47 protein-coding genes and 1 other RNA gene are annotated in these 57,671 nt (G+C 47.5%); 24 read left to right on the top strand and 24 right to left on the bottom strand.

Annotated elements, in window-relative coordinates; all coding sequences use genetic code 11:
* Positions 1 to 528 precede the first annotated feature (528 nt).
* Both EOO49_RS13455 and rlmH read left to right on the top strand, forming a co-directional pair.
* On the top strand, positions 529 to 714 hold the full coding sequence (locus EOO49_RS13455) for a hypothetical protein (protein ID WP_290846526.1): 186 nt from the start codon (positions 529 to 531) through the stop codon (positions 712 to 714).
* Between the two features lies 1 nt (position 715).
* Entirely contained in the window at positions 716 to 1,189 is a 474-nt protein-coding gene (rlmH, locus tag EOO49_RS13460; RefSeq protein WP_290846528.1) for a 23S rRNA (pseudouridine(1915)-N(3))-methyltransferase RlmH, read from the top strand.
* Positions 1,190 to 1,448: 259 nt separating this feature from the next.
* Here the strand turns inward: rlmH and folP are convergent, their stop codons facing one another.
* Positions 1,449 to 2,279 carry a dihydropteroate synthase gene (folP, locus tag EOO49_RS13465; protein WP_290846530.1) on the bottom strand — a complete coding sequence of 277 codons (831 nt, stop codon included), beginning with the start codon at positions 2,277 to 2,279 and terminating at the stop codon, positions 1,449 to 1,451.
* A gap of 96 nt (positions 2,280 to 2,375) precedes the next feature.
* Between folP and EOO49_RS13470 the strand changes: the two genes are divergently transcribed.
* The 8 genes from EOO49_RS13470 to EOO49_RS13505 all read left to right on the top strand — a co-directional run bounded on the left by EOO49_RS13470 (position 2,376) and on the right by EOO49_RS13505 (position 11,546).
* Positions 2,376 to 2,915 (top strand): DUF1599 domain-containing protein, encoded by a 540-nt coding sequence (locus tag EOO49_RS13470; RefSeq protein ID WP_290846532.1) that lies wholly within the window; start codon positions 2,376 to 2,378, stop codon positions 2,913 to 2,915.
* A 21-nt stretch (positions 2,916 to 2,936) separates the two neighbouring features.
* Entirely contained in the window at positions 2,937 to 4,040 is a 1,104-nt protein-coding gene (locus EOO49_RS13475; RefSeq protein WP_290846534.1) for a BT_3928 family protein, read from the top strand.
* A 29-nt stretch (positions 4,041 to 4,069) separates the two neighbouring features.
* Entirely contained in the window at positions 4,070 to 4,354 is a 285-nt protein-coding gene (locus EOO49_RS13480; protein WP_290846545.1) for a hypothetical protein, read from the top strand.
* Between the two features lie 160 nt (positions 4,355 to 4,514).
* The gene (locus tag EOO49_RS13485) at positions 4,515 to 5,015 is read left to right on the top strand and encodes a TlpA disulfide reductase family protein (protein ID WP_290846547.1); all 501 of its coding nucleotides are present in this window, start codon (positions 4,515 to 4,517) and stop codon (positions 5,013 to 5,015) included.
* On the top strand, positions 5,012 to 5,764 hold the full coding sequence (tpiA, locus tag EOO49_RS13490) for a triose-phosphate isomerase (protein WP_290846549.1): 753 nt from the start codon (positions 5,012 to 5,014) through the stop codon (positions 5,762 to 5,764). Before EOO49_RS13485 ends, tpiA begins: the two co-directional genes overlap by 4 nt.
* Before the next feature lie 8 nt (positions 5,765 to 5,772).
* A complete protein-coding gene (locus EOO49_RS13495; RefSeq protein WP_290846551.1) occupies positions 5,773 to 6,423 on the top strand; it encodes a tetratricopeptide repeat protein in 651 nt (216 codons plus the stop codon).
* A 68-nt stretch (positions 6,424 to 6,491) separates the two neighbouring features.
* A complete protein-coding gene (locus tag EOO49_RS13500) occupies positions 6,492 to 6,914 on the top strand; it encodes a hypothetical protein (RefSeq protein ID WP_290846553.1) in 423 nt (140 codons plus the stop codon).
* A gap of 39 nt (positions 6,915 to 6,953) precedes the next feature.
* Entirely contained in the window at positions 6,954 to 11,546 is a 4,593-nt protein-coding gene (locus tag EOO49_RS13505) for a PQQ-dependent sugar dehydrogenase (RefSeq protein WP_290846555.1), read from the top strand.
* An 85-nt stretch (positions 11,547 to 11,631) separates the two neighbouring features.
* Here EOO49_RS13505 and EOO49_RS13510 read toward each other — a convergent pair whose 3' ends face one another.
* A complete protein-coding gene (locus EOO49_RS13510; RefSeq protein ID WP_290846557.1) occupies positions 11,632 to 12,855 on the bottom strand; it encodes a porin in 1,224 nt (407 codons plus the stop codon).
* A gap of 206 nt (positions 12,856 to 13,061) precedes the next feature.
* Between EOO49_RS13510 and prmA the strand changes: the two genes are divergently transcribed.
* Together prmA and EOO49_RS13520 are read left to right on the top strand one after the other, a co-directional pair.
* Positions 13,062 to 13,895 carry a 50S ribosomal protein L11 methyltransferase gene (prmA, locus tag EOO49_RS13515; RefSeq protein ID WP_290846559.1) on the top strand — a complete coding sequence of 278 codons (834 nt, stop codon included), beginning with the start codon at positions 13,062 to 13,064 and terminating at the stop codon, positions 13,893 to 13,895.
* Positions 13,896 to 13,941: 46 nt separating this feature from the next.
* Positions 13,942 to 14,217, top strand: a complete 276-nt coding sequence (locus tag EOO49_RS13520; RefSeq protein WP_290846561.1) for an ATP-dependent Clp protease adaptor ClpS — start codon at positions 13,942 to 13,944, stop codon at positions 14,215 to 14,217.
* A 52-nt stretch (positions 14,218 to 14,269) separates the two neighbouring features.
* Here EOO49_RS13520 and EOO49_RS13525 read toward each other — a convergent pair whose 3' ends face one another.
* The gene (locus EOO49_RS13525; RefSeq protein WP_290846563.1) at positions 14,270 to 14,716 is read right to left on the bottom strand and encodes a lipocalin family protein; all 447 of its coding nucleotides are present in this window, start codon (positions 14,714 to 14,716) and stop codon (positions 14,270 to 14,272) included.
* A gap of 159 nt (positions 14,717 to 14,875) precedes the next feature.
* Between EOO49_RS13525 and EOO49_RS13530 the strand changes: the two genes are divergently transcribed.
* Positions 14,876 to 15,655: a glycoside hydrolase family 16 protein gene (locus EOO49_RS13530; RefSeq protein WP_290846565.1), complete on the top strand. Its 780-nt coding sequence runs from the start codon at positions 14,876 to 14,878 to the stop codon at positions 15,653 to 15,655.
* Between the two features lie 303 nt (positions 15,656 to 15,958).
* Here EOO49_RS13530 and EOO49_RS13535 read toward each other — a convergent pair whose 3' ends face one another.
* Positions 15,959 to 16,375, bottom strand: a complete 417-nt coding sequence (locus tag EOO49_RS13535; RefSeq protein ID WP_290846567.1) for a DUF6691 family protein — start codon at positions 16,373 to 16,375, stop codon at positions 15,959 to 15,961.
* A 27-nt stretch (positions 16,376 to 16,402) separates the two neighbouring features.
* Complete coding sequence (locus EOO49_RS13540) at positions 16,403 to 16,960, bottom strand: YeeE/YedE thiosulfate transporter family protein (RefSeq protein WP_290846569.1); 558 nt, start codon at positions 16,958 to 16,960, stop codon at positions 16,403 to 16,405.
* Between the two features lie 66 nt (positions 16,961 to 17,026).
* Here EOO49_RS13540 and EOO49_RS13545 point away from each other — a divergent pair, with 66 nt between their 5' ends.
* The 4 genes from EOO49_RS13545 to EOO49_RS13560 all read left to right on the top strand — a co-directional run bounded on the left by EOO49_RS13545 (position 17,027) and on the right by EOO49_RS13560 (position 19,759).
* Positions 17,027 to 17,512, top strand: coding sequence for a DUF4199 domain-containing protein (locus EOO49_RS13545; protein WP_290846571.1), 486 nt, complete (start codon positions 17,027 to 17,029; stop codon positions 17,510 to 17,512).
* 1 nt (position 17,513) lies between these two features.
* A complete protein-coding gene (locus EOO49_RS13550) occupies positions 17,514 to 17,960 on the top strand; it encodes a 2-dehydro-3-deoxyphosphooctonate aldolase (protein WP_290846573.1) in 447 nt (148 codons plus the stop codon).
* A gap of 93 nt (positions 17,961 to 18,053) precedes the next feature.
* Positions 18,054 to 18,872 (top strand): 3-deoxy-8-phosphooctulonate synthase, encoded by an 819-nt coding sequence (gene kdsA / locus EOO49_RS13555; RefSeq protein ID WP_290846575.1) that lies wholly within the window; start codon positions 18,054 to 18,056, stop codon positions 18,870 to 18,872.
* A 29-nt stretch (positions 18,873 to 18,901) separates the two neighbouring features.
* Positions 18,902 to 19,759: a hypothetical protein gene (locus EOO49_RS13560; protein ID WP_290846577.1), complete on the top strand. Its 858-nt coding sequence runs from the start codon at positions 18,902 to 18,904 to the stop codon at positions 19,757 to 19,759.
* Positions 19,760 to 19,808: 49 nt separating this feature from the next.
* On the opposite strand, the gene EOO49_RS13565 is transcribed toward EOO49_RS13560, so the two are convergent.
* Positions 19,809 to 20,213 (bottom strand): hypothetical protein, encoded by a 405-nt coding sequence (locus EOO49_RS13565; protein ID WP_290846579.1) that lies wholly within the window; start codon positions 20,211 to 20,213, stop codon positions 19,809 to 19,811.
* 121 nt (positions 20,214 to 20,334) lie between these two features.
* Between EOO49_RS13565 and EOO49_RS13570 the strand changes: the two genes are divergently transcribed.
* Entirely contained in the window at positions 20,335 to 20,604 is a 270-nt protein-coding gene (locus EOO49_RS13570; RefSeq protein WP_290846581.1) for a hypothetical protein, read from the top strand.
* Positions 20,605 to 20,812: 208 nt separating this feature from the next.
* On the opposite strand, the gene EOO49_RS13575 is transcribed toward EOO49_RS13570, so the two are convergent.
* The 11 genes from EOO49_RS13575 to EOO49_RS13625 all read right to left on the bottom strand — a co-directional run bounded on the left by EOO49_RS13575 (position 20,813) and on the right by EOO49_RS13625 (position 40,489).
* Positions 20,813 to 22,510, bottom strand: coding sequence for an MFS transporter (locus EOO49_RS13575; protein WP_290846583.1), 1,698 nt, complete (start codon positions 22,508 to 22,510; stop codon positions 20,813 to 20,815).
* Between the two features lie 1,033 nt (positions 22,511 to 23,543).
* The gene (locus tag EOO49_RS13580; protein WP_290846585.1) at positions 23,544 to 23,834 is read right to left on the bottom strand and encodes a type II toxin-antitoxin system RelE/ParE family toxin; all 291 of its coding nucleotides are present in this window, start codon (positions 23,832 to 23,834) and stop codon (positions 23,544 to 23,546) included.
* Positions 23,831 to 24,073 carry a type II toxin-antitoxin system ParD family antitoxin gene (locus EOO49_RS13585; RefSeq protein WP_290846587.1) on the bottom strand — a complete coding sequence of 81 codons (243 nt, stop codon included), beginning with the start codon at positions 24,071 to 24,073 and terminating at the stop codon, positions 23,831 to 23,833. The genes EOO49_RS13580 and EOO49_RS13585 overlap by 4 nt, the downstream gene beginning before the upstream one ends.
* A 1,476-nt stretch (positions 24,074 to 25,549) precedes the next feature.
* Positions 25,550 to 27,844 carry a beta-glucosidase BglX gene (bglX, locus tag EOO49_RS13590; protein ID WP_290846589.1) on the bottom strand — a complete coding sequence of 765 codons (2,295 nt, stop codon included), beginning with the start codon at positions 27,842 to 27,844 and terminating at the stop codon, positions 25,550 to 25,552.
* Positions 27,845 to 27,982: 138 nt separating this feature from the next.
* Positions 27,983 to 29,374, bottom strand: a complete 1,392-nt coding sequence (locus EOO49_RS13595) for a glucoamylase family protein (protein WP_290846591.1) — start codon at positions 29,372 to 29,374, stop codon at positions 27,983 to 27,985.
* Positions 29,374 to 30,735: a glucoamylase family protein gene (locus tag EOO49_RS13600; RefSeq protein ID WP_290846593.1), complete on the bottom strand. Its 1,362-nt coding sequence runs from the start codon at positions 30,733 to 30,735 to the stop codon at positions 29,374 to 29,376. The genes EOO49_RS13595 and EOO49_RS13600 overlap by 1 nt, the downstream gene beginning before the upstream one ends.
* A 64-nt stretch (positions 30,736 to 30,799) precedes the next feature.
* Positions 30,800 to 31,663, bottom strand: coding sequence for a LamG domain-containing protein (locus EOO49_RS13605; protein ID WP_290846595.1), 864 nt, complete (start codon positions 31,661 to 31,663; stop codon positions 30,800 to 30,802).
* A 40-nt stretch (positions 31,664 to 31,703) separates the two neighbouring features.
* Complete coding sequence (locus tag EOO49_RS13610) at positions 31,704 to 33,179, bottom strand: RagB/SusD family nutrient uptake outer membrane protein (protein ID WP_290846598.1); 1,476 nt, start codon at positions 33,177 to 33,179, stop codon at positions 31,704 to 31,706.
* Positions 33,180 to 33,189: 10 nt separating this feature from the next.
* Entirely contained in the window at positions 33,190 to 36,210 is a 3,021-nt protein-coding gene (locus EOO49_RS13615; RefSeq protein ID WP_290846600.1) for a TonB-dependent receptor, read from the bottom strand.
* Positions 36,211 to 36,436: 226 nt separating this feature from the next.
* Positions 36,437 to 39,202: a histidine kinase gene (locus EOO49_RS13620; RefSeq protein ID WP_290846602.1), complete on the bottom strand. Its 2,766-nt coding sequence runs from the start codon at positions 39,200 to 39,202 to the stop codon at positions 36,437 to 36,439.
* 72 nt (positions 39,203 to 39,274) lie between these two features.
* Positions 39,275 to 40,489: an NAD(P)-dependent oxidoreductase gene (locus tag EOO49_RS13625; RefSeq protein ID WP_290846604.1), complete on the bottom strand. Its 1,215-nt coding sequence runs from the start codon at positions 40,487 to 40,489 to the stop codon at positions 39,275 to 39,277.
* 199 nt (positions 40,490 to 40,688) lie between these two features.
* Between EOO49_RS13625 and EOO49_RS13630 the strand changes: the two genes are divergently transcribed.
* The 3 genes from EOO49_RS13630 to EOO49_RS13640 all read left to right on the top strand — a co-directional run bounded on the left by EOO49_RS13630 (position 40,689) and on the right by EOO49_RS13640 (position 44,068).
* The gene (locus EOO49_RS13630; protein ID WP_290846605.1) at positions 40,689 to 41,897 is read left to right on the top strand and encodes a serine hydrolase; all 1,209 of its coding nucleotides are present in this window, start codon (positions 40,689 to 40,691) and stop codon (positions 41,895 to 41,897) included.
* A gap of 60 nt (positions 41,898 to 41,957) precedes the next feature.
* Positions 41,958 to 42,425, top strand: a complete 468-nt coding sequence (locus tag EOO49_RS13635) for a hypothetical protein (protein ID WP_290846607.1) — start codon at positions 41,958 to 41,960, stop codon at positions 42,423 to 42,425.
* Between the two features lie 188 nt (positions 42,426 to 42,613).
* Positions 42,614 to 44,068: an amino acid permease gene (locus tag EOO49_RS13640; RefSeq protein WP_290846608.1), complete on the top strand. Its 1,455-nt coding sequence runs from the start codon at positions 42,614 to 42,616 to the stop codon at positions 44,066 to 44,068.
* 39 nt (positions 44,069 to 44,107) lie between these two features.
* Here EOO49_RS13640 and ssrA read toward each other — a convergent pair.
* The 3 genes from ssrA to EOO49_RS13655 all read right to left on the bottom strand — a co-directional run bounded on the left by ssrA (position 44,108) and on the right by EOO49_RS13655 (position 48,474).
* Positions 44,108 to 44,505: a transfer-messenger RNA gene (ssrA, locus tag EOO49_RS13645) on the bottom strand.
* Between the two features lie 337 nt (positions 44,506 to 44,842).
* The gene (locus EOO49_RS13650; RefSeq protein WP_290846610.1) at positions 44,843 to 47,299 is read right to left on the bottom strand and encodes an FG-GAP-like repeat-containing protein; all 2,457 of its coding nucleotides are present in this window, start codon (positions 47,297 to 47,299) and stop codon (positions 44,843 to 44,845) included.
* Positions 47,300 to 47,328: 29 nt separating this feature from the next.
* A complete protein-coding gene (locus EOO49_RS13655; RefSeq protein ID WP_290846612.1) occupies positions 47,329 to 48,474 on the bottom strand; it encodes a hypothetical protein in 1,146 nt (381 codons plus the stop codon).
* Between the two features lie 202 nt (positions 48,475 to 48,676).
* Between EOO49_RS13655 and EOO49_RS13660 the strand changes: the two genes are divergently transcribed.
* Positions 48,677 to 49,861, top strand: coding sequence for a glycoside hydrolase family 88 protein (locus EOO49_RS13660; RefSeq protein ID WP_290846614.1), 1,185 nt, complete (start codon positions 48,677 to 48,679; stop codon positions 49,859 to 49,861).
* A gap of 530 nt (positions 49,862 to 50,391) precedes the next feature.
* On the opposite strand, the gene EOO49_RS13665 is transcribed toward EOO49_RS13660, so the two are convergent.
* Both EOO49_RS13665 and EOO49_RS13670 read right to left on the bottom strand, forming a co-directional pair.
* Positions 50,392 to 51,258 carry a T9SS type A sorting domain-containing protein gene (locus tag EOO49_RS13665; RefSeq protein ID WP_290846616.1) on the bottom strand — a complete coding sequence of 289 codons (867 nt, stop codon included), beginning with the start codon at positions 51,256 to 51,258 and terminating at the stop codon, positions 50,392 to 50,394.
* Between the two features lie 171 nt (positions 51,259 to 51,429).
* The gene (locus EOO49_RS13670) at positions 51,430 to 51,627 is read right to left on the bottom strand and encodes a hypothetical protein (protein WP_290846618.1); all 198 of its coding nucleotides are present in this window, start codon (positions 51,625 to 51,627) and stop codon (positions 51,430 to 51,432) included.
* A 362-nt stretch (positions 51,628 to 51,989) separates the two neighbouring features.
* Between EOO49_RS13670 and EOO49_RS13675 the strand changes: the two genes are divergently transcribed.
* Both EOO49_RS13675 and EOO49_RS13680 read left to right on the top strand, forming a co-directional pair.
* A complete protein-coding gene (locus EOO49_RS13675; RefSeq protein ID WP_290846619.1) occupies positions 51,990 to 53,243 on the top strand; it encodes a beta-galactosidase in 1,254 nt (417 codons plus the stop codon).
* A gap of 44 nt (positions 53,244 to 53,287) precedes the next feature.
* Positions 53,288 to 53,740 (top strand): hypothetical protein, encoded by a 453-nt coding sequence (locus EOO49_RS13680; RefSeq protein ID WP_290846621.1) that lies wholly within the window; start codon positions 53,288 to 53,290, stop codon positions 53,738 to 53,740.
* Positions 53,741 to 53,840: 100 nt separating this feature from the next.
* Here the strand turns inward: EOO49_RS13680 and bglX (EOO49_RS13685) are convergent, their stop codons facing one another.
* Together bglX (EOO49_RS13685) and EOO49_RS13690 are read right to left on the bottom strand one after the other, a co-directional pair.
* A complete protein-coding gene (bglX, locus tag EOO49_RS13685) occupies positions 53,841 to 56,108 on the bottom strand; it encodes a beta-glucosidase BglX (RefSeq protein ID WP_290846623.1) in 2,268 nt (755 codons plus the stop codon).
* A 28-nt stretch (positions 56,109 to 56,136) separates the two neighbouring features.
* Entirely contained in the window at positions 56,137 to 57,207 is a 1,071-nt protein-coding gene (locus EOO49_RS13690) for an SGNH/GDSL hydrolase family protein (protein ID WP_290846625.1), read from the bottom strand.
* Between the last annotated feature and the right edge of the window lie 464 nt (positions 57,208 to 57,671).

Genomic DNA, 57,671 nt, shown 5'->3' on the forward strand with positions numbered 1-57,671 from the left:
CCGGCATTTGAGCGTTTTGGCGGGCACCTGACGTCTTGGAAATTCGCGGAATTAAAGGCTGTTTGAGCAACCCAAAAAGTTTCTCGTACCAAAAAAGTCTCCGCGAGTTCCTTTAATTCCCGAATTTCCAAGGCTGTCAGGTCGACAAAATCTGTCGTGCCGCGAGCCTTTTTGTTACTTTTGCGGCGAGGCAAAAGTAAGCCCCGCTGGCAGGCGACGAATCAAAATCAAAGCCTGCGGCAGCGCAGCTGCCGAAAAAAGCAAAATGAGCGAAGCTCATTTATTTAGGTTTCGAGAGCGAGAAAAAGTTCCGGTTCCACAGGAAATGATGGAAAAAAGGAAAATTGTTTCATGGCGATCGTAGCCCGGATGCGGGCAAACTAGCCTTTTGCAGAAAAAACCAAGATTTTCTTGGTTTAAAACAGCGACCGCAGGAAGCTCGTTTTAAACTTTAGAAAAACCGGTTTTTGCAAAAAAGCTGGTGCCTGTCAGCCGGAAAAAGCTCCAAAAAAATCTTAATTTTGAAAAATGAAAAAACTTCCGGCACTACTGGTTTTGGGAAAAGGATTGTTACTCCTGGCAATCGGATCATTTTGTGCCGTTTTCGAAATGGAAAGCGCAATTCCGCTTCTGGTGATTTCGGGGATCGTGATCGTGATTGCGCTTCTTCTGTTCGCTTTTCTTCCTGAAAAAAAAGACGGAAATTACTTTTAAGATGAACATAAAGCTGCTCGCCATCGGCAAGACCGACAATAAGGAACTCCAGAAACTCATAGACGAATATTCAAAACGGCTGTCGTTTTACATCAAGTTCGAGCTCGAGATCATCGCCGATATCAAGAATGTCAAGAATTTGTCCGAAAGCCAACAGAAGGAAAAGGAAGGCGAATTGATCATGGCGAAAATTGCGTCCCAAGACCAATTGATTTTGCTCGACGAAAACGGCAAATCGTTCTCGAGTGTCGGTTTTTCCCAGGAATTGCAAAAGAAAATGAACTCCGGAATCAAGACTTTGGTGTTCGTCATTGGCGGCCCATACGGTTTTTCGGATGCTATTTATACCAAGGCAAGCGGCAAGATCTCGCTATCGGCCATGACTTTTTCGCATCAGATGGTACGTCTGTTTTTCGTGGAGCAGCTTTATCGCGGATTTACGATCTTGAAGGGCGAACCTTATCATCATTCTTAGTGGCAGTAGCAGTGGCAGTGGCAGTAGCAGTGGCAGTGACAGAAAAAGCAGTTGCAGTTTGTGGAAAGCAGTGTTGTAAATTGATACGGACGTTACGTGAGGCGTCATTTGGGCGTTACGGCGGCTGATTTTTACACAACTACTGGCTCCTATCGCTTTTTGGCTCTTCAACTGCTTTCGGAGCCGCCGTCGGGCTGCAGCCACTCGCTTTTGTCCAGCTTTTCGGGCTGGCCAAAGAGCTTAGACAAAGGCAGCATCCCTAACGCAAACCCATGGCCGTTTCGAAAATCCTCACGGTTTCCATTGCCTCTTTCACGTCGTGAACCCTTAGGACCTTCGCTCCTTTCGAAACTGCAATAGTGTTTAATACAGTTGTCCCGTTCAGGGCTTCTTCGGCTTTGGTTTCCAGCAACTTGTAAATCATCGACTTTCTTGAAATCCCGACTAGAAGCGGCAATTCGAGAATTTCGAAAAGCTCAAGTTTGTGCAGCAGCTCATAGTTTTGGGAAAGTGTTTTCGAGAATCCGAAACCCGGATCGACGATGATGTCGTTTATCCCCAATTTTCTGGCCTTTTCGATCCTTTCTGAGAAATAGAACAAAATGTCCTTGACCAAATCGTTATATTGGGTGAATTGTTGCATCGTCTTAGGCGTTCCTCTCATGTGCATCATAATGTAAGGCGCCTGGAATTCGGCTATGACGTCGAACATGAAATCGTCCAGCCAACCCGCTGAGATATCGTTGATAAGTGCCGCGCCGGTTTCCAGACAGGCGCGCGCCACGCCAGAGCGGAAAGTGTCGATCGACAGCAAGGCGTCCGGGAATTCCTTCAGCAGTGTTTCGATTGCCGGCAGCAGTCGTGTTTTTTCTTCGTCGGGTGTCACGAAATCGGCGCCGGGACGAGAGGAATATCCGCCGAGATCGATGAAAGTCGCGCCCTGCGAAAGTATTTTATCGGCTTGACCGAGCAAATCTTTGTCTGATTTGTACTTTCCGCCGTCGAAAAAAGAATCGGGCGTCACGTTCAAAATGCCCATCACCTTGATGCGCGACAGATCGACGAGATTTCCTTTGCAGTTGATTGTCATTGGGTTATACATTTAATAGCAAGACGCTGGCTTTTGGCTCGGCTCACTTTGAAATAATTTTCTACTTTTGGGACATTGCAAACAAATATACAGCTAATGCCCAATACGTCTCAGGAATACGACCAAGTGATCGCGTCGTGCCGCTCGCTTTTCATCAATAAGATGACCGATTACGGAAGTGCGTGGCGCATTTTGAGACTGCCTTCGCTAACCGACCAGATTTTCATAAAGGCGCAAAGGATCAGGAGTTTGCAGGAAAATTCAGTGCGCAAGGTCGATGAAGGCGAAGCTGCGGAATTCGTCGGGATCATCAATTATTCGATCATGGCCTTGATCCAGTTGGATTTGGGCGTGGCCGATCAACCCGACCTCGATACCGATAAAGCCACCGAACTTTACGACAAATATGTGCATGCGACCAAATCGCTCATGGAAGCCAAAAACCACGATTATGGCGAGGCCTGGCGCGAAATGCGGGTGAGTTCGCTTACCGATCTGATCTTGCAGAAACTTCTTCGGGTCAAACAAATCGAGGACAACAAAGGAAGAACGCTGGTTTCGGAAGGAATCGACGCCAATTACCAGGATATGGTCAACTATGCGGTTTTCGCGTTGATCCACATGTCTGCCAAATAAAACAACTGCCAAACAACGACAATGAAAAACGTAATTACCCAGATTTCACGCGTGCTCGTAGGAGTGCTTTTTATCATTTCGGGACTGATCAAACTCAACGATCCCGTAGGTTTCGGATACAAACTCGAGGAATATTTCAGCGAGGAAGTGCTCAATTTGCCATTTCTGACGCCACTGGCTTTGCCGATCGCAGTTTTTGTCGTGATTTTTGAAGTCGTTTTGGGCGTGATGCTGCTTTTCGGATTCAAGCGAAAATTCACGATATGGAGTTTGTTGCTCATGATCGTATTTTTTACTTTCCTCACTTTTTACTCGGCGTTCTTCAACAAAGTCACAGATTGCGGCTGTTTTGGAGACGCTCTGAAACTCACGCCTTGGCAGTCTTTCTACAAAGATCTCGCGCTTCTCGTGTTGATCGCGATTTTGTTCGTGAACCAGAAACTGATCAGGCCATTTTTGTCCAAAGGCCTTACCAATGCCGTGGTCGCGGTGAGTTTCGCACTTTGCTGCTTCATGGGATATTGGGTTCTGAACCATTTGCCTATCAAGGATTTCCGCGCTTACAAGGTGGGAAACAACATCGAGAAAGGCATGGAATTTCCTCAAGGCGCCGAGAAATCCAAAGTAGAGATGGTTTTCGTATATGAAGTAAAAGGCCAAAAGAAGGAATTCGGTGAAAACGATTTGATGAACCTTCCGGCAGATGCGAAGTTCGTTGAACGCGTCGACAAAGTGATATCACAAGGTTACGTGCCACCAATCCATGATTTTTCCATGGAATTGGACGGATCGGACTACAAGGATGAACTTCTGAAAGAGCCCAAATTGCTGGTTTTCGTGGCTTACGATCTCAAGAAATCAAGCGAAGAAGGCATGTCGGCATTGGAAGGAATCGCCAAAAAAGCCAAGTCAAAAGGCTATAAAGTCATTATGATGACCGCCGGACTCGAGGACGAAATCGCCAATTCGAAGAAAAAATACGGGCACACGTTCGATTATTATTTCTGCGATGCCACAACATTGAAGACGATAGAGCGCGCCAATCCAAGTTTGGTGATCATCCAAAACGGAACGATCGCACAAAAGTTGCATTGGAAAGACGCCGATGCGCTAAAACTCGATTAAATTTGTATTTTGCCAAAAATTAGCCCCTTATGTTCAAGGAAGAGAAAAAGAAATCTTATCGTATAATTGCGATCTGCGCCTTGGTTTTCCTCCTTGGATTTTTTCTGAGAGACTGGATTTCGATCAAGGAAGATCCGTTTCCCGGAAATACTTTCTATATAATCACGGGCAATCTCTTCATGGCGTGTTCGGTAATCGTTTTTGCGTTCATGGTCAGAAAGATCTACCGGATAAGGATAAAGGAAAAACGCAAGAAATCAGGATCGAAAGTCGTTTTCCTGGACGAGAATGAGGGCCGACGGAAATCGTCCTGAAACGAATGGTCCGCATTGGTAATCGAGACTTAATCTTTGAACCGCGGCACTTCTGAATATTATCGTTTATTTGGGAATCTTTGTATTTTCGTGAAATTACCTTTGTGGACAAACTCCGGACAGTCACGTTGAGCGATGGTCCCGAAAAAATCCGAATCACATGAAAAAAATAATGATGGCCATCGTCCTGGCCGGAATCTTCGCTTGTTCGAACGCACAGAAATCTGAATTTTCGAAGGAAAGCCTTTCCCAACCTTTGGCGACTTTGAGCGATGCGTCAAGCAATCTGTCTGAAATCCTCAAAAAACACAACGGAAAAACCACCGTTATCGAGATTTGGGCTTCGTGGTGCGGCGATTGCGTAAAAGCCATGCCGAAACTCAAGGATTTGCAGCAAAAACATCCCGAAGTCGATTATGTGTTCATCTCGATGGACAAGGCCAAAGACAAATGGGAAAACGGCATCGCCAAGCACGAACTCAAAGGCGACCATTATTGGGCAACCGACGGCATGAAGGGAAAATTTGGGCAATCCATCGACCTCGACTGGATTCCGAGATATATCATTGTGGACAAAAAAGGGAAAATCGCGACTTACCGCGCCATCGAAACCGATTTTGAAAGCATGGACAAAACGCTTAACCAACTAAAATCGAAATGAGACAAAAAATCGTTGCCGGCAACTGGAAAATGAACAAGAATGCCGAGGAAACAGAAGACTTACTGAACGAACTGATCGAAAAACTTCCTACAGACGTAGAAGCCCAATTCGTGGTCGCTCCTACTTTCGTCAATCTGGTGTCGGCTGTACAACACCTTGAGTTCACCAATATCGCCGTGGCCGCGCAAAATATGCATCAGGCTGAAAATGGCGCTTACACCGGCGAGATTTCAGCCGACATGTTAAAAAGCATCGGTGTGGAAACCGTAATCCTTGGGCATTCCGAACGAAGAAGCCATTTCGGGGAAACCGACGCCATCATCGCGGCGAAGACATCGGCAGCGTTGAAAAACGACATGACCGTGATTTTTTGCTTCGGGGAAGAATTGCAGGACAGAAAGGACGAAAACCATTTCAAAGTTGTGGAAACGCAATTGAACGACGGACTTTTCCAGATCGATTCGAAAGATTGGGACAAGATCATTCTGGCTTATGAACCGGTTTGGGCGATCGGTACGGGCGAAACCGCTTCTCCCGATCAGGCGCAGGAAATGCATGCTTTTATCCGCGAGACGGTAAAGAACAAATTCGGTGGTGAAATTGCCGAAAACGTTTCGATCCTTTACGGCGGAAGCGTAAAACCTGACAATGCGAAAGAAATTTTTTCAAAACCAGATGTAGACGGTGGACTTATTGGCGGAGCTGCGCTGAAAGCCGATGATTTTGCCGCAATCGCATCGGCTATATAAACTAAAGTATGGGAAAGGTCGCTTCGTTTTTTGCATCGGTCATAATCGCTGCCATGAGTTATTGCTGCGTCGGGAATAAAGCCGAGGCAGACGATACGCAGCACTTGATTTCGTCCGAGGATAAACTAAGCGGCCTTCACCATTACCAACAGCGCATGAAGTTCAACGACGCCAAAGCCGAGTCTTTGTGTGCCAAAGGAAGCGCGTTTTTCGAAAAAGGCAATTTCGACGAAGCCAGACGCCATTTGCTCAAGGCGCTCGAACTCGAACCCCAGAATGCCGTAATCCTTACTACGTTAGGACATGTTTCTTACGAATCCGGAAGTTATTCCGATGCCATCGAATACTACAACCGCTCGCATATCATTTACGATCCGACGCAGTTGAATGCGGGAGTTCACTTGGGCCGAAGCTATTACCTCAACGGCGAATACGAAAAGTGCATTATCGTCTCCAAGCACACCGCGTCACAGACAAACGACGAGAAAAGCTACTACATGTCTTACTACAACATGACCAAGGCGCTGATAAAGCAGGGGAAATGCGAGGCTGCCGAACAGAGTTTCAAAAAAACCGAACCCGCGCTGAACAATTTCAAGGCACTCAAATCGAGAATCTACGTCTTGGAACACGAGCTCAAAAAATGCGCCCAGCGCTGAAATCTTAACTTTTCTTTTATACTTTTGAGGAACGTTTGGGCGTTTCGCTTTCGCCCTAAATTCTGAAAATGAAATACTTACTCCTCTTTGCCTTGGCAATATTGGGTCAACTTGCGCATTCGCAGACCGATTCCCAATTGCGTTATGTCTCGAATTCCCGTCAGTTCTTTATGTGGAACGAGCAAAAGCAGTCGTACGAACTCAAGGACAACGAAGAAGAACATTCGCTGATCGACATTCGCGAACAAGTCAACAAAAGCAACGGATACGCTGTAATTTGTATGACAGATGACGGAAAAACGCGCATCTTTCACGGCAACATCACCAGTTTCCAATCTGAAAACGGAGAAAGCGTGTGGTCGTTGCGTTCCAAAATCCTCAAGAGCCGTATCGTGCTGAACGTCGAAAAGAAAACCCTCACTTATTCTTACGAGGCGAACGACGAGCGTTATATGAAAATCTTCGTTTTCAATCTGGAATTCACGCAGTAAACAAAACCGCAACATAACCACAACCTCAAATAACAAACTATGCTAACACAACTATTTTCTTTTGGCAGAAAACGGACAATTCCCGTTTTTTTGTTTTTACTGCTGAGTTTTTCCACCGCGCTGCATTCGCAATATGCTGCCGAAAACCTCACTCCTACCCAAATCATCAAGGAAGGACTTTCGATGGAACAAGCGCCTGACGGCCGAATCTTCATAGCCGAACGCGGTGGAATCGTCAAAGTCTACCAAAACGGAACAGTTTCCACCGTATTTTCGGTAACGACGACAACCAACAACGAGCAAGGCCTTTTGGGTTTGACACTGCATCCGAATTTCGCCACAAACGGTTACATCTATGTTTTCTATTCGATAATCGATGCCGGAATCGTGCGCCATAGAATCGAGCGCGTCCAGGTCAATGCAGCAAACCAGGAATTGGGGCGACAGGAAATCCTTTTGCTCGAACCGATAGGCGGCGGATTCCACAACGGAGGCGACCTAAAATTCTTCAACGGTTTCCTGTACATTACCGTCGGCGACAGCCAAAACAACCAGAACTCACAAAATCTCGACACTTACAAAGGGAAAATCCTGCGTGTGACCGAAGACGGATCGCCCGCGCCAGGAAATCCTTTCTATGGAAGCGGTTCCGTCCAAAGACAAAGCATTTGGGTGTACGGTTTCAGAAATCCTTGGCGCTTGGTCCCGAATGCGGTCGCCAACAAATTGTTCGTGCTCGACGTGGGAACTTCGTGGGAAGAAATAAACGAGATCTCGAACCCGCAAATCCGCAATTACGGTTGGGGACATCCGCAAGGTGGAGACGGCATCCAAACCGAAACCAACTTGTTCACGAATCCGATTTTTACTTACGCAACGGGAAGTATCGGCAATGCACTTACCAATGGCGTTCTGTACAATCCATCGATCATCAGATATCCGGCTTTGGCCAATAAGTTTATCATCAAGGATTATGTCAGAACGGAACTGCGCCAGTTCGATTGGACGCAGCAACCCAATCCTGTCTCGACGGTTTTTTATGACTCGCCGAATCAGTTCGCCTTGGGAATGATGGTTGGAAACGACGGCTATATCTATTATTGCAGCTACGGAAACAACGGCGATCTGATAAAACTCAATTACATTCAGGAAACCGCGCCCACGATCGTGAACCAGCCGGTTTCGCAAACGGTGATGGAAACCAACGCCGCGACTTTTACGATCGACGTCAGCGGAGCCGGACAAATCGGGTACCAATGGCAATTCAACGGATCGACTATTCCAGGAGCGAATTCAGCGACTTATTCGATTCCTTCGGTTGCAATGGCCAATGCCGGAAATTACACTTGTGTGGTTTCGAATGAAATCGGAAGTGTGACCTCGAGCATTGCGCAATTGACCGTCACGCCTTTCAGCAACGTTCCGGCTGTCGAGATCACGTTGCCATTGCCGACACTGACTTGGAACCACGACGACGTGATCAATTTTTCTGCGACAGCATCTGACGTAGAAGACGGAAATCTACCCGAAAGCGCTTTCTCGTGGAGCATCGACCTTTTTCACGAAGACGTTCCCGGCGCAGGGCATTCACATCCCGGAGCGAGCCCGTCTGGCGTAAGTTCAGGGACTTTCGTGGCGAACAATCAAGGTGAAAAAACACCGAACGTGTGGTACAGATTCACCGTAACGGTCACTGACAGCAACGGTTTGACCGCAACTGATTTCGTCGACGTGCATCCGAATCTTGTCAACGTCACGGCGGCTAGTTCGCCAACGGGACTGACGCTGGAACTCAACCAGAAAACGGTTGTTGCGCCTGCGACAGCACAAGTCGTGGCGAATGCGACGTTCCAGACGTTGAACGCTCCGACGCCACAATTTGTCGGAAATACGCGATACGACTTCGATCATTGGCAACACGGCGGAGCGGCGAACCAGCTGTTTCAGGCACCGACATCGGGCGCAATCACCTACACCGCAATCTACACGGCCACCGATTTATCGCAAGCGCCGTATCAAGGCATTGTCGCCCAAATTCCGGGCGTTATTGAAGCCGAGAACTACGACATCGGGATCGGCGCGTTTTTCGACAGCAACGGAGGCGGCGACACCACTTACAGGCCTGGAGACGGCGTCGGGACGGAAGCTTGCAGTGAAGGCGGTTTCAACATCGGTTGGGTGGCAGCCGGCGAATGGTTGAAGTACACGGCGAATGTCAACACGACCGGAAATTACACGATAAACATGCGGATTTCTACACCAAACAACAATCGGACCTTGCATTTCGAGGTCGATGGCGTTAACGTGACGGGCGCGGTGAACATCCAGAATACGGGCGGTTTTCAGGCCTGGCAAACAGCTACGATCCAGAATCTTGCACTGACGCAAGGCATTCACGTCATCACGTTGTATTTTGACTCGGCCGATGTGAACGTCAACAAATTCGAATTCGTCTACACCGGAAACAACAATGCCGCGCCAACCGCCGATTTCGAGGCGAGTTCGCAACTGGTCTGCATTGGAACCGAAGTAACCTTTACGTCGGTTTCGTTCGGAACCATCGATACTTACCAATGGAATTTCGGATTGGACGCGACTCCGGCCACGGCAACAGGAATCGGGCCGCACTCGGTAGTCTACACTTCCGAAGGTGAAAAAACCGTCACGCTTACCGCGACAAACGCCATCGGAAGCAACACGAAAGTCGGCACGATCCAATCAAATACTTGCGAACAGACGCCGCAATCTCCTTACGGTGGCAGTCCGAAGGTTATTCCGGGTCGCGTTGAAATCGAAGAGTACGATCTTGACGGCGAAGGAATCGCCTATCACGACCTGAGCCAAGGCAACAACGGAAATGCTTTCCGCACGGACGATGTCGATCTCCAAGCCGCTTCCGAAGGCACTTTCAACGTCGGTTGGGTCGAAAACGGCGAATGGTTGGAGTACACGACTTTCGTATCGGAACACGGCGACTACAACATCAAGTTCCGAATCAGTTCGCCATTCGACAATCGCTTCCTGCATTTGGAGCAAGATGGCGTGAACATCACCGGCTCGGTCGCGATCCCGAATACAGGCGGTTACCAAAACTGGCAAACCGTTACCGTAAGCGGACTGCATTTGCACGAAGGCCTTTCGGAATTCCGACTGGTTTTCGAATCGAACGACATCAACGTGAATTACATCGATTTTGAATTTGCGTTGGAAGCGCCCACAGCCGGACTTTCTGCCAGTTCGACAACACCTTGCGTGAATTCCGAAGTTGTTTTCACCTCGACTGCGACGGGATTGATCGAAATGCATTCGTGGAATTTTGGTTCAGATGCAACTCCGGCGACGGCAACGGGAATTGGTCCGCATACCGTTGTTTACAATTCGACTGGCCCAAAAACGGTTTCCTATACAGTTTCTAACGAGGCCGGAAGCAGCACGCAAACCTTGAACGTATCGGCTGTGATTTGCGGCACGCCCTATTATTCGAAAGTGCTTCCAACCCAATGCGGTACGACGCTTTCGACCCTAAATTCACTGATTGGCGCGGTGAGCTTGCCTACTCCCGTAAACGGCTACCGCTTCCGGATCGAAAATGTCGCGACAGGAAATGTACAGACGATCGATAGAAACGTTCCGAATTTCCAGTTGACTTCGCTCGCATCTTACGACTACGCGACGACATATTCGGTTTCGGTTTCAGTTCGCGTAAACGGACAATGGACGGGCTATTACGGAGAATCTTGTTTGGTTTCGACTCCGAACGTTCTCGCAAACGGCGGACAAGCGGCCATAAATCCTATACAATGTGGCACGATTTTACCATCGCTAAGCACGCTTATCGCCACGACAAGTTTGGCGGGCGTTTCAGGCTACCGTTTCAGGATCACCAATCTCACCGACGCTACCGCGCCAAATCAAGTACAAATTCTCGACCGGCCGCTGAATTGGTTCTCGCTGACAATGTTGCCGACTTACACTTATGGAACTTCTTACAGCGTGGAAGTCGCCGTGAAAACCAATGGCGATTATTCCGGTTTTGGATCGGCTTGTACGATTTCTTCTCCCGCAGTTCCTACTTTGGTGAATTGTGGCGGAATAGTGCCTTCGAACACCACGCTTATCGCAACAACCAGCCTCAACCGAGTTACATCGTATCGATTCGAGCTCACCGACCTTTCAAACCTTGTGACAATCATCGTTGACCGACCAGTACATTATTTCAGTTTCAAGCAAGTTCCGGGTTACGTTGCCGGAGCGACTTATGCCGTGCGCGTTGCCGTGCTTACCTCTGGCGCTTGGTCGCCGCTCAGCGAAGTTTGTACGATTACGGCTCCGGGTTCGGCGCGTTCGGTTTTGGTTAAGGAAAATGGATCGGAATCAGCGTCGAGGCAATTCAAGGCGGTCGGTTATCCGAATCCGTTCACGGAAAATTTCGCTGTCGATATCGATGCTTCGGACGTAGCAAACGTGAATGTCAAGATTTACGATATGGTCGGAAAATTGGTTGAGGACAAGCAAATTTCCGCAGCTGCGATCGAGAATGCACTTTTCGGACAACAATTCCCGTCAGGCGTTTACAACGTGATCGTAACCCAAGGCGAAAATGTCAGCACGCTCAAAATGATCAAGCGATAGTCTGATCTGCCCTAAAACACAAAAGCGTGTCTGGGAAAATCCGGACACGCTTTTTTTATTTATTCGCCTGAAATTTGTCGAGGCATCAAATTCCCATCTCGATCTGGAAACGTACATACCAATTGTTTCGCTGGCTTCCATCGCTATAATCTAGCATATCGTAGGTCACTTCACCTTGCAATTTGAAAGTGTGTTCCCAAATGTATTTGGTCAGACCTAGCGAAAATTCCTGCTGTTTAGGCGTGAGCGAAAAGATTTCTGAATTCGGTTTCAGCGTCGAAAAACGTCCAATGACTTCGTAATTCGTCGGAAAAAGATAACTCAATTGGTAATCGAAACCGTGTCCGGTGTAGACATAACGGATGGCTGTCACGTCTTCGGGATTCACAGTAACAGGATCTTTGCTGGTATTTCTCGACATATAAGCCGCCATCGCAGACCAACCGTGGTATTTGAACATAGCGTCTAGCAATACGCTTTTCATCGTTCTTTGGGCGTAAAGTTCCTCTCCGAGCTGTCCGCCTGTTCTTCTGGCCTGGTTGTTTTGCTGGAAAGCGCCCGAAAACATCAACTTCGGTTTTTTCTCGCGCATGAGATCGCCTTCGAAGTAAGTTCCGTCTTTGGTAAAAGCACCGAACGGAAAAATCTCGGCCTTTCCGGTGAGCGCCACGCCGTCGTCAGCATTTCCCGTGACATTTCGGCCTTCTCCGGTTGAAACGGCGGTCTTGAAATTGTAGGAAAATTTGTCCTTGAATTCGTTGAGTTGATGTATCTGGAAACCAAAATCGCGATCGATTGTGAACCTGGCGTTATTTATCGAGCGATCGGTCAGCTGCAATCCGCCCGAAGAATTTACGCGCTGGCGGTTTCCGGGAAGTTTGGTCTGTCCGAAACTAAAATTCCAACTCGCGTTCGGACGGTAATAAATCACGGCGTCGCGAATGATATTGAGGTTTTCGCCTTCGCGGATTTCACCCGTGTCGCCAGGCGCGAACGACAATTGGATCGCGTAAAGGAAATGCGGGTTTCCGACGTATCCGTCAAAACGCAGACGCAAACGGCGAATCTGTCCGTCGTAGGTCGGATCCTGGCCTTCGTTATCGTAATACGTCACGCGATTTTGTATCCGGAAACGGATGTTCAGCTGAAAAATACTGTCGGGAGAAGTGAGCCCGACGCCTTTTCCGAAGTTGTAATACGGAAGTGTCGAGAGCTTGAGGTCGTTGTCGTTGTCGGTGCGCCCGACGACAATCTGAGATGTGGCTTTGCATCCGAGCAAAAGCAACGAAAGCAGCGCGATTTTTTTCATGGTCGGTTGTTTGTTAACGCAAAGTTAATTTTTTATGTCGGAATTGGAAAGCCGAATGTCACAAGTCGAATTTGGAAATCGTTCCCGATAGCTATCGAGTGGGATTTGGGATTTGGGATTTGGATTTTGGGATTTGAGAATTGAGAATTGAGATTTCTAATTTGCGATTTGGCCTTTCTCACTTTACCTTTGCAAAAATTCAAGACATGTCAAACATTTACCTCGGCTACCATTTTACGGTCGCCCCGAAAGATCCCGGAGCCGAAATCCTGCTTGCCGAATTGGGCGAAAAACCTTTCGAAAGCTTCGTCGAGAACGAAATCGGACTCGTCGCCTACATCAAGAAAGACCAATGGAGCGAGGACATTCTCGAGGATCTGTTCATTTTGAAATCGGACGAATTCACGATCACTTATACGATCGAGGAAATCGACCAGGTAAATTGGAACGAGGAATGGGAAAAGCATTTCGAACCGATCGAGGTTGACGGACGTTGCTATGTACGCGCGCCTTTCCACGAAAAAACGGACGCCGAATTCGACATCGTCATCGAACCCAAAATGAGTTTCGGGACCGGACACCACGAGACGACGCACATGATGATCCAACATTTACTGGAAACCGACGTGAAAGATCTCAAGACCTTGGACATGGGCTGCGGAACGGCGATCCTCGCGATTCTCGCAGAAATGAAAGGCGCAAAACCCACCGATGCGATCGACATCGACAATTGGTGTTACCTGAATTCCATAGAAAATGCCGAAAGAAACGGTTGCGAACACATTATGGTTTACGAAGGTGACGCCGAATTGCTAAAGGGAAAGTCCTACGATTTGATCATCGCCAACATCAACCGCAATATTTTGTTGGCCGATATGCAACAATACGTCGACTGCCTGAACAAAAACGGGATTTTGCTTTTGAGCGGATTTTACGAACAAGACATTGAAGCGATTGACGAAAGCTGCGTTTCAAAAGGCTTGACTTACGTTAAAAAATTCTCGCGCAACAATTGGGTTTCCCTAAAATATGTAAATTAGTTTTCCGTTTAAAACCAACAAACTCGTTTATACAAACCTACTGGATATGAGTACGAAGGAAAAGATATTGGAAGAAGTCGCCGTTGAAGAAGCGATCTACAACCAGAATGAGATCGTGATGTACAACGACGACGTAAACACTTTCGACCACGTGATCGACACGTTGATGCGTGTTTGCAACCACTCGCCCGAACAGGCTGAACAATGTTCGCTTATCGTGCACTACAACGGAAAATGTACCGTAAAAACCGGTCCGTATGACGAACTCAAACCGCAGTGTTCCCAACTTTTGGAAGCGGGCTTGAGCGCCGAGATATTCTAAACAAAAAACCCTTAGTTTGCGCTAAGGGTTTTGTTTTTCTATGAATTCCGGATTATTTCTTTCGGAAGACCAGAGTCACCGTAAAATCCAGTCCGCCGTTTTGCGTCGTGGACGAATACCGAAGTTCTGATCCCGTCAGTTTCGTGATCGTGTACGTTTGAGGCGTTTCTCCATCTTCCGAAACTGTCAGCAAATCGCCGTCCTGAGAATAATCGCCATTGACCGCGATTTCGGTGCATTCGTCGTCCTGATTCTGGAAAAGTGCCACGTCACGGTAACTTCCATCGGCGTTGAATTCCTGATAATCTTTGTCGCAACCCGGTTCGTGTCCGGCGTAGTTCTGGGAAACCGGATTTTGGTTTTCGACTTCAGTTATCGTTCGGGAATAATCCCATTTTCCGACAATCGAAGCTCTGGCACCATCGTCATCGCCGCAGGAATTGGCGAGAAAACCCAGCGCGATCGCTACAGAAAGCAATTTGAATCTCGTCTTGTTCATAGGTATATCCATTTTAGGTTAATCAAAAATATTCCGAAAAAGGCAAACTCGCGGCATTTCCCAAAAAAGTTTGTCCTGACTTATTAACGCGACTTTTGGGACTTATTGTCGAAAACGTTTTCTTATTTTTGATAGGACGCTAAATTTCAAACTGAAAAAATGACACGACTCTTTACGATGGCCGAAACCTCGGTCAAGACAAAAACTGCGATTCTACTAATGGCAACTTCTGCACTATTCGCCCAAAAAACCGGAAAAAAGTTGGTTTGGGAAGACAATTTCGACGGAAAAGCCCTGAACACCAAAGTCTGGAATTTCGAATATGGCGCCAACGGCTGGGGCAACCACGAACGACAGAATTATGGCGACAAAAACCACAAAGTAGCCGATGGCAAACTCGCCATCACGATCAAGAAAGACGACGTGGGTTACACTTCGACCCGCATCACGACCAAAGGCAAAAAAGAATTCCAGTACGGTTACATGGAAGCGAAAGTGAAACTGGCAACCGGACACGGCATTTGGCCGGCGTTCTGGATGTTGGGTTCGAATATTTCGTCTGCCGGATGGCCCAAAGGCGGCGAAATCGACATCATGGAATACATCGGGCGCGAGCCTCACATGGCTTACACGACGATCCATACGCAGGATACGCATGGCGCGAACGCGAGTTCCAAAAAAACCGAATTCCCGAACCTCGAGGAAGGTTATCACACTTTTGCGTGCGACTGGAACAAAAACCGCATCATCTTTTTTGTGGATGACAAACCGGTTTACACTTATGCTCCGAAAGAAAAAACGCAAAACAACTGGCCGTTCGACCAACCGTTTTTCTTTATCATCAATTGCGCCGTGGGAGGCGATTTTGGCGGGCCTGAGGTCGATGATTCTATTTTTCCTCAGGAATATTTGGTGGATTACGTTCGGGTTTATCAGTAAACCTCGAAGTCAGTCTTTAGACGATAACTGGTAACGTTTAAAAATTTAAGCCGCGAATAGACGAATGAATTGATTCGTGCATTCGTGGCTCATTTATTTGAATTTGTGTGGAAGTTTCAATCGCGAATTGGGCAAGGCGCTTCGCGAATTCTTTACTGCATATCGCAAGTGGTGAGTCTTTTGAACCAAAAAATTTAAGCCACGAATGCACGAATAAAATAGATTCAGATTCGTGCATTCGTGGCTTGTGTTATTTTGAATTTGTGCGGAAGTTCTACCCGATAATTCGCGGATTTCAGTTTCTCAATGCGGCAATTTATCCTTGATCAGCCCGTAAAGAAAAGTTCCGGCGAGCGCTCCGGCCAAGACCAGAAGCATCGGCCAAAAACCGGCTCCTATCAAGATGAAGATCGGGCCTGGACATGCTCCGGCCAACGCCCATCCGAGGCCAAAGATCAAACCGCCGATCCAATAACGGGCCGAACCCGGTTCTTTGTCGGGAATGTTTATGACTTCGCCTTTTATGTTTTTGGCATGCGTTCGTTTGATGATCTGGACGCCGATCATTCCGACGACGACCGCCACGCCAATGATCCCGTACATGTGGAACGACTGGAACTGGAACATTTCGTAAATCCTGTACCACGAAACGGCTTCGGATTTGGTCAGGACGATGCCGAAAATAAATCCGACGAAAAGATATTTTAGTGCTTTGAACATTGTTCTTGGATTTTCAGATTTTGCGGATCAGAATATAAGTGGAAGGATGAAATGTGCCATGATGAGTCCGCCGACAAAGAATCCGATGACGGCTTTGAGCGACGGTAACTGCAGGTTCGAAAGTCCGGAGATGGCGTGACCGGAAGTGCATCCGCCCGCGTACCGGCTTCCGAATCCGATTAAAACTCCGCCGAGCAACAAAACGGCGATCATTTTGGGATTCTGCATCGCTTCGGCACTGAAAACAGCGCTTGGCAGCAATTTGCCGTTTGGCGCATCGATTCCCATATCGGAAAGTTGTGCTATCGTTTTCGGATTCAAAGCGACATTGTCAGGCGAGGACAAATAGTGAACCGCGACGAATCCGCCGAGCATCGTTCCCAAGACCACGATCAAATTCCAACGCTGTGATTTCCAGTCGAAATTGAAGAACGGCACGAATTTTCCGGCTCCCGCGATGGAACACATCGAACGCAGATTCGAGGACATCCCGAAAGTTTTTCCGAACCAAATGAGGCATAACATGACCGAGGCGATCAAAAAACCACTCACGTACCAAGGCCAGGTTTGATAAATTGCTTCCATAAAAAATATTTGCGGCAAAGGTAAACATTCGCGATGTAATCCTAACTTTGGCGAAAATTAAGGTGGATGAAGAAATTTGCGATCGAGATCAAATGGGGATTTTTGCTAAGTTTGGCGCTGTCGGCTTCGGCCATAGTCGAAAAAGAACTCGGATTGTACGAAAAACCCGGCTTCAGCTTTTACGTACTTTCTCCTTTGTGCTTTGCTCCCATTGGCCTTTTGTTCTATTTTTTGTTCTATCGCGAGAAGGAAAAAGCGTATTTTCAGGGAAAAATGACTTGGCAGCAAGGATTTTTGGCGGGCACGATGATGACGGCCGTCGTGGCGGTTTTCGTGCCTATCCAAAAAAACATCATTCACGGTGTGATCGCGCCCGAATTGCTTCCGAATACGATGCTGCAAAAGATGGCAACCGGAAAAATCACGCTCAAGGAAGCGCAGGAAACGACAAATTTAAAGAACGAGATCTATTCGGGCATACAACTTGTATTGTCGAGCGGCGTCGTGGCTTCGGCTGCACTTTCGCTTTTTTTCAGAACCAAAACCAACTAACATGAAAAAACTGATTTTCCTTTCGCTGCTTTGCTTCTCGCTGGCTTCTTGCGTGAGCACCAAAAATACGATCATGAACATTGACGAAAGCGCGCCCGAGCCTAAACTCAAAGGCGACACTTTTATCGTGACCGAATTCAGCACGAATCCGAAATACGGGTATCATCCGGATTATCCGGTAAACGTTTTCTACAGGACTTCGAAAAATGAGACGATAAATGCCGAGCGTTACCTGCGTGCACTTTCGGGTCCGAACGGCGAGAAGATTTTCTTCAAAAAGGTCGACAGTTGCTGTCCGCTTTCGACCACGCACAGCGATATGGGCGCCGGATTCGTCGACATTTACGAACTGAGATGGATCGGGCAGAAGAAAAAAGTGTTGCTCTACATCAACATTTACTCCAAAGGCGAGGTCAAAGTGCCCGTTGGACTGGGTTTGAAGAAGTAACTTTCCTCTGGTACAGTATTGTTAAAAATAAGTTGGCGCTTCAATCGGAGCGCCTTATTTGTACGTATCTTTGTGCAACTTTTCAAAAAGCAGATGAACTTACAGAATATACCCAATATCAAGCACTTGGACAGCGGAAATTTCTTTCTATTGGCCGGACCTTGTGCCATCGAAGGGGAAGAAATGGCGATGCGGATTGCCGAAACCCTCGTCGGAATTACAGATAAACTCCAGATTCCCTACGTTTTCAAAGGCTCGTTCAAGAAGGCGAACCGCTCGAGAATCGACAGTTTTTCAGGCATCGGAGACGAAAAAGCCTTGAAAATCCTGAGAAAGGTCAACGAAACTTTCAACATTCCGACGGTCACCGATATCCACACCAATGAAGATGCGGAAATGGCTGCGGAATATGTCGATGTGCTTCAGATTCCCGCATTCCTGGTGCGTCAGACAGATCTTGTCGTCGCGGCAGCAAACACCGGAAAGACCGTGAATCTCAAAAAAGGACAATTCATGAGTCCGGAGAGCATGAAACACGCAACCCAGAAAGTGCTCGATTGCAACAACGAGAATGTGATCGTGACCGACCGCGGAACGATGTTCGGTTATCAGGACATGGTGGTCGATTTCAGGGGAATTCCGACGATGAAACAATTCGCCACGACAGTTCTCGACGTGACGCACTCGCTTCAGCAACCGAATCAGACAGCCGGCGTCACAGGCGGACGTCCTGACATGATCGAGACTGTCGCCAAAGCCGGAATTGCAGTTGGCGTGGACGGGATTTTCATCGAAACGCATTTCGATCCGGCAAACGCCAAAAGCGACGGAGCCAATATGTTGCACCTGAATTACTTCGAAGACCTGATGAGGAAGCTGGTCGCGATTCGTAAGACGGTGAACGAGTTCTAACGGAACACTAATCTAACAAACATTACCCCTTGAAAAAACTGATGTTTCTGGTGCTTGCCCTAGCGCTTAGCCCGGAATACGACTTTGCGCAGACCACTGACGCAACCGCAACTGACGCGGTGACAAAAACCTACTACACTTCTCACGCCAAAGGAAAATTCTTTGTTTTTTGGGGCGGAAACAGGGAAAGCTACTCCAAATCGGATATTCGTTTTCACGGAAAAGACTACGATTTCACGATTCAGGACGTCAAGGCGCACGATAAACCGAAAGGCGTCCACATCGATTACATCAACCCGACGCGCATGACGATTCCACAGACGAATTTCAGGGTCGGTTATTTCTTTCACGACAAATGGAACGTTTCGGTCGGAGTCGACCACATGAAATATGTGATGACGCAAAACCAGCTCGTGAACATGAGCGGAACGATCGACGGACACGCGCCTTTCAACGGGACTTACGACAATACGCCAATGTACATGACCGAGGATTTCCTCAAGTTCGAGCACACTGACGGACTCAATTTCATCAGCGCCGAATTGACGCGGGTCGACGATATCACCAAGTTTTTCGACGTGAATACCGATATTGTCCAATTGAACACTTTGGTCGGTTTTGGAGCCGGAGTTTTGTATCCGAAAACCAACACGACACTGATGGGAATGGAAAGACACGACGATTTCCACATTTCGGGTTGGGGCGCCGACGTGAAAGCCGGATTGAACCTGACTTTCCTCAAGTATTTCTTTATCCAGTCCGAAGTCAAGGCCGGTTACATCGACATGCCGGACATTCGCACGACCCACAACGGATCGGACAGGGCCGAACAGCACTTCCGATTCCTCGAACGAACTTTCGTGATTGGTGGAATCTTCAAAATATAAAAAAAGCGCTTCGTAATGAGGCGCTTTTTCGTTTTCTGGCAGTTTTGATTCAGTCGATCTTTCTCGCCGTTATCTGGTTTTCTGCTTCGGCATTCTTCCAGAAATCGCCCGTGGCTTTCAACTCCTCGCCTACCTTGAACTCTTTGTATTGCGTGTGATCGGTCAGGTTGGAATGGCTGATCGTGACGGCGTAATTTTCTCCTGAAGCTGTGGACACGATTGCGGTGTATCCGTCTTTCCCGAAATTGACCTTCGTGACTTTTCCAGATACCGAACGCGACTCGGCTTCCGGCTTGGCGACTTTGTTTACCGTGTCCTGTTCCGGCTTTCTGACTTCTATGACTTCGGTTCCGTCTTCCTTGATCTCGACTTTCTTGCTCGACTCGCAAGAAGCGAAAGTGATCACGGCCGACAGCATCGCGAGGTTCTGGATATTGGTTTTGATAACGTTCATGGGGCTGTTTTTTTGAACTTCCAATGTACGTCAACACAGCCGCATATCCTAAAGATAACGTTAAGAAAAGACAGGCTCAAATTAAATAATCGTAAATTGGAGTAAACAAAATCTTCACACCATGAAAAAGCTATTGTTCAGTTTGATGATTGCCCTGGCCTTCAGTCTGTCGGCTCAAGCACAGACCAAGGAAAAAACCACGGTCGAAAAGAAAGGCACCACCACGAAAGTCGAAAAACAGACTACGAAAACGACCAAAGACGGAAAAACAGTTTCCAAAGATGGCGTAGTGCTCAAGAAAGACGGAACGCCTGACAAGCGCTACAAACAGGAAGTGCACGTCAAAAAAGACGGAACGCCTGACCGACGTTACAAGGAGAACAAAAAATAAGCTGCCCACAAAGCAGCTTTTTTTACGTCCGATTTCATAAGATATGTTAAGAAAGGGTGCACTTCATCGAAAACACACACTTGGGTATCAAGCCATCAAACGCACTTCCCTATTTTCGTAAAGCCATTCAATAAACTTTTAGTAGGGTTTAAAAATAAAGGGTTTGCACAATCGTACAAACCCTTTGGCTTTTTAGGAAAGTTGCAACTTAATGTCCGCCTTCCATTGCGACATTGTCGATATCGATTCCTTGCTTTTTGTGTATCCCTTTGAGAGCAAAGCCATAAAACGCGATATATGCAAAGCAAATCACGGGAATAAAGTAAGATTCGTGAATGCCTATGACATCTGAAATTTTGCCTTGCAGCGGCGGAATGATACCACCTCCCAAAATCATCATGACCAGGAAAGCAGAACCTTGGGAAGTATATTTTCCCAAACCTGTAATGGCCAAAGCAAAAATGGCAGGCCACATGATGCTACAGAACAATCCGCCACTCATGAAAGCATAGATAGCAGTGGTTCCGGTCGAAACCAAACCAATGACCATAGCCGCCATTCCCAATAGACCGAAAATCATCAAAGTACGGGCTGGCTTATCCTGCCCTAGAAAAAATCCGCCGATCTGGATTGCGATAACTCCCGCATAAGCATACAGCGGCCCTACGTCCTGACCGGAAATGTGATTGACGAACAACACGACACCGAATGCCACATAAGGCACGACAATCAAAAGAATTTTACGCAACTGGTTCGATGGATTGAACACTGAAATCGCACCTGCCCAACGACCGATCATCATACTTCCCCAATACATGGAAATGTACGGAGCCAATGCCGGACCTTCGATTTTTCCGAACACGTCAGTCTTAAGCAATTCCCCGAGGTTACTCTGGATGGTCACTTCGACGCCGACATAGGTAAACAACGCCAGCATTCCCAAAACCAATTGCGGGTATTTCATTGCACCCCAACCTTCTGGCTTTCGCTGAGCTGCGGAATTGGCGAACAACAATCCGAAAACCACTATAGCCAAGGTTCCTACCGTAAGCCAAAGACCAAGATAATCGGTTTCCCGAAGTTTTGTTCCATCAGGCTGCAAAACGCCGTCGACAAATCGGGTTATGAAATCGGGATTCTCGTAACGTGAGAAAATATAGGTAAATATGGCAGCCAAAGCGACCGTAATTCCAATCAAGGTACGCATGGCCTTATTGGCCGGTTCGAAACTTTCGTCACCTTTTCCGGCGGGAAGGCGCTTTGAAAGGTAAAACAGGGCCGCAGCCAAAAGAAAAAGCCCACCCACACAAGCGTACAGGATTTCCATCTTGTCCAATGAGTCGGCTCTCTTGGCGAATTCCTCTATAAATTTGTTGTCGACGCCGGCGATTATGCCAAACAGCGCGATCGATACCACAATCGGGCCAATCGTCGTTCCGAACGAGTTCACACCGCCCGCCAGATTCAGTCGGCTCGAAGCGGAATGCGGTTCACCAAGCGACGCCGCAAAAGGCTGGGCCGATGTCTGTTGCAAAGAAAAACCCAACGCCACGACGAAAAGCGCAGCCAGAATGAGTCCGTAACTTCCTTGAGTCACGGCGTAAATCATGAATGCCGCCCCAAAAGTACTCAGCAGCAATCCGTTGATAATTCCTTTCTTGAATCCCCAAGAGTTCAAGATATCTTTTTTGGCCACACTGCTAAAAACAAAAAGCAACAAGGCGCCAATATAATAGGCTCCATAGAAGGCGAAGTCAATCAGCTGACTCTGAAATTGGTCGAGCCCGAATTTCGCTTTACAGAATGGGATAAAAACGCCGTTGGAAGCGCCAATAAATCCCCAGAAAAAGAAGACCGTAATCAGCGTATACAACGCAGAATTGTTGGTTTTTGTAGATGTATCCATAAAATTGGATTAAAGGTTAAAGGTTTGTTATCGTAAACTTAACGTCTCTTTTTTAATGGTTTCGCAGTTTGAGGCGTAAAATTTTATAAATATCCTTTTTTAGGGCCGATTGCACAAGGTAGTATCTGTCAAGTTATTAACGAAATCGATTTCAGAAAGGGTTTTACAACGTTTGCGGAGGGTTTTTCGGGAGCTGGTTCCCGCTGCCCACTTCTAGCTTTCTTGAAAACCGCCTTTTTTGCAAAACGCTTTGGCAAGAGCTTCCTGCGGTCGCTTTGCCAATGCGGCAAAAAATGGTGGTTTTCTGCGAAAGGCTATTCGCTTGCATCGGGGCTATTTTTCTTTTTGCCGCAACATCTTTTTTCTCGATTATTTGCTATGAAACCGGAGACTTTACTCACATCCGTGACGTAGAGAACGAGCTTCGCTCGTTTGCTTCTTTCGCCGGCTGCGCCGTCGCTTGCTTTGAATTTCTTTCGTCGCCTGTCCGGCGGGGACTTCTTTTGCTTGGCCGCAATATCTTTTCCATCAATTTTCCCTGTGGAACCGAGACCCAATTCTCACTGTGCCGATTAAACAAGCTTCGCTTGTTTTGGTGTTTTTTTTGCGGCGGCTGCGCCACCGTTGGCTTTTAGTTTCTTTCGTCGCCTGCGCGGCGGGCGGCTCTTTTGCCTCGCCGCAAAAGAACGAAAAAGGCGTTTGCGACACACCGTTTTGGCGACCTGACAGCCTTGCAAATTCGGAAATTAAAGGAACTCGCGGGAAACTTCTTTCGAAATGACTTTCTTTTTGGGTCGCTCAGACAGCCTTTAATTTCGCGAATTTGCAAGGCGTCAGGTGCCCGCCAAAACGCTGATGCCGCGACTAATTGGAACGTTTTTATTGATTTTTGGCTTGCGCGCTGCGCCAAAAATGGGCTCGCTTGGAGAGTTTTGGTTTTTACAGGGAAGTTTTTTTTTCACGGACGCGCTATCGTGTCTTGACGCAACTAGTTAGGGAAAACGCTGCTTCATTAGGACTTATGGGGCGGCCTTCACTCCAAGTGGTTTGAGAAATCCATCATCTTGTGGAGTATTCTGACCACTTCTATCGTGTCGTCGTTCTTTTTGAAAAAGACATAGTGTAACAGTGCCCGGAAATAAAAGAAATCGATTCTCACTTTGGACATTTGTTTTGCATTTTCCGGATGCTCACTGAACAATTCGATTTCGGCAATGATGGATTCGAAGTATTTACTTGCCTGTTCCTCTGACCATTTTTCTGTAGTGTAAAAGTAGATGTCGCTTAGGTCATTGTACGCGGCCTCGGTAATCCGATACTTCATTTCCTACGGTTCTTGAGTTCCTCGAGGTGTTTTTTAGGATCGTAGTTTTCTACCAAGCCGCTTTTTTCGCCCATTTCCAGCTCATTCCGCAGCCACTTGATTTTCTGCTCCTCGACTTCGAGCAACCGAAGCGCCGACCTGACAACATCGCTCGCGGAGCTGTAACGACCTGAGGCAACTTCTTCGTTTACGAAATTTTCGAAATGATCTCCTAGCAGGACTGAGGTATTTTTTGCCATGGCGTTCTTTTTTTCAAATATACCAAAGTATGGTATTTTTGATGTGTTTTTTGGCAGCGATTTTTCAACAGGTTGCTTTCGAATGCCGACTCGTTCTTGCACGTGCTGTCGTCCTCGTACTGCGGATTTTAGTTACAGCCTGCACAATGTGATTGGTCTACATATGTGTTATTGCCATTGGAATTAATATAGTAGCATCCTCCCTGACTTCCCACGTGAAGTGTATGTCCATTATACGTACAACTTTGTGGTTCATCATCAGTATAATCGATGTTCTGGTTATCATTTGAGTCTGGCGTGCAACCAACTATCATAATTGGGAAAAGTAAAAATTTGAGAATCTTCATGAATTTTATGATTTAGATTCTGTAAACCTATGAGGAAGTTCTCTCCAGGTTTTACGGATTTCCGTAGCGGCGAGAAAATTTATCTTGATATCAGTCCATCCGCTCCCTGCTTGGTTTGATGCAACATGAAATGGCGGCGTCGAAAGGAAAAAAGCCAAGATTTCGGGAGCAATGACTCTCCAGGATTTTCTTGCCTCAAGTGACAAAAACAATGTGGCGGTCGCTGCACTGGCGCGCGTCCCTCTAGCCAGCAAAACTGCGAAGGCCGCAAGTATGGACTGTGATTCGATTCTGATAAAACTGCAAATCAAAAAGGAAATTCTGGAAGTAGAACAGAATTACCTAATTGCAAAGCTGAAACCAGTTTTGGTTTAACCACAGGATTTTCCGGCGACGGCGTTATGGAAACGATTCTTGCGATTAACGAATTAAAGTGTTCGGAGACACATTTTTCTAAAGCGACAGCGGAGGAAAAATGTCAATAGACACTTTCCGATCAGTCCGGCATTTGAGCGTTTTGGCGGGCACCTGACGTCTTGGAAATTCGCGGAATTAAAGGCTGTTTGAGCGCCCCAAGAGAAAGTCGTTTCGAGAAAAGCTTCCCGCGAGTTCCTTTAATTCCCGAATTCCCAAGACTGTCAGGTCGCAAAAATCGGTCGTGCCGCGAGCCTTTTTGTTACTTTTGCGGCGAGGCAAAAGTAAGCCCCGCTGGCAGGCGACGAAAGAAATTAAAAGCTTGCGGCAGCGCAGCTGCCGAAAAAAGCAAAAAAAGCGCAGCTTTTTTATTTACGCTTCGAGAGCGAGCAAGATTTCCGGTTTCACAGGAAGTGATGGAGAAAAGGAAACTTGTTTTAGGGCGATCGTAGCCCGGATAACGGCAACTAGCCTTTTGCAGAAAAAACCAAGATTTTCTTGGTTTAAAACAGCGCCCGCAGGAAGCTCGTTTTAAACCCCAGAAAAACCGGTTTTTTAAAGAAAGCTAGTGCCAGGTAGCCGGACCCGAGCTTCTAAAAAGCGAACTGGCGCAAGCAAAAAGCTCCCGAAAAATAAAAAAAGAGCGCGATCCCTCGCAAAAAAAAATCAGGACGCCAAAAGACGTCCCAATTCCAAATAACTCAAAACAAAAATTTTACTGCAACTCAAAGTCCACTTTAAGCTCCGCATTGGAATTAGTACCAACGAAAGCCTCAAAAGCACCGGGTTCGGCAACAAACTTGAGATCGGAGTTGTAGAACTTCAAATCTTCGGCGGACAAATGGAACGTAACCGTTTTTTTCTCACCCTTTTTGATCGTGATTTTCTCAAAACCTTTGAGTTCGCGAGTCGGGCGAGTAACTGAACCGACGAGGTCGCGAATGTAAAGTTGTACAACCTCGGCGCCGTCGAAATTTCCGGTGTTGGTGACATCGACCGAAATCGTGAATTTGTCGTTCGCACCTATTTTTGGAGCAGAAACCTTGAGGTTCGAGTAGGCGAATTTCGTGTAGCTCAGACCGAATCCGAAAGGAAAAAGCGGCTCGTTTCTTTCGTCCATATAATTGGAGCGGAATTTCTCGAACTTGCCTTCTTTGTTGCTAATGGGACGTCCGGTGTTTTTTGCGGCGTAGAAAATCGGCACCTGACCGACGTTTCTAGGGAAAGTCGTGGTGAGTTTTCCCGATGGATTCACGGCTCCGAACAAAACGTCCGAAATCGCGAAACCGGCCTCAGATCCCGAAAACCAAACATCTAGCATTGCTGTCGCGGCTTTTTCTTCGTCGACCAAAGCCATGGGACGGCCGTTGAACAACACGACGACAACCGGTTTTCCAGTTTTCACCAAAGCCTGCAACAAATCTTTTTGCGACTGGCGCAATTCGATGTTGGTCATACTCGAGCTTTCGCCGCTCATTTCGGCAGCTTCTCCAATTGCCGCCACGATGACGTCGGCGTTTTTGGCCACGTCAAGGGCTTCTTTCAAAAGGGCTTCGCTCGAGCGGTTGTCGCGGTTCAAAGTTTTGCCAAACATCGTCGCGTTCTCTTCGAATTTCGCGTCGTAGTCGAGATTGCTTCCTTTGGCGTATACGATTTTGGCCGAATTTCCTACCGCGGCTTTCATTCCGGCCAAAAGCGAGATGTTGTCGTTCATTCGTCCGGCGACGCTCCAGGTGCCGCCCATGTTTTCTTTTGCGTCTGCCAAAGGTCCGATGAGTGCGATCGTTCCCGACTTTTTGAGCGGAAGCGTCTGTTTGTCGTTCTTGAGCAAAACCATCGACTCGGCGGCGATCTTGCGGGCGACGTCGCGGTTGGCTTTCGTGAATACCTCGGTTTTCGCACGATCAAGGTTGCAATATCTGTAAGGATCTTCGAAAAGTCCGAGGTCGTATTTGGCCTCGAGGATCAACCTGCACGCGTTGTCGATGGCAGCGATCGTGACTTTTCCTTCGTCCAGGGATTTTTTCAGGGTCGTGCTGAATCCGTCCCCGACCATGTCCATCTCGATTCCAGCGTTCAGGGCCAAAGCCGATACCGTTTGCAGATCGCCCATTCCGTGAGCGGTCATTTCCGGGATTCCGGTGAAATCGGTTACGACAAACCCTTTGAAACCCCATTGTTTGCGCAGGACTTCGGTGAGAAGCCATTTGTTTCCGGTCGCGGGAATGCCGTCGATTTCGTTGAACGACGCCATTGCAGAACCGGCTCCGGCGTCGAAAGCGGCTTTATATGGCGGAAAATATTCGTTGTACATGCGAATGTGGCTCATGTCGACCGTGTTGTAGTCGCGTCCGGCCTCTGGCGCTCCGTAAAGGGCGAAGTGCTTGACGCAGGACATGAGGTTTTTGCCCGACGAATAGTCTTTTCCCTGATAACCGCGCACCATGGCTTCGGCTATTCGGCTTCCCAAGAAAGCGTCTTCACCCGAACCTTCGGCGATTCTTCCCCAACGGGCGTCGCGCGAAATGTCTACCATCGGTGAAAATGTCCAGCAAATCCCGTCGGCGGTGGCTTCGCTGGCAGCGATTTTCGCGCTGAGTTCGACGTTCTTCATATCCCAACTGCACGAAAGTCCTAGCGGAATCGGGAAAACGGTTTCGTATCCGTGGATGACGTCCATTCCAAAAATCATCGGAATATGAAGTCGGCTTTTTTCGACGGCCAATTTCTGTACATCGCGGATTTTCGCGGCGGTCTTGATGTTGAACAGACCACCTACTTTTCCTTCCTGGATTTTTTTGGTGATGTCCCAACTGCTCGATTGTCCGGTCGTGATGTCGCCCGAGGTTGGCAGGTTAAGCTGTCCGATTTTTTCGTCCAACGTCATTTTCGACATCAGTTCGGACACGAATTCGGCTTTTGGCTTCAATTTCGTCTTCGTTTCCTTTTTCTTTTGGGCGAATGCCGCAACCGAAACCAGTAGCGAAAGGGCGATCAATTGTTTTCTCATTATAACTGTTTTTGATTTTTAGGCTTGACTGCAAAGATATGGCGTTGGCTGGGAAAAATGTTTCCAAGGTTCCTTCCTCGTTGCAGAAAGGAACCGCCGGAAACAGAAAATCAATATAACTAACCCAAGCCTTTCGACTTAAAATTTATACTTGCCCGAATGGAAATCGAGGCGTTTGAGGCCTTGCTGCACTTCGGGCGCGTTCATGAAAAGTTTCCACAGCAAGCCGCTGCGGTAGTTCTCTATCATGGCGACCATCGGACCTTGGTCGATGGCCAGGTATTGTTTGGCCGATGCTTTGTACTGACACGAGATCGCATCGTAGAATCCGGCTTCTCCCCAAGATTCCTCGTTGTGGTTTTCGTAGAAATTGCGCATGGCTGCGATGGATTCCTTCGGAAGATAGACGATGGAACTCACGGCGGCTGTCGGCGAAACGACGCCGTTGTCATTGCTTGGCATGTGGGCGTTGTAGCCGACGCGTTTTTGGGAATCGTATCCGATGGTTCCCTGTGCATTGACCGAATAACTGGCCGTCAATCCCCAATAATCGGGTCCGTAGCACTTGAATTTCTTCGGATTTTTGACACAATACTCATAGTCGATCTTCACCTGATTGTAATTCAGGTCCCAATAGTTGGCATACTTGTCAGTCAATTCGTGCGGATCGAGTCCGACGTAGGAATAGTGCGCCCAGAAAAGCGGCCCGCCAAATTCCTCGGCTCCGTTGTGTTTGAGCAGTAACGGCAATCCGTATTTTTCCTTATCCGACTTGATCGCGCCTTTTCTCGCCCAACAATCGTGGTAAACTTTCGGATCGATGGCGTGATCGGGAGACGCCGACGCAAGAATATAAGTGATCATCGTCTCGTTGTAACCCTCGAGCGGAAAGTTCATCTGCCAATCGTAATTGGGCGACCAATGCCAGTAAAGTTTGTTCGACCTGTTCGTGTACCAATTGAAATCAACACCTTTCCAAAGCGCGTCATACTTGGCAGCGAGTGCTTTTTCCGTATCGCTTCCGCCTTTGAAAAATTCGCGTACGCAGATGATTCCTTCGCACAAAAAAGCAGTTTCGACCAAATCGCCTCCGTTGTCCTTTTGCCCGAATGGGACGACTTTTCCCGTGGTTCCGTTGATCCAGTGCGGCCAGGCGCCGTGGAAACGTTCGGCTTTTTCGAGAAACGACGCGATTTTTTCGAGCCTTTCGACCGCTTGCTGGCGGGTGACGTACTTTTGGTTGATTCCGGCCAGGATCGACATCAGGCCAAAACCTGATCCGCCGGTGGCGACGATGTGCGAATCGTTCTCCGGATAATTGCCGTCCGGGAAAAACCGCTCGCGCGCCAGGCCGGAATTGGGTTCGGCGAAATCCCAGAAGTACTTGAACGTCTGTTTCTCGACGAGATCGATGAGTTGTTCGTCGGTGAGTTTATCCGCGGAAGCGATCCTGTTTTTATCGTCGACAGATTTTTCCTTTTTCGTACAAAAGGTCAGGAAAACCAATAAGATTCCGGCTAAGTACTTCATCAGAATCCGTGTTTTGTAGAATGAAATCCTAGCGTTTGCAAGCCTTGACGGACTTCCGGAGCATTCATGAAAAGATTCCAGAGCATCCCCGTGCGGTAGTTTTCGATCATGGGCACGATCGTTCCCTGATCGATGGCGAGATAACGCTGTGTCGTCCAGTTGAAATGAGGTGAAACGGCATCGTATGGTCCGGCCAATCCTACGTAGGAACTCGCTTTTTCGTCATACAGGTAATGCAGGAATTTCATCGACTCGGTTGGTGTGTATGGGAAAGACGAAAGCGCGGCCGTTGGCGAAATCACGCCTCTGTCATTGGTTGGCATGTGTGCCGAATAACCTGTCGTCCCGTCGTCGTTTCTTGTGTAACTGGCCGTCAATCCCCAACATTTATCCGAGTAGCCATTGAAATGATTCGGATTTTGGACGCAATGTTGGTAGATAATCTGGGTGTGGTTCTTGTTCAGCTCCCAATAATTGGCGTATTGGTCTGTGAGTCCCGTCGGATCCAATCCCAAATACGAATAATGCGCCCAGAACATCGGGCCCACGTTTCCGTTTGCGCCGTTGTGGTTCAAGATCGTCGGAATCCCGAATTGGCTGGACGAGCTCACGATATTGCCGTTCCTCGCCCAAGCCGTGTGATAGGCCGCGGCCGGAACCGAATGTGTTGGCGAAGATGCCGCCATTATGTAAGTGATAAGGCACTCGTTGTAGCCCTCAAGTTTGAAGTTGAGCTGCCAGCCGTAAGTGGGCGACCAATGCCAATAAATGGCGTCCTCGCCTCCTTTTGTGTACCAATCCCACTCCACTCCTTTCCAGAGTGTGTCTGCTTTTTGGGCGAGCGCTTGCTCCTGTTGGTTTCCGGTTTTGAAATATTCGCGAAGGCAGATCAATCCCTGGCACAAAAATGCGGTTTCCACAAGGTCGCCTCCGTTGTCGACTTTCCCGAATGGGATCACGCTTCCGCTGTTGCCGTTCATCCAGTGTGGCCAGGCGCCGTGGAATCGGTCGGCATTTTCGAGATAATTCAGGGCTGTCTGTAATCTTGCCACGGCTTCGGCACGAGGAATGAAACCTCGTTCGATCCCGACAAGTAATGTCATCAATCCAAAACCGGAACCGCCCGTAGTTACGATGTGTTGATCGTTGCTTGGATCATCGATGTGATACCTTTCCCGTGCGAGTTTGGAATTTGGATGCGCCAAGTCCCAAAAGTAAACCGTGGCGTCTTTTTGTACTTTATCCAGCAATTGGGCATCGGTAAGTCCTGAATCCGGGCTTCCGGCCGATTCGCTTTCGTTGTTGCAGTTCAAAAGCGCAAGCAACGGCAACAAGCAGAATATGCTTTTGTAAATCCTCATTGTGTTGTTTTAAAAAAATGCCCGTCGCAACTCTTGCCGCGACAGGCATTTGGAATTCTTGATTTTACAGATGGTTTGCGAAAAGATCCTGTACTTCTGCCGCGGTTAGCGCCGTAGCATACAGACGGAATTGGTCGAGACCGCCTTTCCAGTTGGAGTACAACCAGTTGTCTCCGGTGTCGTTTTGCGACTGCGGTCCGTTCCCGATCCTGAATCCTGTGATTTTCGAATCGTCGAGGTTCACGCCTCCGTGCGTTCCCCAAGTCTTGGTGCCGTATGCCGCTCCGTCGATGTAAAGCGTCATCGTGGAATTGGAAGCCTCGTAGACGAAAGCGATGTGGTGCCATTGGTTGTCCAAAAGTCCCTCGATCGAGTCTGCGTTTTCCCACGTCATCCAGGTATCGGCCATATTGGCGTCGACCATCACGAATTTTACCGCCGCCGCCGAAGCCGAGCCACTCCATTGGTCGAAAAGCAACATCATCGTTCCTCCTGACCAGTGTCCGTTCGAGGATGGAATGCTGAAAATATGCTCCGCTCCCGGATTCGCTCCACTTTTGGTTTGCCCGTCGTGCTTTTCCCAGAACGCAATTGTAAAACTGTCAGCGGTTGCACCCCAATCATTTGGTTTGGAGTAGTTGATCACTTTATCCGTGACACCTTGTGCGGCGTTTTCGTTAACACCGGAAGTGGTCGTGAAAGAGTTTTCGGTCGGGAATTTTGCCCTAATCTGGTCAACGGCAATCATCAACGGATCTTCGCTTTCCATGTCAAACGGAACGTAAAATTTCAGTGGCCCTCCGGGCGGATTTTCATCCACAGGATAATTGCCAACTCCCGGCCTGTCCATATCCTGACAGCCCGACAACGCCAAAACGGCTCCCATCATCATTCCCAAACGGGCGATAGTCATTTTCATTTTTTTCATAATTTTAGCTATTAAAGTTCAAACGAACATTTACGAGTAATCAATAGTCTGGATTTTGAACCAAAATCCCACCGAACTGGTCGATAGCGGTTTGCGGTATCGGATAGAAACGGTTTTTGTGCTGATAGCCCAATCCGCCGAGAACGGAAGTGGCATCGCCCCAACGCACAAGGTCGTAAAAACGCTCACCTTCCATGGCAAACTCGATTCTTCTCTCTTGTTTGATCGCGGCTCTTACAGTGCCTTGGTCGGTCGATGTGATGTCCGGCAAAACCGCGGCATTTCCCGCTCTGGCCCGCGCGCGGATTTCGTTGATGTAACCCACGGCGATTCCCGTCTGCCCTGATTCGTTTGCTGCCTCGGCTGCCATCAAAAGAACATCGGCATAACGGATCAACTTGATGTTCGCCCAATGGTTTTTGTTTTCGCCATAAGTCGTGCGCTCGATAGGCTTGGTGTAGGCCTTTTTGTTCCAATACGGTTGAGCCAATGGCGGTGCTTGAGGCACTACGAGTCCGTAGCCGTCTTCTCCTCCTGAATAAAGGACCGTTGCGGTTCTTCTTGGGTCTCCGGCTTCATAAGCATCTACCAAAGCCTGCGTAGGAACGTTGAAGCCCCAACCCAAATCCCAGGTACTCGTTCCGCGGACGCCTTGCGATTCCCAGTAGTTGTTGGAATAATTGACGGTTCCGATACGGGTGAACTGCACTTCAAAAATCGATTCCGCCGAATTGTCGCCTTCTTGAAGGAACAAGCCCGAATAAGACGGGTAAAGGCTGTATCCGTAGGTCATCACTTCCTGAAGCTCGTTCAAAGCCTGCGGATAGTTTTGCTGATACAAGTAAAGTTTACCCAAAAGTGTCTTGGCGAACCCTTTCGTGGCGCGACCCAATTGTCCCGGCCAACTTGTCGGAAGACGTTCTGCGGCGTAGTTCAGGTCTTCGATGATCTGGGCGTCGATTTCCGCAATCGTATTTTTTGGCGCGATAGCATCTGACGGATTGGAAATGCGGTTTAGGATCAACGGCACTTCCCCATAATCGCGTCTGAGCTCGAAATAAGCCCAAGCTCTCAAAACCGTGGCTTCTGCGCGGTTTATCAACGTCGCTGCTTCTGTCGTTCCCGAATCGTCTACATCTGCGATAAGGTTGTTGCAATCGTAAATCAGTCTGTAATGACCATCCCAGTTCGCTCCCGCGAATGCTTCGGCGGCAGTGTATTGGTAGGAGTCGAAAATAGTTCCGAAAGAAGCGGCATCAGTCACCGTACTGCCTTTGGCGGCATCGTCAGAGCGGATGCTCTGAAACCAATAGCGGTTCCAGGTAGCGATTCCGTCGGCTGTTCGGATTCTTCCATAAAGTCCGAATGCCTGGGCCTCGAATCCGCCCACGGGAAGTTCTCCGTCTACGGCACTTCCCAACGGTTTTTTATCCAGAAAATCATCGTCGCATCCGATAGCCAAGCCCGCAGAAAGCAAAGCAATGGCCGGAAGCAGTATCAATCTTGTTTTTTTCATGTCAGTTTTTTTAGAATGTAACATTGAGTCCTAGTGAAGTGATGGCAGGAAGCGGGTAACCTCCTACGTCTACACCGAATCTTGTCGGACTTCCTCCGGCCTCTGGCGTGAATCCCGAGTTTTTGCTCCAGGTCACGAGGTTTTGTGCGTTGACGAACAATTTCAAGCTTTGGATGCTCGCTTTCTCAAGCCAGTTTCCGCTGAAATCGTATGACAATTGGACGTTTCTCAGACGCGCGTAGCTTCCGTCCTCGATCATATAAGTCGAAATGTTGTTCGTGTTGTAACCCGAAGCATCGTTGAGGCGCGGCTCCCAGTTTGATGTTCCGGCTCCGTTCCAAGCGTTCAGGCGCGCTGTTCTGTAGTTGAATTGCGTAAAAGTCGATCCGTTGCCCCAATCGCGGTATATTTCGTTTCCGTAAACACCTTGAAGGTCGGCTGATAGCGTGATGCCTTTGTAACTCACGTTCAACGACACGCCATAAGTAAAGTCTGGCGTTGGGTTTCCGATTACTTTGCGATCCTGATCGTCGATGACGCCGTCGCCGTTCACATCCTTGAATTTCAAATCTCCCAGATCGTAGCTTCCCAAAGTACTTGGAGCAGAACTAAGTATATCGGCATAAGATTGGTAAACGCCTTCCACCTCATATCCGTAAAATGCTCCCATCGGCTCTCCTTGACGGAACACGGAAGGATTCGTGATTACCTGGAAACCATCGGTATATACTTTCGTCACGCGGTTGCTCAAAGTCGTAAGGTTACCGGAAAGCGAGTAGTTGAAATCACCCACCTTATCTTTCCAGGTTGCCGCGAACTCGAATCCTTTGTTAAGAATCTCTCCAGAGTTGAAGAAGAAATCCTGACCGGACCCAGGACTTCCGACGGTAATGTAGTTCAATAGATCTTTTGTCGTCTTATGGAAATAGTTCGCCTCGAAAGTAAGTCTGTTGTTCAGGGTAGCGAATTCGATTCCTCCTTCGTATGCCATCACTTTTTCCCATCTCAAATCTGGATTGTTGATGAAGGCTTTGACCAGCGATTGGCTTGGCACTTCAGGTTGTCCAGGCGTACTTCCGAAAACCGCAGATGCTCCGTATTGGTAACCCGGATATGTAGGATAATAAAGCGCTCCTGCATAGTCGTTACCCAATTCTCCGACCGATCCTTTAATTTTCAGGAAGTTGAATATTTTCTGGTTTTCCATGAACTTCTCACGAGAGATTTCCCAAGCGGCACCAACCGACCAGAAACTGTCCCATTTTCTCAATTGGGATGAACCGTCGCGGCGGAATGATCCGTTCAAAAGGTATTTTCCGTCGTAATTGTACAAGACGCGTCCCAAAACCGACACGATGGCATTCGACCATTCGTCGCTGTCACTTGTACGCGAAGTTGGATCTCCGTAAGGATAAACATCGAGATACCAAAAACGCGGATCGTTAGGGATTTGCTGAGCATCCGGACCTGTGTATTGCGCGACCGTTCCGCTCATCGAGCTATAGTTGCGCTCTCTGCGGGTGTATCCGGCAACGGCGTTGAAATCGTGTTTCCCGAAGGTCTTGTCGTAATTCAGCAAAAGTTCCGTCTGAATTTTTTCCAGATCTGACTTGAATTGGGAAACGCCGGTGCGAATGATTCCCGAATAAGGCGTGGCTTCATCAGATTCTGCTGCGTAGACGTTGAAAACCGGTGTATAGCCTCGGCCTCTGGAGAACATCAAATCGGCAAGATAAGTGGCCTTGAAGCTCAAACCGTCCATGATTTTGTATTCCCCGAAAATATTTCCGACAAAACGCGTATCGCGATTGAGCTGCGTTCCTCTGGTCATTTCGATGGCCGCCAACGGGTTTCCGATCTGTGCGCCACCAAGGTCGCTCGGCAATTGGTTGTAAAGCCCTTGCGCCTGGTTGAAAGCCGCGACCAAAGGTGTCGCTCTCAAAGCCGACTCGAAACTTCTCAACTGCGGAAGACGGGCGTCATATCCGTTGATCCCGACGCCGACCTTGAATCTGTCGGTTACCTGCAATTCATCGTTGATATTGAACGTGAATTTCTTGAGCTTCTCATATTTGATAAGTCCTTCTTCTTCCGTGAATCCTGCGCCAACATAAACTTTATTCTTGTCGCTGGCGTGAGAGATAGAAAGGTTGTAGATAGACATGATAGGAGAGCTTTCCTTGATTTCGTCAACCCAATTCGTGTTTCCGTTGTAGAGATTGTAGTACGGATAAGGCGACAAGCCCTGGTTTACGCGTTGTTGGTCGTAAAGTTGGCGAAACTGCGCACCATTGGTCAAATCTGGCGTATTGACAATAGACTTTACACCTGTAGATGTGTTGAAATTTACCGTCGTTTTTCCTTTTACACCTTTTTTAGTACTGATGATGATTACCCCGTTCGCGCCTTCCACACCGAAAATTGCCAGTGAAGATGGATCTTTCAGAACTTCGATCGACGCAATGTCATTCGGATTCAGGTAGTCCATGCTGTCGTTGAAAATCCCGTCGATTACGTAAAGCGGCTGCGTTCTGTAACGGCTGATAGTTCCGCGGATACGGATATCCGGCGTTTGGCCGGGCTGACCTGTATTTACAACCGAAAGACCTGCGACCTTTCCTTGTAGAGAAGCAACCGGATTGGTATTCGGCTTATCGGCAACTTCTTTTCCGTCAACCTTGACGATCGATCCCGTAAGATCTCTTTTTCTCGCCGTTCCGTAACCAATCACAACAACTTCTTGTAGCTCGGTTGATGATGTTTTCAGCACTACTGACATTCCGTTTGCGGCGGGCATTGTCATGTCGGCGAACCCGAGCATCGTGAATTTGAGTTGCGTTCCCGGAGTTGCCGTGACGGTGAAATTACCATCGAGATCTGTTACGGTCGCATTGGTACTTCCTACTACATTGACGTTGACGCCTGGCAACGGAAGCTGCTGGTCATCCAAAACCTTTCCTGAAATGCCCTGAGCGGCCATCCAAGAAGGAAAGGATAGAATTGCCAAAAGGCAAAGCATAAAATTTCTCATATTAATCTGTTAAAAGTTAGCACGACCAAGATAGAAATTTCAAACGTTATAGTAACGCTTTCTGCACTACTACATTACCACATCACTATTACGATTATTCAAGTTAATATATTGACTAACAGAATCTTATTTATCATAAATATTCCTTAAAATCCGATAGCAATGATGTAGTGATGATGTATGCGGATTTATCAGTTTTGACCACCAAAAATTAGTTAATTACCAGTTAAAGTAGCATCATGAATTTTGAGATGTTTTCATCAGCGGACAAGTCAAGTTTCTTTCGCAGTCGATAGCGATGCAACTCCACGCCTCTAAAGGAGATATTCATCAACGGCGCGATCTCTTTCGATGAAAGATTCATTCTCAGGTAGATACTCAATCGAATGTCTTTGGAAGTAAGTTGCGGAAAACGCGTTGTAAGATTTTTCACAAACTCGTTATGGACCTGACTCAGATTATACTCGAAAGATTCCCATTCGTGTTTGTTGACAGCATTGTATTTGATCGCTTTTTTGATATCCGATTTGATCCTGCCGATGTTGGATTCACTGTCGAGAATCTTCTCAATGTTTTCGATCATCTCACTCTGTTTGGCAATAGACAGCGATTTACCGGCGACTTGCGACGATTTCGACTGCAATTCCAATTCGAGGATGTGTTTTTCGTAAGCTTGGATATTGAGCTCGTTCTGGCGCTTGAGCTCCATTTCCATGATCTCGCCTTGGTGCTTGAGCTCTTCTTCCTGAAGCTGCAGTTTCTGTTTGGTCCGCAAGTGGTTCCAACGCGAGTAAAGCAGGAAAATTCCCGCGATGACGAGCAAATAAACCAATATCATCCAAAACGAGATATACCACGGAAACATCACATAAAAAGTGTATTCGGCAATCTTGTCGTAGTTTTTGCCGTCGAAGGTATAAATCCCGATTTCCTGATTTCCTCCTGACAAATTATTGAGTACCAAGCGTCCGTCCTCGACGCGTTCGTAGTTTCCGCTTCCGTTTCGGTTGAAGTAAAGATTCGGTCGGCGGTACCCGAAATAAGGCGAAATCACCTGAAGCTCGACGGGTTTGTCGTTCCTGATCTTGGTTCCGTCCGAAATAAATTCCCCTTCATAATAACCTTCCACCTTGACTTTGCTATCGCCCGAGACGCTTCCACCCGGACGGTACGAAATGAACCCGTCGTCGAGATTGAGGTAAATCTTCTCTCCTATCTTGTATGCTTTCGTATTTTCGAGAATCACCTTTCCGTCGTAATATTTTTCGGGAATCAATTCCCAATCAAAACCTGATTTGTTTTGATGCACGACATATAAAAGTCCTGATTTCTCTACGATGAAGCGATCCTGATCTACCGGAACGATGTCTGAAATTCCAGTGAAAGACTTGTTGAACATTGTGTCCTTTTCCAATTTTCCGGAGACCGAATTGTAAGTGTACCAAGACTTGTCGATCAGGAAAAACAGTTCGTTCTTGTAGGAGAAAATCTTGACGCCAAAATCGTTTTTTATGCCGTTTTGCTGGGAAACGTTCTCGACTTTGGTCGTCTGGAAATTCTTGTCGTAAGCGACTCTGTAAAGACTTTTGTAGTTGTCGGCGGCCCAGAATTCGCCCGGTCGTTTCTGTTCGATGTTTCGCACCGGCTTCGTAAATCCGGGGATGAACTTGAAGTTCGCAAGATCAGTCGCGTCTTTGTACCAAACGACTCCCGCGTAATTTGCCTGGAAGTAAACATTGTCGAATTCGCTTTTCATGAACTTCCAGCCGCCGTTCACCGTGTTGGCTTTCGAAAGATCGCGTCCGTCGAAGACCAGCGTTCCGTCGTTGTGTCCGATGATGAATTTGTCGCCGTTTTTATAGACGTCCCAAACCTGGCCTTGAGAACCCGGAACAGATTGCAAAGTGGCATTCCGATACGTAAAAACCCCGTTGTTCGTCACCAGAACGTAGCCATCGGTCATCGTACTCAAGGCATAGACCGAACCCATTACGCCCGAATTATCCGAAAAGACATCCACAGGCGAATTGACTTCGACGTGAGCGATCCCGTTGTCGAGCCCGAGCCACAAATCCTGTTCCTTGTCTTGCGCAAAACTCAGCACCGCGTTGTTTTTGAGCGAATTTTCGCGACTCAGATGGCGGTAATTGCCCGTTTCGAGATCGACCAGAAAAAGTCCCTGAAGTCCGGTTCCAATGGCGAGTGTGTTGTTCTTGATGAATTTGGCCGAAAGGATGATGTGGTTTTTTAGGCTTTCGTTGAGTTTTCCCGTCCACGGCTGCAATTTTCCGTTCTGTTCGATAAAAATCCCGTTGGTTCGCGTGAAAACGTAGATCTGGCCTTTGTAACTGTCGATGTGGTGGATGACCTCGCCGATGAGTTCCGACCAATTTTCCTTCTTGTCGAAGCGCTTGCCGTTCATAACGTAAACGCCGTGTTTTACGGTCGCCACGTAGATTTTTCCGTCGACGACATAGCAATACGAAATTTGATACGGAAAACGGGTCTTCGCGATTTTCCCCGAATTTGACATCGTAAAGATCTCATTGAAAGTCTGGAAATAAATCGTGTTTCCAACTTTGAAAATTTTCCAGATTTCCTCGTTGTCGTCGGCGCTGAAACACTTGGCTTTCGAGGCGATAGACGTGTAGGTCATTTTCCCCGAGACGCGCTTCCAATAGCCGAAATCATTGTAAGAACCAGAATAGATGCGGTCGCCGTGCGACATCACCGAACGGATGATGCTTTTGTTGGGCAAGGTGTAGCGTTCCCATTTCACGCCATTGTAGCGCAAAAAATAGTGATTGTTCGCCACGTACATCGCATTGTCCGCGCCTTGCGTAAGATTCCAGACTTGATTGTCACCTTGATAGTCGGACTTTACGAAATTTTCAACGAACGGAAGCAGTCCGACGCCCGGAATGTCCTGAGCCGACACGGAAGCCGAAAAAACAAGCGAAAAAAGTGCGAAAAGCCTTGAAATCACATTCACGGAAACGGGGTTTTTACCAAATATAAAAAATGCCTTCGTTTCCAAAGGCAGTTGATTTTTTTCGTGTTACGATTATTTTTTTGCGACAAGCGGATGCGCATACTCTTCCAGATAAGCAAAATGTGGCATAAGCTGTCCGTTTTTGGTCATTTGCGCCCTTTCGAGAATGCCGTCCTGGTCTTGATTGTAAAAAGCCGGAATCACGTGCTCGAGAAACATTTCACCAAAGCCTTCGCTGGCGTCTTTGGGAAGCTCGCAAGGCAAATTGTCTACGGCCATCACCACGACAGCCGACGGATGGAATACATCGACCTCCTTGTTTTCGGACGGCAAATAGCCATAAAGCGGCTCGGCGATCGTGGACGCTCTCAAAGTCGATTCGATGGGACCGGCCACGTCGCACGAAATATCGGCTACGACCTTGACCTTGTTGTCCGGTTTTCTTAGCATTTCCCTTGTCAGGATCGCGGGCGCGCCGTTTCCGTAGAAATGTCCGGCCATGAAAATGTCGGAAACTTTCGTGAAGCGCTCAAAATTCGATTCGTAGGCTTCGGGATTTGCGTAGAAATCGTCTTTTCCCAAATCCTGTCCGTCTACCCTTTTGTTGTAATCGAGTACGTCAATATGCGTGTAAACCGGACTTGAGTAGTTTTTCGAAAGGAAATCTTGCGGAGAAACTTCCTTGATTTTTACCGAATCGAGAAAGTGCTTTGCGCCTTTTCCGACCTTTCCGAAACCTGTCAGCACGATTTTGATCGGCGGAAGGATCAGCCTTTTGACCTTTGTCGCCATTTCTTCCTGACCTCGCAAGGTTTCGGCTTTTGGCAGATCGAACAATTCGAACTTGATTCCGAAGGCACGCAAACCGTTGTAAGCACCGACAATCCCGGCATAGCGACCGAATCCGATAAGGCGGACGTGCTTTTCGTTCACGATCGTTTCGTGGTCATACAAATCGATGTTTTTCTCTAAAATCGCCTGCAGCAACTTTTGGTTGTGCGGTTGTTTTTTGATCGTGTGCGAGAAAAAGAAGTACTTTTTATTCGGAATCAGCGCGTCAATTGGGACTTCTTTCACTCCGATAAGAACGTCGGCATCGGAAATATCTTCGGTCACCTCAAATCCTTTGGCTTTGTATTCTTCATCAGAAAAAACCCGGATTGGCGAACTCTCCACGACAATTTGGGCTTCAGGGAATTTATTTTGGAAGTCAACCAGTGCGTCCGGGCTGAAAACCACGCGTCTGTCAGGCGGATTCTTGCGTTCGCGTATTAGGGCAAATTTCATTTCAGTTTGATTTGGATGCCAAAAGTACGGTTTACGAAAACGTTGTCAAAACTTTTTTTATCCACAAAAAACAACCCAATTATTTACTGAATCACAACGTCTTAACGACGATATGCACATAAGTTTAGAAAATCATTAACAACTGCGGTTTTAGCCTTGTGTGTTGATTGGTTATATTTGCTTTTATACTTTTTTTGAAATGACTTTCGCGATAAAACGCTACTCCACATACTTCCTGATTTTTATGCTGACGCTGACTTCCTGCAAGAAGGAACCGGCCATTCAAGGCATGTCTGACGCTGAAACGGCAAAGGACACGCTGCCGCACATCGAACCTTTCAAGATTTCGGAGCCGAAACTGTCTGTTGCTTTCAAAGGCCAGAAAAAAGAGACCATCTCTCGCTTCGTGGACAAGAACTGGAACGAGGAACGCGACAATCTGAGCATGATCGTCGTCAAGAACGGACAGATCATCTATGAAAAATACATGGGAACGGCCGATAAGAACCGCAAGATCAAAATGGACGAGCACACGCCTTTGCACATCGCATCGGTTTCAAAAGTGCTCACGGCTACCGCGGTTTTGCTTCTGATAGACGAAAAAAGGCTCGAACTCGACCAAAAAGTCAATACGATCCTCAAGGATTTCCCGTATCCCGACATCACCGTCAAAATGTTGCTGAACCACAGAAGCGGACTCACGAACTACGCCTATTATGCCGACCGAAAAGAGATTTGGGACAAGGACAGTATTCTGACCAATCAGGATATCTTGAACCTTTTCGCCAAAAACCAAACGCCTTTGGACCGTCCCGCCGATAGAAGTTTCGCCTACTGCAACACCAATTATGCGATGCTGGCGCTGATCATCGAGAAGATCACCGGACTCAAATATCCGGCTGCGATGAAACGCATGTTGTTCGATCCGCTTGGCATGAAGGACACTTTCGTGATGGATTACGAGAAAGATCGCAAAAAAGTGATTCCTTCCTATAAAGGAAATGGCGTCGAGATCGGGATGGATTTTCTCGACGCGGTTTATGGCGACAAGAACATATACTCGACGCCCCGCGATCTGATGAAGTTCGATATGGCGCGCTATAATCCGGATTATCTGAATCCGGAACTCATCAAGCAGGTCTACGTGGGCTATTCTTACGAACACAAAGGCGAGAAAAACTACGGCCTCGGAATCCGCATGATCGATTGGGTGACCGGGCAACATTTTTATTTCCACAACGGTTGGTGGCACGGAAATACGTCTTCCTACGTGAATCTCAAAAACGAGAAAGTCATGATCGTGGCGCTTTCCAACAAATTCTCGAGAAAACCTTATATGGTTCGCAAATTGGCTCCTTTGTTTGGTGATTATCCGTTCAAGAAAGAAAAAGAAGACGCTTTGGAATGAATTTGGGGCAATAAAATTCGCAGCTTCCGAGTTTTTGTTCGGTAACCAACTCCTTCACTTATGAAAAAATCCATCCTTGCGCTGGTAATTTTTGTCGGATTTTCGGTCGTTGCGCAGACTTCGGTCAAACGTGATCCGCAATTCCAGATCGATTACGAAATGGTATTGACCAAACCCGGAAGCTCGATCTCAATTTCCACTTACAATTCGCCCACCGAAAAGGACAAAACGCTTGTATTGGGGACTTCGGCAGCGAATTGCGCGGGCGACAAAGGCGTCAGGATCAGACTTGCGAACGGCGAGATCATCGACTACAAAGACATTGCGATCGAATGCACACCCGCAATCCCCGATCGTCCGAACGTAAAAGCGCGCATTTTGCTTACGCCCGAACTCGAGGCCAAACTCGACGGACAGGAAATCTCCGAATTCACGCTTGGCGGCATTCTGACCAAAGTAAAATTCAAAGACACGAACGAAAGTCTGGTCTTGCTTAGACGTTGGGTCAAGGACGAACAAGGTTTCTGAACCGAAACGCCCGTTTTTTCGAAATTCTTGCTTAGTTTTGCAGCAATGAAAACCAATTGCCATATCCTGCCTGTTTTTTGTTGCGACCGCAACAATCTTCGACGTGTATTGGCCTGAACCAAAAATGAATAGTTCTATATAGCCTTTCCGTCGTGAAAGGCTTTTTTTATTCCTAAAAACGAAGTTTTATGCTAAAAAAATCGCTCATCGCCCTCAAAAAGGAAGCCGAAGCCACAGGAAGCGGCACGTTGAAACGCACGCTCGGGCCAATCAACCTCATCGCGATCGGAGTCGGAGTCATCATTGGCGCCGGACTTTTCTCGCTTACCGGAATCGCTGCGGCCAACAACGCGGGACCGGCCGTAACCTTATCGTTCGCAATTGCCGCGATCGGTTGTGCTTTCAGCGCTTTGTGTTATGCCGAATTCGCCTCGATGGTTCCGGTTTCCGGGAGCGCCTACACTTACGCCTATGCGACTTTGGGTGAACTTTTCGCGTGGATAATCGGTTGGGATCTGATTCTCGAATATTCGGTTGGCGCGGCGACGGTTGGAATAAGTTGGTCGCAATATCTCGTGAAGTTTCTCGATAAATTCGGAATCCACATTCCGCCGCAATTGGTGCAGTCTCCGTTCGAAACCTTGACTTTGGCAGACGGATCGACCGTAAGCGGAATCGTGAATTTGCCCGCGGTGCTTATCGTGGCCGCCGTGACTTCCATCATCATCCGAGGCACGAAAAGCTCGGCTTTCTTCAACGCTTTGGTCGTGGCTTTGAAGGTTGGCGTCGTTTTGGTCTTCATAGGATTGGGCTGGCAATACATCGACCCCGAAAACTATCATCCATACATTCCGCAAAACACCGGAAATTTCGGAGAATACGGCTGGAGCGGCGTGCTTCGTGGCGCCGGCGTGGTTTTCTTTGTCTTTATCGGATTCGATATCGTGGCCACAATGGCGCAGGAAACCAAGAATCCGCAAAAAAATATGCCAATCGGGATTCTCGGATCGCTTTTGGTCTGTTCAGTCTTGTTTATCCTTTTCGGATACGTGATGACAGGCCTTGCCGATTACACCGAATTCAAGAACAGCGCGGCTCCGGTTGCGGTCGCGATCGCGCATACACCTTATGAATGGCTGGCGACTGCCGTGATTCTAGCGATTTTGGTCGGATACACTTCCGTGATTCTCGTCGACCTTTTGGGCCAATCTCGTGTCTTTTTTGCGATGAGTAAGGACGGACTGCTTCCGAAAGTGTTCGCAAACCTACATCCGAAATTCAACACACCTTGGAAATCGAACATCATGTTGTGTCTTTTCATCAGTCTTTTCGCGGGCTTTGTACCGATAAGTGTCGTTGGGGAAATGACGAGCATCGGAACGCTTTTGGCTTTCGTCATGGTTTGCCTCGGAATTCTTATTTTGAGAAAAACCCAGCCGGATGTCGAGCGTCCGTTCAAGACGCCTTTTGTTCCGCTCGTTCCTATTTTGGGGATCTTGACTTGTGTGGCGATGATGGTCTCACTTCCGCTTGACACCTGGATCAGATTGTTCGTCTGGCTCGGAATCGGCTTTGCCATCTACTTCTGGTACGGCAAAAAGAACAGTAAATTGCGGCAGGAGACGGAATCAACATCGGAGTAAAAACGAAAAAGGAGAATCAAAAAACAGATTCTCCTTTTTTTGTGGAATCGCCGGGAATCGAACCCGGGTCCAAACAAGCAATCAATGGGCTTTCTACACGTTTATTTCCCGAATGGATTTTCGATGTTGCGCTTGGCCAGGAAACAGCCACGAAACACTTAGCTCTTTAAATTTCGACAGTCTCGCAGAGCAAAAGACAATCTAGGTTTATTTTTACGGTTCTCCTTGACGGAACGCCACAAACCAGGGCTTTCCAGGAGAATTCAGCCTCCCTACCTTGTAGGGACGTGGATTAATCTTACTTTATTCAGATTAAGCAGCCAAAGCGTAGTTATTCTCGCCGTGTAAAAGTGTTGCAGCTCGGGATTAACGTGAATTGCTGCCTTCACGACGTGCTTACCGATCAATTGGTCTTGCTGTCAAAACCAGTCGACCCCAATAATCTGCAAAATTAATAATTATTAATTAATAGTTATTAGCTAATAGCTAATAATTTGGATTTGGGCGTGCCGGCGGCTTGAAAATCCTGTGTAACCGAACCTATAAAGAAGCCGCCGTCGGGCTGGGCGGCACTCGCTTTTGTCCAGCTTTTGAGGCTGGCCAAAGAGCTTAGACAAAGCCACCATCCCTCACGCATTCGGCAAGACTGAAAGTCCGTTCGGACATTGAAAATCTTTTGGAACGACGAATTCCAAGAATATGTTTGGTAGGCGAAGGTCGGGTTGACGACTGTAAAAGCAAAAAAAATCCGGAGGTTCGACTCCGGATTTTTTATTATTTCTTGATGAATTTTTGACTGAAGGTTTTTCCGTCCGATGTTCTTATCAACACGACATAAGTTCCGGGCGTCAAGTCTCGCACCGAAAGCGTCTGTTGTTCCAACGTTGGGCTTGCGACTGTTCTTCCGAGCAAATCGAAAATCCTGATAAAGTTGATGTTTTCCACTCCTTCTCCGCTGATGTTCAATATGTCTTGTGTAGGATTCGGATACATCGTAAACACATTCGACTGATTTTGGTTAACTGCCAAAGTCGAGCCTTCGACCACGTTCAAAGCTGTATTTGTCGGTGGATTCTGGACGACGTCGACCGTTCCAGACGGCCATCTGATGATGACCTGCGTGATCGCCGTAGCTTGTCCCAAACCGAAATGCGCGTTCAACGTACTCATGTAGCCGAAACCTTCGCCGCTGCGAATATCGCGGATCTGTTTTCCCCAAGCGCCGTAGATCTCAACCCTCGCTCCTATTCCCTGCTTGTTGCTTTGCACGCCTTGCAGCGTGATTTTTGTCCAGTTGTTGCCGTTTGGAACCGCATAACGTATCGTGTTCCCGTTTTGGATATCGAGAAAGCCGTCTCCGTTCAGATCGCCAACCGCGCCAACGCCCAATCCCGAGTAAATCGATGGAAGAAACGAACTGTCGTGTTGGTTGAACATGATTCGGTTGCCGCCGCCCATTACGTCCACGAAACCGTCGTTGTCAAAATCGTAGGCGATGTAGTCGCGACCGGTTGGCGAACCGGCTGCGTAGCCCGAAGCAAGCGTGATATTCGTGAACATGTCCGGTGCTCCGCTTCCTAGTTCGTTTCTGTAAAGACGCGTCGGGGAACCGCCGTTCGATCCTACGAGAATGTCCATGTCACCGTCGTTGTCGAAATCGGCTACGGCCGAAGACCAAGATGAAACCGGCGTGAAGTTGAGTCCGGAAACCGAAGACACATCGGTGAAAACACCATTTCCGTTGTTCTTGCGCAATTGGCAAGGCGGACCGGAACATTTCGAGATGAACAAATCGACCAATCCGTCGTTGTTGTAATCGGTCCAGATCGTGGCGTAATTTCCGCCTCCTTGTCCGTAAGAGTTTGTTCCGCTAACTTGTCCGAAGGTCAGATTTCCCGTTCCGTCGTTCATGTAATAGCAGTTGTCGTCTACGTCGTGGCATGAGAACGCGTCGAGATTTCCGTCGGCATTAAGGTCGACGAAATTGGTGCGTTGGCAGAAAATGTATTGTCCAGGCGTGACATTCGTATAAGCAGTTCCCGTGTTGTTCGATCTCCAGAAAGTCAGGCCAGATCCGGCTCCGAGAAGCAAATCGGTATAACCGTCCTTGTTGTAATCGCCGGCCGCAATGCTCCAACTTGGCATCATGCTGTTTCCTGTGATCGGAAAATCAGTGTAGGTCAAAGCGCCCGCATTTCCCTGATAGTGGATCCTGAGATTGTTTTGGCTGACGCCCGCGATGTCATCTTTGCCGTCTCCGTTCATATCGACGATACACATATTGTAACCGCTGTTTACGGTAGCAATTGGCGTGGCGACATATTGCACCGGATACACGATTTCCTGTTGGATGATCTGGAAGTCGAAACCGACGGCGCTTTTTTTGTTGTCCCAAACGATATAATAAGTCGTTCCGCCTGTGACTGTAAATGTCTTTTTCGACAGAAATGAATTGGTATTTCCGGAGTTGCACGTCAAGATTCCCGAATCGTCGTCAGAAGTCACGCAGGTCAAAGTTCCCGTGCATGATCCCGTGTAAACACTGAAGTTCGTGTCTTTGCAAAGGTTTTGCGATAGATCGGAAGTCACCGTGACATTTGCATCGGCACTTGGAATGAATTTGTACCACTTGGCCAAAGTCGCAGTCGAACAAGTGGTGTTGATGTTGGTTCCATCGATCGCATTTACAGTGTAAGTTCCCGGCGTGACTGTCGTCGCAGTAATGCACGGACTTGGCACGTAAGGCGCTTCGGTGAGCTGGAAATCGAATCCTGTCGACATCCATCGGTTGTCCCACGAAATATAATAAGTCGTTCCGGCTGCGACATCGAATGTCTTTTTCGACAAAAATGAACTTGTGTTGCCCGAATTGCACTGAATCACGCCCGCATCGTCATCATAAGCGAAGCAAGTCAAACCTGCGCACGTTCCGGTGTAGATCGCCAGATAAGTGTCTTTGCAGATGTTTTGTTGCAAATCTGAAGTTACAGTAACGGTGTAATTGGCCGTTGGCGTGTATTTGTACCACTTGGCGGCGTTGGCATTGTTGCTGTTCGTGCACATCGAGCCGGTGTTGATCGTTCCGTTTACGGCATCGACCGTGTAAGTTCCCGGGCCGATCGCGACTGCCGTGGCACACGAATTTTGCGCAAATGCGGGCAAAGTGATACAACACAATAAGAACGTCCCAACCCAAAAGGACGCCTTGATTTTAGTAGTTTTCCAATCCATCAGTTGTTTTTTGTTTAGTTAATATGTGATTATTCGCAATTTTCGAGAGAATTGATCCAGGCTTCGATCAGCGAGACGCCTTCCACATGCAATACCGTTCTTCCGTGAAGCGGCATCCTGAAAGCCTCGTTTGTGGTATTGACGCGGTAAAAAAGCATGGATTCTTCGGGCTTTCTGCCAGAAACGATTTTGTTTAGTTCCGGCGGAAAATCCTGCATGTCCATAGTGTTCACGCAAACGCCCATATTTGCCAATCCGTTTGTACCACCGGTTTCGTGGTACGCAAAACGCATCGGGCGATAGTCGCAATGGCGGTCGTTCATGTGGCAATGCGAGCAGTTGGAATCGAAGTAAGAACGCACTCTCAATTCCAAAGATTTGCTTGGATCGTTGTAATCGACCACGGAATTTTCCTGTGTCGGAGGCGTGAAATCTGCATCGAGATAACCCGCTTCGACCCATTTGGCGAGCTGGTTTTTCGTTTCGTTCCCATAATTGTAATCGAAGTTCAGATTTTGCGGTTTGATGCCGATCGGGATATGCTGCACATTGCTTCCGTTCTCTGAATTTTGGGATTTATGGCATACGATGCACTGGCTCAAATTCGGGATTTTGTAATCGGCTTGGTGAGTCGTGCCGTTCTCAACCCATTCAACGTGTGTGAAACTGCCTTGCATGTCGTAAAATGCTTCGGTTTGTTCGTCGTTCCACACGTAATTGGCGAAAATCCATCCGTCGGACTTTTTGATCATCAGTCGGGTTTCTATGATCCTCGTACTTCCTGGCACGGAAACATTCTGCACGTTCTCGTAGTAAAATGTCTTGATCAGCACCGCGCCCGTCGGCAGTTCTAAAACCGAACCGTCGGTGTTGTAAGTAGCTTTTGTTCCTTCGGGCATCCATACGAAACGCTTCTTGTGGGCATAATCGGTGAACAGACTCGACGATGGTGCATAGGGCAAAACACCGAGTGAAGGCGTCTGGGTTTTCATGTCGGATCCAAAAAAGTGGTAGTCGGACAATTTTTGATACGGAACCTGAGTCAAATCGACAACCACAGGCGAAACCGGATCAGGCTCGACATAGCCGTCATCGTCGTCAGAACGCGAGCACGAAAAGATAAAGAAAACAAACAGAAACGCGGTGAATGAAACAGAAGCGTAGAATTTTCTCATAAAATTCAGGAATATCCTTATAAAAATATCTAAAAAACACAACCGAAAGTATTTCAGCGTGTTAAAATTAGAATTTGCGCGACACGACTGAGTATTTGGACGGGCGGAAGTACCGAAGTTATCGGTTTGACCATTTGAAATCGTTCGATAAAAAATCTGATATTTACTTTTCGGATAGTTTCCGTAAGCTAAATAACAGAAAATGACAACAAGACAATTACTGGTGATCGCGTTTTTGGCCGCAATCGGAATCGCATCGGCACAAAAGAAACTCGACAAAAAAATCGACGACGCACTCTCGCAAGCCCAAAGCCAATACAGTTTTCTGAGCACGAAGGTTTCGGTAGGAAAATATCCAAAGACCTTCGTGAAAGGCAAACTCGAAACAAGCGATTCAGGTTGGTGGTGCAGCGGATTTTATCCCGGAACCTTGCTATATCTCGACGAATGGAAAGCGAATCCGAAGCTAAAATCGGAGGCGCAAAAAGTACTTGTTGACCTGAAGCGGGAGCAATTCAACAAAACCACGCACGATTTGGGTTTCATGATGTACTGCAGTTTTGGGAACGCCGAGCGCCAAAATCCGAAAAAGGAATACGAGGAAATCCTCATGAACAGTGCCAAGTCACTGATTTCGCGATTCAATGAAAAAGCGGGTTGTATCAAATCTTGGGATCCGGCGCCGTGGAATCGGGCAAATGCCGACGAAATGCCCGTGATAATCGACAATATGATGAACCTCGAATTGTTGTTTTGGGCTACGAAACACAGCGGCGACAGCATTTATTACAAAATTGCCAAACGACACGCCGATACAACAATAAAAAACCACTTCAGACCCGACTACAGCTCGTATCACGTGGTCATTTACGGAATCCAGGACGGAAAAGTCAGAAAACAGATCACCAATCAAGGTGCCGGAGATTATTCGGCTTGGGCTCGCGGACAGGCTTGGGGTTTGTATGGCTACACTTTGATGTATCGCGAAACCAAAGAAAAAAAGTACCTCGACCACGCCCAAAAAATTGCAAATTTCATATTGACAAATAAGAACTTACCAAAAGATCTTATTCCGTATTGGGATTTCGACACGGCTGAAATTCCGAATGCTTTGCGCGATTCTTCGGCCGGCGCGATCATTGCCTCTGCGCTTTTTGAACTTTCCAAATATTCCGACGAAGGGAAATCCAAGACCTATTTCTACGCTGCCGAACAAATGCTATCCGCGCTAATGACTCCAAAGTACCTGGCCAAAACCGGTGAAAATGGCGGCTTTTTGCTCAAACACGGCGTTGGGAACATGCCTGCTGCAACAGAAATCGACACGCCTTTGAGCTATGGGGATTATTATTTCGTGGAAGCTTGTTTGCGCTACAAAACTTTTTGAATCCTGCCCCGGATTTTTTAGCCGTTCGCCGCAAATCCTTTTCAGGCAGATTGCCGACCGATGATGGCCGCGAATTCGCGAATTTCTGCACAAGCCGCTAAAATTCGCGATTTCGCGGTTGTTTTTTTAGCCACAAATGCACCAATCTTTATGTAATTCGTGCACTTGTGGCTAAATTTATTTCGGTCAAATAGCGAACTTATTTTTATGCAAGGGGATTCTATTCAAAGCCACGAATGCACGAATTTTAGCGGCTCGAGGCTGAAATTCGTGAATTCGCGGTTATTTTTTTGGCCACAAATCCACCAATATTTATGAAATTCGTGCATTTGTGGCCAGATTTATTTCGGTCAAATTGCGAACTTATTTTTTATGCCAGGCGATTCTATTCAAAGCCACGAATGCACGAATTTGGCCGCTCGAGGCTGAAATTCGCGAATTCGCGGTCACTTTTGGACACCGATCCGCCACAAGAAATTAATAAACAAATCATTCGTATTTGCAATTCGTTGTTCAATTCGATTCGTTGTTTATTCTTTGAGGATCTTTACGGATGTGTTCCCGATTTCTGTGCGGATCTGAGCAACATAAAGCCCATTTGCCAAAGCCGAAAGATCAACATTTACCGACATTGCAGACGGTTTCGAGGCGAAGAGCTTCTTGCCGGAAATGTCGAAAATCGAAATTTCGTCAACCGATGCATTCGAGGTAAACTGCAAATTCGATTTCACGGGATTCGGAGAGATCGCAAAAGTGATGCGATTTGCTGAATTTTCGACAGACAAACTGCAGTTCGGGTCGATCGCAACCAAGGTCGGAAGCGAATTTTGGCTGAAGTTCGGACAAACGCCTGGCGCGCCTGAAACGTTGTAATTTCCGGCTTCGGTCACAACCAAAATCGAATTTGTTGCGCCAGGAATAGGCGATCCGTTGTTATACCATTGCAGATTTGTGTCATAAGGCATTCCGGCCTCGAATTGGATTGTCGCGCCTTGGCAAAGCAGCAAAGTTCCATCATTTGGATCGATCGACACTTCATTTGGATTGAATGTTTGGATGGTAAAAATCGGCAGAAAGGCATAACTGTCGATGGCAAGCTCGTTTGAAAAATAAGTGTTAGTTCCCAAAGTCACGCGAACGCGGATATAAGTCACGGCGTAATTGTAATCGTCGTAAGTGAAAGAACTCGATGTCGCTCCGGAAATGTCCTCAAAAGCGCCGCCTCCAAACATAAACCGAAATTGCCATTGGTAAGAGTCGTAAACCTGACTTGAAACGACTGACGCAGTTCCGTTCGAGTTTGGACAAAGTAGGACATCGCCCGCGATTGTAGGTGCCTGGGCGAAGGCGCAAAGTCCTGAAAGGGTCAAAAAGACCGAAAGTAGTGTTGTTTTCATAATGCGTTGTTTTTATTAAAATTAAAGAATCCGACCAAAAAAAGCACTCAAACGAAGAAACATTACAAGATTTTTTTGAGCAATCTGAGATAGTTATGAGAATTCCGCAATCGCCAAAACGAAAAAACCGCAGCTATTGCCACGGTTTTGCTTGTCGACTTACTTTAGAGGTTACAAAGCGTAAAGTTTCCCGATATCCTGGAGGCTCGCCAAACTGTCGGAATTACCTTCTGAATTGTCTGTGGAAGAAACTGTCGTCAGGATAATTGCGTCTTTGTCCTTCAACTCGTTTGCAATGTTGTTTTGTGCATGGATACAAGTACAGCTGCATCCGATGGATAGTCCCAAAAGTTTTATGATTGATTTCATGTTGTATGTGTTAGTTGATGAAGGCAAATTTACCTAACACCGTTAGATAATCTAATACCATTATCATAGATAATTCCGTTAGTTAATATCTCGAAAAACTATATATGCTGACTTTCAGATGTTTACCTTGCGTACTTTAACTTTTCTTTGACTTTTGGAAAAGCGTTTCCGCATCTACTTTCACTTTAGCACTTTCATTTCTGAACCGAAATACGCTGAAGTCAAATCGCGTATTTTTTTCGGATTGTTACCTTTGCGACATTAACAATTTCTCAACAATGATCAAATCAGGCGTCTTCGCAACTCCGATCAATCTCAGGACGAGATTTTTAACAACGACACTATTTATAACGCTGTTAGTTATGTTACTGTCGTCATCCGGATTTTCTCAAACCAGATTCGTTTCGGTGAAAGGCACGGAATTTATCCGAAACGGAAAACCTTACCACTACATCGGCGCCAATTATTGGTACGGCGCACTTCTCGGTTCCAAAAAATACGGCGACCGCGAACGCCTCAAGCGAGAACTTGACGTGATGAAATCCAACAGAATCGACAACCTTAGAATCATGGTCGGGGCCGATGGCGGAAAATACGATTACACCGTTCCATATGCCATGCAACCCAAACAAGGCAAATATGACGAAGAAACCTTCGACGGACTCGATTTTCTCTTGTCCGAAATGGGAAAACGCGACATGGTTGCCGTGCTTTACCTGACCAACAATTGGGAATGGAGCGGCGGAATGGCGCAATATCTCGAATGGAACGGCAAGGGTGACATCCCGAATCCGAACATCAGGCCTGAAAACACGTGGCAGGTTTTTATGGATTATGTGTCCAAATTCCATAGTTGTGAACCTTGTAAAACCGCTTTGGACGCTCACATCAAAAAAGTGATCAGACGCACGAATTCATACACGAAGAAAAAATACATTGACGATCCTGCGATCATGGCCTGGCAAGTCGCCAACGAACCACGAATATTTACTGTAGAGAACGAAGCGGCATTCACAGACTGGCTAAACAAAACGGTCGACCTCATCGATTCGCTTGACAAAAATCATCTCATTTGCACCGGAAGCGAAGGCAGTGCGGGCTCGAACGCCAACATCGACACTTTCGAAAAGACGCACAAAAACTCAAAAATCGACTATTTGACGATGCACATCTGGCCCAAAAACTGGCAATGGTATGATCACAAGGACGAGATCGGGACGCTTCCCGTGGCAATCGAGAAAGCGTCGGCTTACATAGAAAATCACGTCGCCGTGGCCGAACGCCTCAAAAAACCGATTGTCGTCGAAGAATTCGGATTGCCGAGAAAAGACGAAAGTTTGCTTCCCGAGTCAAGTTACGACAGCCGAATTGCGTTCTACACCCTGTTTTTCGACCGATTGTCCAAAAGCGTTGCGTCCAAAGAAGCGCTTGCAGGCGTTAATTTCTGGGGATTCGGAGGCGAAGGAATCGCCAGGAACGACAAAGGCAAATGGAATACGGGCGATCCGTTCACAGCCGATCCGCCTCAAGAACCGCAAGGCCTTAACACCGTATTTTCATCTGACAAAAAATTGCTTTCCATCATAAAAAACTACAATTCGCGTTTGAGGAAATGAGCGATGTTCTTCACTTTTATTACCTTCGCCACAAATCCATTGCCATGAAAACACGTTTTGCCCTACTCCTTTTTGTCCTTTTCACGATTTCGGCTGCTGCCCAAATGCGAAGAAACGGCACCGGAATCAACGCTCTCGACCAGCAACACGACATGCAAGGCCAATCGAAAGGCCCGAGTCCGGAAGAGCAACTCGACAAAACGATGACGATGCTTACCACGGAATTGACGCTGAACGGACTTCAGGAAGCGGCCATCCGAAACATCCTGCACGACCAACAGCGCAAGCTCACGGCTTTGCGAACCGACACAAGACCTGATTCTGAAAAGAAGGAAGAAGCGGTTCAAATTACCGAAAAGTCTGACAGAGACATAAAAGCGCTTCTCGATTCCGGCCAGCTTGCCAAATACGAAACGTTCAAGGAACAACTTCGAAGCGGGAAGAAAAAAAGCAAGAAAAAAGACAAAAAGACCGAACAGGAAGAGGTTCACGAATAAAAAAAATCCCGAGTAGTTTCGGGATTTTTTTTGGCGATTTTCAGATTTTCGGATTTTCAGATCTCAGAAATAAAATCTTTGGAATTTGGAATTTTTAATCTTACTTCAATTCAAACTTCGCCTCAAGCGTCTCGTTGGAGTTCGTTCCGACAAAGACCTGGAAAACGCCTGGTTCCACCACGAAATTCCCGTCGTTCCCGAAGAATCCGAGTTCTTTTTCCGTCAGCGTGAACGAGATTGTTTTGGATTCGCCTTTCTTGATGGCGACCAATTCGAAACCTTTGAGTTCCTTTACCGGACGCGCCAAACTCGCAATTTCGTCCCGGATGTAAAGTTGCACGACTTCCTTCCCGTCGAAATTTCCCGTGTTTTTGACTTCTACCGAAACCTTTACCGATTCTCCTTTTTTGTAATCCGATTTGTCGAGTTTAAGGTTCGAATAAGCGAATTTGGTGTAACTCAATCCAAATCCGAACGGAAACAACGGCGTTTTTTCCACATCTGAATAATGCGACCAAAAAACGGTTTCGGTCTTGTCAGGTCGGCCGGTGCTGTAATTGTTATAGTAAATCGGGATTTGTCCAACATTTCTCGGGAAAGACATCGGCAATTTCCCCGACGGATTGTAGTCGCCATACAAAACCTGCGCGATCGCGTTTCCGGCTTGGGAACCCAAATGCCAAGCCTCGACAATGGCGGGAATGTTGGCGTTCGCCCAATCCAGGATCAACGGTCGGCCGTTGTTGAGAACCAGCACGACGTTTTTGTTGACCTTGTAGATTTCCTCAAGCAATTCCTGTTGAACGCCGGGCAAATCGAGGTTGGTGCGACTTCTGGATTCGCCGCTCTGGAATCCAATCTCTCCCAAGACCATCACGACGACGTCGGCAGATTTCGCTGCATTTTTAGCCGATTCGAATCCGCTTTTGTCTGTCGTATTGATGTTGACCTCGTTGACGAAAGCCGTTTGTCCGACCGAAACATCGGCGCCTTTTTCATAAACCAACTCGTTTCCTCTGTAATTTTTCAGACCTTCGAGCACCGACACGGCAGAATTGTCGTCAGCGGCGATTCTCCAACTTCCGAGCGGACTGTTCTTGTCGTTGGCCAAAGCTCCGATAAGCGCGATTTTTTGTCCGGATTTCTTGAGCGGAAGCAGATTTCCGTCGTTCTTCAAAAGCACGATCGATTTTTTGGCCATTTCGAGAACCGCATCGTGGTTGGCTTTCTGCCCGATGGTTTTCTCGCGTTTTTCGTCGCAATAACGATATGGATCGTCAAAAAGCCCGAGTTCGAACTTGACGCGTAAAATCCGCTTGACGGCGTCGTCCACAACCGAAAGTTCGACCTTTTTATCGGTTACGAGTTTCACGAGATTGTCGACATAAGCGTTCGATTCCATGTCCATGTCAGATCCTGCGATGGCCGCGATTCTGGCCGCTTCGATGTTGTCTTTGGCGAATCCGTGGGCGATCATCTCGCCTATCGAACCCCAATCGGACACGACAAAACCTTTGAAACCCCATTTTCCCTTGAGAATGTCGCGTTGCAAAAACTTGTTTCCCGTGGCCGGAATGCCGTCGAGAATGTTGAATGAATTCATGAAAGTCCTTGCTCCGGCGTCACTCGCGGCTTGGAACGGCGGCAAAACGACGTTGTACAAAGTGTTGTTTCCGATATCGACCGTATTGTAGTCGCGTCCCGATTCAGCAAATCCGTAACCCGCAAAATGTTTGGCGCAGGCCGCGATCGTGTTGTTTGCCGACAGGTCTGAACCTTGAAAACCTTTGACTCGCGCTTGGGCGACTTTGGCTCCGTAAAAAGGATCTTCGCCCGCGCCTTCCATTACGCGTCCCCATCTGGCATCGCGCGAAATATCGATCATAGGCGCAAATGTCCAGTTGATTCCGGCTGCCGAGGCTTCATCCGCTGCGACGGCCGCCGATTTTCTTATCGCATCCAGATCGAAACTCGCGGCTTCGGCCAAAGGAATCGGGCTGATGGTTTTGTAACCGTGGATCACGTCGAAGCCGATAATCAACGGAATTCCCAACCGCGTCTGCTCGACAGCGATTTTTTGAACTGCTTTGACTTCCTTGACGCCGCGCACATTGAGCATCGAACCGACACGGCCTTTCTTGAGATCTTCGTATTTCTTTTCAGCAGAACCGCCTTTAGGAGCCGGCCCTGTGACGTTCCAAAAACCGTTGTATTGGTTCATTTGCCCTACTTTTTCCTCGAGCGTCATTTCCTTGAGCAGCAAATCGACACGTTGGTCTATCGTTTTGGATTTGTCGTTCCAAGTGCGTTTTTGTGCCGACACACCAACAAAAATCAGCAAGGCGGCGGCAATCGTAAGTTTTTTCATTCGAAATTTCGTGGTTATAGCAGTTGTATTATTCGAGAAGTTTGTTGAAAACGGGTTCGAGTTGTTTGGCCATTTCGATGTGGTCGCTTATGTCCGGATGATTTCCGCAGCCTTTTGGCGACATCGGTTTGTACTCGAAAAGTTCTATCGATTTGTGAGCCGAATCGTCTTTGAAAGAGGCGATTACCAACTTAAGACATTTGACCAACGTCGCGTTCTTTTGGCCGGAAACCATAGGGCTTGTCAACAGGATTATCCTTGTTTTCGGATAACGCATGTAAACCGTTTTGATGAATTGGATGTAATTTTCGACGTACTTCTTCTCGTCGAACGCAGCTCTCGTTTTTTTCCCGTCTCCGTCAGATAAATCGTTCGTGCCGAGACAGATACTCACGACATCAGGCTGAAAAAAGTTGTCGAATCGCTTGGACGAATCCTTGTTCAGGTACAGATTTCCGTAGACGTCAGGCATATTCGCCTCGTCTTTGTGCTCGTCGTTCCAGTTGCGGTACATGCCGATTCCCGAAACCGAACTCAGCAGAAAGTCGAACTTGAGCGAGCGCGACAAAACCGGTCCGTATGCCCAATAAGCGTTGTGCTGATCGTACCATTCGCCTGTTCCGCACGGATAATCTACGGCGTCGTTGCCCATTCCGCAAGTGATCGAATTGCCGATGAACTCAACTTTTTTCTTGGCCCAAAACCTGAATTTGGTGATTTTATCGGCTTTCGCTCCTTTGAAAATTACGGTTCCGTTTGAGGCTTCCGTCGCTTTGAAAATCCGGATCGTGTGCCGCTTTGACGGTCGTTTTACGGGAATTCTGTAGTCTTTCGATTCGCCTTCGATCCGGAATCTCCCCACGTATTTGCCGTCGAGTTCGACGCTCACATAGTTGTGTCCGGATGGACTTTCGAGCGTGACCGAACATTTGTCGGAAGCGAAGTAAAAACTCACTGACGCGCCCGATCCTATCAATACGACATTTCCGTTTTTGTCGATTTCCGTGCGTCCGGCGGGCGTAAATGGTGAGTCGGTTTTTGGTGGCTGATGGCTCGTGGACACCAAAAGGAAAAGGCTGAGCGCAATTGTTCTGATCATAGCTGTCGTGTTTGACCGTAAAAATAAGGGATTTTTTCAGTAGCTGAATTGTGCTGTCGTTTTTAGATTTCTTGAAAAAGCCAGGTTTTGTAACACGCGCCAAGAGCTTCCTGCGGTCGCTTTGGCTTGTGAACAAAACTTTGGCGTTTCCTGCGAAAGGCTAACCACTTGCATCCGGGCTAGGTTTTGGTGGGAGCGACGAATGCTGCATTTCCAAAAATTACTGTCAGCAACGGTCACAAAGAATCGCGGACATCACAGTACTATAGTTTTTATGATAATTTTTGTGACATCGCCATAAGCCACGAATGCACGAATTAATTGAATTCGTGCATTCGTGGCTCTTAGTAATTTGTAAGTGTTTGCCGAGAGCACAAAGTTGTAAGAGTAGATCTTTTTTTAGTAAGCAAAAGTCGAATATGAATCGCCAATGACAGAAGGCCTTTCAGCCTAAGATAGACAAA

It is taken from the genome of Flavobacterium sp. (assembly GCF_004295795.1).
Taxonomy (GTDB): domain Bacteria; phylum Bacteroidota; class Bacteroidia; order Flavobacteriales; family Flavobacteriaceae; genus Flavobacterium.

Coding starts and splice junctions, on each gene's coding strand:
- EOO49_RS13665 (WP_290846616.1), bottom strand. CDS start 51,258: ATGAAAACAACACTACTTTCGGTCTTTTTGACCCTTTCAGGACTTTGC.
- EOO49_RS13680 (WP_290846621.1), top strand. CDS start 53,288: ATGAAAACACGTTTTGCCCTACTCCTTTTTGTCCTTTTCACGATTTCG.
- EOO49_RS13630 (WP_290846605.1), top strand. CDS start 40,689: ATGACTTTCGCGATAAAACGCTACTCCACATACTTCCTGATTTTTATG.
- EOO49_RS13540 (WP_290846569.1), bottom strand. CDS start 16,960: ATGGAAGCAATTTATCAAACCTGGCCTTGGTACGTGAGTGGTTTTTTG.
- EOO49_RS13550 (WP_290846573.1), top strand. CDS start 17,514: ATGAAAAAACTGATTTTCCTTTCGCTGCTTTGCTTCTCGCTGGCTTCT.
- kdsA (WP_290846575.1), top strand. CDS start 18,054: ATGAACTTACAGAATATACCCAATATCAAGCACTTGGACAGCGGAAAT.
- EOO49_RS13545 (WP_290846571.1), top strand. CDS start 17,027: ATGAAGAAATTTGCGATCGAGATCAAATGGGGATTTTTGCTAAGTTTG.
- EOO49_RS13690 (WP_290846625.1), bottom strand. CDS start 57,207: ATGATCAGAACAATTGCGCTCAGCCTTTTCCTTTTGGTGTCCACGAGC.
- EOO49_RS13600 (WP_290846593.1), bottom strand. CDS start 30,735: ATGAGGATTTACAAAAGCATATTCTGCTTGTTGCCGTTGCTTGCGCTT.
- EOO49_RS13475 (WP_290846534.1), top strand. CDS start 2,937: ATGAAAAACGTAATTACCCAGATTTCACGCGTGCTCGTAGGAGTGCTT.
- EOO49_RS13670 (WP_290846618.1), bottom strand. CDS start 51,627: ATGAAATCAATCATAAAACTTTTGGGACTATCCATCGGATGCAGCTGT.
- EOO49_RS13480 (WP_290846545.1), top strand. CDS start 4,070: ATGTTCAAGGAAGAGAAAAAGAAATCTTATCGTATAATTGCGATCTGC.
- EOO49_RS13615 (WP_290846600.1), bottom strand. CDS start 36,210: ATGAGAAATTTTATGCTTTGCCTTTTGGCAATTCTATCCTTTCCTTCT.
- EOO49_RS13580 (WP_290846585.1), bottom strand. CDS start 23,834: ATGAAGTATCGGATTACCGAGGCCGCGTACAATGACCTAAGCGACATC.
- folP (WP_290846530.1), bottom strand. CDS start 2,279: ATGACAATCAACTGCAAAGGAAATCTCGTCGATCTGTCGCGCATCAAG.
- EOO49_RS13500 (WP_290846553.1), top strand. CDS start 6,492: ATGAAATACTTACTCCTCTTTGCCTTGGCAATATTGGGTCAACTTGCG.
- EOO49_RS13505 (WP_290846555.1), top strand. CDS start 6,954: ATGCTAACACAACTATTTTCTTTTGGCAGAAAACGGACAATTCCCGTT.
- EOO49_RS13525 (WP_290846563.1), bottom strand. CDS start 14,716: ATGAACAAGACGAGATTCAAATTGCTTTCTGTAGCGATCGCGCTGGGT.
- bglX (WP_290846623.1), bottom strand. CDS start 56,108: ATGAAAAAACTTACGATTGCCGCCGCCTTGCTGATTTTTGTTGGTGTG.
- EOO49_RS13605 (WP_290846595.1), bottom strand. CDS start 31,663: ATGAAAAAAATGAAAATGACTATCGCCCGTTTGGGAATGATGATGGGA.
- EOO49_RS13570 (WP_290846581.1), top strand. CDS start 20,335: ATGAAAAAGCTATTGTTCAGTTTGATGATTGCCCTGGCCTTCAGTCTG.
- EOO49_RS13635 (WP_290846607.1), top strand. CDS start 41,958: ATGAAAAAATCCATCCTTGCGCTGGTAATTTTTGTCGGATTTTCGGTC.
- EOO49_RS13660 (WP_290846614.1), top strand. CDS start 48,677: ATGACAACAAGACAATTACTGGTGATCGCGTTTTTGGCCGCAATCGGA.
- EOO49_RS13640 (WP_290846608.1), top strand. CDS start 42,614: ATGCTAAAAAAATCGCTCATCGCCCTCAAAAAGGAAGCCGAAGCCACA.
- EOO49_RS13625 (WP_290846604.1), bottom strand. CDS start 40,489: ATGAAATTTGCCCTAATACGCGAACGCAAGAATCCGCCTGACAGACGC.
- EOO49_RS13455 (WP_290846526.1), top strand. CDS start 529: ATGAAAAAACTTCCGGCACTACTGGTTTTGGGAAAAGGATTGTTACTC.
- EOO49_RS13520 (WP_290846561.1), top strand. CDS start 13,942: ATGAGTACGAAGGAAAAGATATTGGAAGAAGTCGCCGTTGAAGAAGCG.
- EOO49_RS13610 (WP_290846598.1), bottom strand. CDS start 33,179: ATGAAAAAAACAAGATTGATACTGCTTCCGGCCATTGCTTTGCTTTCT.
- EOO49_RS13510 (WP_290846557.1), bottom strand. CDS start 12,855: ATGAAAAAAATCGCGCTGCTTTCGTTGCTTTTGCTCGGATGCAAAGCC.
- bglX (WP_290846589.1), bottom strand. CDS start 27,844: ATGAGAAAACAATTGATCGCCCTTTCGCTACTGGTTTCGGTTGCGGCA.
- EOO49_RS13650 (WP_290846610.1), bottom strand. CDS start 47,299: ATGGATTGGAAAACTACTAAAATCAAGGCGTCCTTTTGGGTTGGGACG.
- rlmH (WP_290846528.1), top strand. CDS start 716: ATGAACATAAAGCTGCTCGCCATCGGCAAGACCGACAATAAGGAACTC.
- EOO49_RS13470 (WP_290846532.1), top strand. CDS start 2,376: ATGCCCAATACGTCTCAGGAATACGACCAAGTGATCGCGTCGTGCCGC.
- EOO49_RS13485 (WP_290846547.1), top strand. CDS start 4,515: ATGAAAAAAATAATGATGGCCATCGTCCTGGCCGGAATCTTCGCTTGT.
- tpiA (WP_290846549.1), top strand. CDS start 5,012: ATGAGACAAAAAATCGTTGCCGGCAACTGGAAAATGAACAAGAATGCC.
- EOO49_RS13655 (WP_290846612.1), bottom strand. CDS start 48,474: ATGAGAAAATTCTACGCTTCTGTTTCATTCACCGCGTTTCTGTTTGTT.
- EOO49_RS13595 (WP_290846591.1), bottom strand. CDS start 29,374: ATGAAGTACTTAGCCGGAATCTTATTGGTTTTCCTGACCTTTTGTACG.
- EOO49_RS13585 (WP_290846587.1), bottom strand. CDS start 24,073: ATGGCAAAAAATACCTCAGTCCTGCTAGGAGATCATTTCGAAAATTTC.
- EOO49_RS13530 (WP_290846565.1), top strand. CDS start 14,876: ATGACACGACTCTTTACGATGGCCGAAACCTCGGTCAAGACAAAAACT.
- EOO49_RS13535 (WP_290846567.1), bottom strand. CDS start 16,375: ATGTTCAAAGCACTAAAATATCTTTTCGTCGGATTTATTTTCGGCATC.
- prmA (WP_290846559.1), top strand. CDS start 13,062: ATGTCAAACATTTACCTCGGCTACCATTTTACGGTCGCCCCGAAAGAT.
- EOO49_RS13565 (WP_290846579.1), bottom strand. CDS start 20,213: ATGAACGTTATCAAAACCAATATCCAGAACCTCGCGATGCTGTCGGCC.
- EOO49_RS13495 (WP_290846551.1), top strand. CDS start 5,773: ATGGGAAAGGTCGCTTCGTTTTTTGCATCGGTCATAATCGCTGCCATG.
- EOO49_RS13575 (WP_290846583.1), bottom strand. CDS start 22,510: ATGGATACATCTACAAAAACCAACAATTCTGCGTTGTATACGCTGATT.
- EOO49_RS13675 (WP_290846619.1), top strand. CDS start 51,990: ATGTTACTGTCGTCATCCGGATTTTCTCAAACCAGATTCGTTTCGGTG.